The following is a 56,365-nucleotide window of genomic DNA, read 5'->3' as shown; positions in this document are numbered from 1 at the left end:
CAGCATAAAGTTCACTGCACTATGTGCCGTGTTACTCACCTTATGGCTGAATGCGGCTTATGTTGAGCATTACCTCGACATCACGCCATCACATCATACACAGCACCATTGTCAGCATTTTGCAGGTCTACAAAATGGCCTAAGCTGTGCGATGCCGACGCTGCCGGTGATGGTTGGAAGTGAGATTCCTTTTACTGTCGAAAGAATACAGCGTCGTCCTTCTGTCCATTACGCTTATCTTGCGCGCTCTCCGCCGATCTTTTAAACATTTTCATAGCCATGATTATTACCCAAGGCGCATGCGCTAAGGGATATTTTAATGTTTAAAAGGAACCAACCAATGATAATGCAACACAAACTAGCTTTATGTATCGGCCTTGCGATGAGCGCATCTAGCCTAATGATCAGCACGGCAGCACTCGCCAATGAAGAGTTTCGTCAACATGAAGCACACGTACACGGCCATGTTGAATTTAATATTGCTCAAGATGGACAAGATTTATTAATCGAGATTACAGCGCCAGGCGCTGATGTGGTGGGTTTTGAGCATGCCCCAGAAAATGATCAACAACAGCAAACACTGAATAAAGTGCTTGAACAGTTCAATCAACCCAAGGCAATTTTCCAGTTATCTAGCGCAGCGAACTGCCACCTAGAACAAAGTGATATTACGCATACTTTAGGTAGTGATGAGCACCACGACCACGACCACGACCACGACCACGACCACGACCACGACCACGACCACGACCACGACCACGACCACGACCATCATGATAAACATGATGAAAAACATCAAGATAAAGATATCCATCATGATGAGCATCACCACAGTGATCAACACTCAGCCCATGGTTCATTCAGTGTGCAATACCAATATCACTGTGATGACATTGCTCAATTACAACAAATTGATACTCAATGGTTTGAGTTGTTCCCAAATACCAAATCGATCAGTGCTAATCTGCTTACAGACAAAGCACAATCTGCATTGGAATTGAAAGAGAACAATACGCGTATTTCACTTTAAGCCATCACAATGTTGGGTAAGGACTTACTTACCCAACACATTTGTTGTTACAGGAATCAACCATGAGTGATCTGCATATTCTATCGCTGGCCTCTGTCATTGAATTGAATGACGTTGAATTTTGTTGGCCCAACAGCCCTCAATCAGCGTTAAACATCAAACAGTTGTCGGTTAAACGTGGTGAGCATCTATTTATAAAAGGACCCAGTGGCTGTGGAAAATCAACCTTACTCAGCCTGTTAACGGGCATCAACCAAGCCCAACATGGCCGAGTTTCGATTTTAGGTACCGATCTTTCAGCACTAACATCCCGTCAACGAGATAAATTTAGAGCCGACCATATCGGTTATATCTTCCAACAATTTAATTTACTGCCTTACTTGTCGGTTATTGAAAACGTGATATTACCTTGTCAGTTTTCAGCCATACGTAAACAGCAGGTCGAGGGGGATATGGCCGAAAAAGCCAAACAACTGCTCACTAGGCTGCACTTAGCTGAATCGCTGTTTACTAAATCAGTTATTGAATTAAGTATTGGCCAACAACAGCGCGTTGCTGCCGCTCGAGCACTCATCGGCGAGCCACAATTGATCATTGCCGACGAGCCAACCTCAGCGCTCGATCACGATAATCGCTTAGCCTTTATTGAACTGCTACTCGAAGAAGCGGACCACGCAGGGGCCACCTTGGTTTTTGTCAGCCATGACCCAACACTAGAAAATCTATTTGACCGAAGTATTCACTTACCACAATTAAACCAAGCAGGAGAAGTCGCATGAATGTGATTGCTAACCTTGCTTGGAAAAGTGTCCTAAACCGTAAAACAACAGCCATACTATCGATACTGACGGTAGCCATTTCCGTCATTTTGCTGATGGGTGTAGAACGGATCCGCACTCAAGCCAAAAATAGCTTTGCCAACACCATTTCAGGAACTGATTTAATCGTCGGCGGCCGTTCAGGACAAGTTAACTTACTGCTTTATTCTGTATTTCGCATTGGTAATGCCACCAATAATATCGACTGGAAAAGCTACCAAGATTTTAGCCAGCACCGCGCGGTGAAATGGGCAATCCCTATTTCACTAGGAGACTCGCACAAAGGTTTTCGAGTGATGGGCACAAACCACAGCTATTTTGAGAATTTTAAATATGGAAGTAAGCAACCACTTACTTTTTCTCAAGGAACTGAGTTTAATGGATTATTTGAAACAGTATTAGGTTCAGATGTCGCCAAAACGCTTGGATATCACATCGGTAGCGATATCATTATCGCTCATGGCATCAGCGATGTTGGGTTTAGTCGCCATGACAACTTACCATTCAAAGTTGTAGGCATTTTAGCTCCTACTGGCACACCGGTTGATAAAACCGTACACGTATCACTTGAAGCGATTGAAGCGATTCACGTTGGCTGGGAATCTGGTGCACATTTAGGCAATACACCGTCGCAAGAGCAATTAGCCCAGTACGATTTTCAACCAAAGCAGATCACCGCCATGTTGGTCGGGCTGAAATCAAGAATTCAGACGTTTGCCCTACAGCGTGAAATTAATAATTATCGCCAAGAACCCCTCAGCGCGATTATGCCGGGCGTTGCCTTGCAAGAATTGTGGAGCATGATGTCCGTCGCTGAACAAGCATTAATGGCGGTTTCCATTTTTGTAGTGGCCGCAGGTTTACTGGGCATGCTCAGTAGCTTATTAACCAGCTTGCAAGAAAGGCGTCGTGAAATGGCCATACTACGAGCAATGGGAGCTCAACCTAAACATATTTTTGCCCTGCTCATCAGTGAGGCCACGACGATCACTTTTATGGGAATCGTCGTTGGGCTTATTGGGCTATATGCTTTACTCGCTATTGCTCAACCATTTATTGCTCAACAATATGGCATCCAAATTACCTTAAGTGCTATTAGTCGCTATGAGTGGCAACTATTAGCTTATGTACAACTCGCCGGTGTGATCATTGGTTTCATTCCTGCATTGCGCGCATATCGACAATCACTCAGTGATGGTATGACCATCCGAATTTAGGATTTATTAATGAAGAAACTACTACTTATCAGCACCTTATTGCTGTCCGGCTTGTTGCCCTTTTACGTCCAAAGTAACGAAGATGTGTTAAAGCTCGATTGGATTGATCTCATTCCACAAAACGAGCGAAACCAATTCACAGCCGAAGGCATGCCAGCCTTAAGCCATAATGGTGATATGACAGCGGAACAGTCTAAGGTTGGAGGTGTGAGAAGTGAGCTAAACGGTAGTAAAGTCAAAATTCCGGGGTTTGTGATTCCATTAGAAGGCGATGCCAACATGGTGACCGAATTTCTACTGGTTCCGTATTTTGGCGCTTGCATACACGTGCCACCACCACCACCAAACCAAATCATTTATGTTAAATTTCCAAAAGGTGCGCCCATTCAACAGTTATGGGATGTGATTTATGTCGTCGGCACATTGAAAACAGAAAATATCAGCCACGAATTGGCTGAGACCGCTTATGTGATCGAAGGGACGGCCATCGAAGAATACGATGATATGTAATTAACAAAGCAGCAACCTATCGATTCGTCTAAGCTAAACTATATATTTGGAGAGATACGCTAACAAAGCGACATATACCAAAAAGAGTAAGGCGAACGATAGGGGCTTTTTTAGTTTATTCTCTTTCCAACACTTCATAAGCACCTCGTAAATACTGATAACAATTTTAACAACTTATTATCATTGGCGGTAGCTCAAATTTATGATCTAGAATGACTGTTTTTTCTAGATGCGAAATGAGTTACACGTTACATTTTGATTTATAGATAAAACGAGCGATTGAATCGGAAATGTGAATGGTAGATACCAGTAAACCTGTCGTGATTGAGCATCAAACAAACTCAAACCAAAGCCACGAAAAAAAATCGAGTTATATAAAAGACAGCGCCAGCCGCATTTTGAATATTGCGCAGTGCCATGGTCTTGATGCATTGCTGCAAAACGAACCACCACAGAAAACACCACTCGATCGCGCCCTATTTAGAGAGCGTCAGCGCAAAGAGCAGAGACAAAAAAACCTCGAACAGATCCTCAAACTCGCTCATGTTTCATGCAAAGATGAAACGGCTGGCGATCCAGACCAAGACTGGTTACATCGTTTTTTTGATATGGCTCAAGACATCCATAATTCCTCCATGCAGCGACTTTGGGCGCAAGTACTTAAGCGTGAAGTGACCAACCCAGGTTCGACATCATTGAAGGCGTTACAAGTTCTACAAGATATGACTCCCAAAGAAGCGCAAATTCTCCAAAGAGCGTCATCATTAGCATGCAGTTTTGGGAGTGATAATAGCCGCAAACTGTTGGTTGGAGTTCGAGCAGCAAATGGGATTTTTAGTTTAGGTAAGCGCAATATCACCTTTACCATCAATATGGGGAGCTTTCAGCTTCCCTACTCAAGCCTATTAGTGTTAATTGAGTTAGGTCTGTTACATGCAACGGAGTTAGAGTCAGGCGAAATTGAACTAGAACCTGCGCTATTATTGATCTATCAAGGCAAGAACTTGTCTTTACAAGCGATGGGCAAAGGGGTTCGCTTACTCTATTACCGCTTTAGTCCGACGGGTAACGAGCTGTGCAAGCTACTCGGTAATAAACCCAATATTCAGTATTACGATCAAATGGTTGCCGTATTAAGCCAAAAATTCACCGTGCAAACCGAAGCAGCCAGTAATTCATTTCATCACGCAGTGTAAGCACTCGACGTCGTTAATATAGTTAATACAATAGCAAAAGGGCTCATCTGAGCCCTTTTAACGATTTAGTATCGTAATTTTACGCGATGATCGCACGCTGTTTCAGTGCTTGCAGACAAAGATCGACCAGTTCATCAATAGGCTTTTCACCAGCCGGAAGGTCTATTTCCGGGTTTAACGGTTGTTCATATTCAGAATCTATTCCCGTGAAATTGGCAATTTCTCCGGCACGAGCTTTTTTATATAGCCCCTTAGGATCACGCTGCTCGCAGATATCTAAATCAGTATTGACGAACACTTCAATAAACTCGCCCTGTGGCAATAAATCACGCACTAACTGACGCTCTGCTCGGTGCGGTGAAATAAAAGCAGACAGCACAATCAACCCTGCATCAGCCATTAATTTTGCCAACTCACCAATGCGACGGATATTCTCACGGCGATCTTGCTCGGAAAAACCCAGATCACTACACAAACCATGACGAACGTTGTCACCATCCAATAAATAGGTATGAAAACCCAATTGTGCTAAACGCTGCTCTAGTGCTCCTGCAATCGTCGATTTACCAGCACCAGAAAGTCCGGTAAACCACAGCACAGCTGGTTGTTGCTGTTTTAATTTGGCACGAAATTGTTTATCAATACTGTGTTGATGCCAGACGATATTTTCATCTTTATTGGCAGAAGCGGTACTCATAACGAAGTCCTTTTTATACATCAAAATGGAAAAAATTGAGGAATAAGTGTCAACACCAAAGCTGAATACACCAACGAAATTGGCACTCCGATTCGTACGTAATCGCTCAATTTATAATTTCCTACGCTGTAAACCAGTAAATTGGTTTGATAACCATAAGGGGAAATAAAGCTGGCACTGGCACCAAATAGCACTGCCATAATAAATGGCATCGGGTCAACGCCATAGCCAATCGCCATGCTGTAACCAATAGGAAAGGCCAGTGCGGCGGCTGCGTTGTTGGTCACTAGTTCAGTGAGCACTAAGGTGACAAAATAGGTCGCCACTAAAGCACCAAATACCCCCCATCCATTAAACGCTTCGATGAACATTTGCCCCATCCGAGCAGAAAGACCGGATGAGATCATCAGTTGTGCAATGGATAAAGCTGAACCAACGATCACCACAATATCAATCGGGAAACGGCGACGTAGTTCGTTGATTTGTACAATGCCACAAATCAACATCACCAATAGATAGCCCAATAAGCCTTTGATGATAGGAATGATCCCCAATAGCGAAGCGGCAATCACAGCAACAAACCCTATCAACACTAAACTGGATTTATGGCTATCAAGCTTGGCGCTAGAATCCAAATCATTGATCAGTACAAACTCGCGGCGATGTGCTCGACGTTCAGCATCAAAACGCTTACCAGGAACCAATACTAAGGTATCACCAGCGGTTAAAATTATATTGCCGAGCCCACCTTCTAAACGTTCATGACCACGACGAATCGCGACCACAACCGCATCAAATCGCTCACGAAATTGGCTTGATTTAAGTGTTTTATTACAAAAACTGGCTGATGAGCTCACCACCACTTCAACAAAACTTTGGCCGTTTAAATGATGTTGTCCAAACAACGTTAAACCTTGGATCTCTTGCAGAGTTGAAACACTTTCAATATCCCCACAAAACAGCAGGCGATCTTTGGCTTGCAGTATAAAGTCAGGATCAACCGATGCGACGGTTTCACCATTGCGGATCACTTCAGCTAAAAACAGTTTACGCAGTGCTCGTAAATTATTTTCACTGATACTCCGCCCCACCAGCGGTGATCCAGCTTCGACTCTAGCTTCTAAGAAATAAGGTAAATCCTCTTGGCTTTGATCATCGTAATTCGGCAAAAAATAACTGAGCGGAATTAAGATTAAAACACCACCGAATAAGACCGCAAGTCCAATCATCGTCGGCGCGAAAAATCCCAAACTCGGCAAGCCGGCATCTTCCACAAAGCTGTTAATAATGAGGTTGGTTGACGTTCCTATCAGAGTTAATGTGCCACCAAAAATGGCCGCATAAGAAAGTGGGATCAATAACTTAGAAGGCGCATGTTGTTGATTACGCTTAACTGCGCCAATCAATGACACCACGACGGCAGTATTGTTGGTAAATGATGAAAGCAGCGCTGTTGATAAGCCTAATTTAGCTACCACGGACCCAAGCGTGCCTTCGGAAATACTACGGCTCACCCAACTGATCAAACGTGTTTTCTCTAAAGCAGCCGAAGCCAGCACCAGAAGAATTAACGTTAATAGTGATGAGTTAGTGAAGTTTGCCGCAACACTTTTTAGCTCGATCATTCCTGCCATAAACGCCACAAAAGCGGCACCCGCAAAAATGAAACTAGGCTTAATACGAGTTGCAAGCAAGCAAGTAATAATGCCGAGCAAAATTGCTAACACCAATCCTTGTTCCCACATAACTCATCCCTCAATAAGAGAGTGATCACTCACTCTCACAACAATGACTACTTTAATAATTGACTGAGATCTTTTGCGTCCCAATGTGGGAAATGCTTGCGGATCAGAGCATTTAATTCAATTTCGAAAGCAGAATGATGGTTTTCATCGTGCGCTAAGTTTTGTAGGCTATCACGCACTAAACCAGCTCCAACTGTTACGTTAGTAAGACGATCAATAATGATAAAACCGCCGGTATTGGCGCTGTCTAAGTACTTGTCGAGAGCAATCGACTCATTCAATGACCATTCGCACAACCCAATACCATTGAGCGGCAGCTCATCACTTTGATAGGTCGAAAGGTTATTGATGTCATATTGATGACGAATAGCCTTTACTTGACCAACCGTTTTCTTACCTGCAATTTTGATGTTGTACTCGCGACCCGCCTGAAGTGGTTGCTCAGTCATCCACACCACATCCGCCAATAGGTGGTTGGTTGAGTCAACACTTGCCCCTTCAAGGACAATTAAGTCACCACGACTAATGTCGATTTCATCTGTCAGTGTCAAGGTAACCGCCTGGCCTGCCTGCGCTTGTTCTAGATCACCATCGAAAGTGACAATGCGGGCAATGGTCGATTGTTTGCCCGATGGCAATGCTTTGATTGAATCACCGACGTTGATGCGACCTGATGCTATCGTGCCCGCAAAACCTCGAAAGTCGAGATTCGGGCGGTTGACGTACTGCACTGGAAAACGAAATTCGCCCGCGCCTTTTTCTTGATCAACATCGACATCTTCAAGTAACTCAAGTAGAGATGGTCCTTGATACCAGTCCATAAACTGACTCGCCTCGACCACGTTATCACCTTCTAATGCTGAAATCGGGATGATCTGAATATCGATCTCACCTTGCAGGTGTTTAGAAAACTCCAAATAATCTTGGCGAATTTGCTCAAAACGCTCTTGTGCATAATCAACCAAGTCCATTTTATTGACCGCGACCACAAAATGCTTCAAGCCCAATAAGTTGGAGATGAATGAATGACGACGTGTTTGATCTAAAATCCCTTTACGGGCATCAATCAGAATCACCGCAAGATCACACGTTGAAGCTCCAGTGGCCATATTGCGCGTGTATTGCTCATGCCCAGGAGTATCGGCAATGATGAATTTTCGTTTTTGAGTTGAGAAATAACGGTACGCGACATCAATCGTGATGCCTTGTTCACGTTCGGCTTGCAAACCATCCACCAGCAGCGCCAAATCAGGACGTTCGCCAGTCGTACCAACACGCTGACTATCGGAATGCACTGCGGCTAATTGATCTTCATAAATCTGCTTTGAATCATGAAGCAGACGACCAATTAAGGTACTTTTTCCATCATCTACCGAACCACATGTGAGAAATCTAAGTAGCGATTTGTGTTGGTGTTGAGTGAGGTAACCTTCAATACCTAGCTCAGAAAGTTGAGCTTGAACTGCACTATTCATAATCTTTCCTTAGATCCTTAGAAGTAACCTTGGCGTTTTTTCAATTCCATCGATCCCGACTGATCGTGGTCGATCGCACGGCCTTGTCGTTCACTCGATGTGGCAACGAGCATCTCTTCAATAATACCGGTCAAGGTATTCGCTTTGGATTCAACAGCGCCAGTCAGCGGGTAACAACCGAGAGTGCGGAAGCGAACACTTTTGTATTCAACCTTTTCACCCGGCTCAAGTTTCATACGGTTATCATCAACCATGATCAACATGCCATCACGCTCGACCACAGGACGAATTTCAGACAGATATAGCGGTACGATCTCAATATTTTCTAGATAGATGTACTGCCAAATATCAAGCTCAGTCCAGTTCGACAAAGGAAATACGCGAATGCTTTCGCCCTTGTTTACTTGGCCGTTATAGGTCTTCCATAATTCTGGACGTTGGTTTTTAGGATCCCACGTGTGGTTTTTATCTCGAAATGAATAGACCCGCTCTTTGGCGCGAGATTTCTCTTCATCACGACGAGCACCACCAAAAGCAGCATCAAAACCGTACTTATTCAGCGCTTGCTTAAGCCCTTGAGTTTTCATGATATCGGTGTGTTTTGAAGATCCATGAACAAAGGGACTGCACCCCATTGCTAGACCTTCTGGGTTTTTGTGCACCAGTAGCTCAAAACCATATTTTTGTGCTGCACGATCACGAAATTCGATCATCTCGCGAAACTTCCAGTCAGTATCGACATGCAGCAAAGGAAACGGAATTTTTCCTGGGTAAAAGGCTTTACGTGCTAGATGCAACATGACGGATGAATCTTTACCGATCGAGTACATCATTACTGGGTTATCAAACTCAGCCGCCACTTCACGAATAATGTGAATACTTTCCGCTTCGAGCTGCTGTAAATGGGTTAAGCGTTGTTGGTCCATCTTCATGCTTCCTTTTGGCTCGCAGTGCGAGCGTGTTGCAATGAGAGTCATTGATACAATCGTATTTTCAGAGCGTTACTACGCCCTTATGATTAGAATTAGGCGTAATTGATGTGAGTGGTCTCAATCGCTTGGCCGTGCTGAAATGCCGGCTCACCAAACCAATGCAGCTTGTCAGACAACGCAACGACTTCACCGACCACAATTAAGGAAGGCGCTTGTGCTTTTGCTGCCAATTGAGATAAATCGCTAAGCTGACCTTTGAAAACTTGCTGTGTTCGCTGAGTACCGCGTTCAATGATCGCGATCGGTGTGGTGGCTTGGCGGCCATGCTCAATCAACTGATCTTGGATATAACTCGACTTCATCAACCCCATATAAATCACCAAGGTTTGATTACCACGGGCTAGCGTTGACCAATCCATATCATCGTTTTCAGCTTTTAAATGACCAGTAACGAATAAGGCTGATTGAGCATAATCTCGATGAGTTAGTGGGATGCCAGCATAAGCCGTCGCGCCTGCAGCTGCGGTAATCCCAGGGATCACCTGAAACTTAACTCCGGCATCGAACAAGACTTCCAGCTCTTCACCACCGCGCCCAAAGATAAAAGGATCACCACCTTTAATGCGCACTACTTTATGACCTTGCTTGGCAAAATCGACCAATAACTGATTGGTTTTGTGTTGCGGAACACTGTGATGACCAGCTCTTTTACCAACACAAACTAAAATGGTTTCACTGGATACCAAAGACATGATTTCATCTGAAACCAAGTAATCATAAAGCACCACATCGGCCTGCTGCAGAAAGCTCAACGCTTTTAAAGTTAATAATTCAGGATCACCAGGACCTGCGCCAATTAGTGCTACTTCGCCTGAAGCAAGTTGGCTTTTTACGTACGATGGCGTGCTAGGAACTAGGGTTTGAGCATTCACAGCAATGAGGCGTGGCCCTTTTACCGGAAGCTGAGAAATTGTGTCCTTACCTGTCATTATCGTCATCCATAACTGAATTTATAGATGCATTATGGCGAGGTCTTTATATTACCTGAAATTCTAAAATTTCATTTTTTATATCAAAAGCTGATAAGGGATTAATTCGCTATCACAATAAAATCACTTATTTTTGATGAAAAAGTCATGAATGTTGGGATCTTGGCTACAGAATGCCACCAAGTTAACGCTTAACATCACAAATTAATCCTCATTGAAATCATTGTTTCATGAGCTTTTGATACATTACACCAGTTATTTATTTCCCCTATATAATGGAGTACACAATGAAAGTGGCAGTGAAACCTCTATCAATAGCCGTTCTTGGCGGTATGTTGGCCATGGCTGGCCCCGCAATGGCTGACACAATTAAGCTTCGTATTGTCGAAACAACCGACATCCATACCAATGTGATGGATTACGACTATTACAAAGATAAGCCATCCAACCAAATCGGATTATCTCGCGCTGCCACCCTGGTCAAACAAGCTCGTAATGAAGTTCAAAACAGCGTATTAGTGGACAATGGTGACTTAATCCAAGGTAGCCCAATGGGTGATTACATGGCAGCCAAAGGAATCAAAGCTGGCGAAGTCCATCCTGTCTATAAAGCCATGAATCAGCTCGGTTATGATGTAGGTAACATTGGTAACCATGAATTTAACTACGGTTTATCTTTCTTAGCAGAAACCATCAATGACGCTGATTTCCCTTATGTAAACGCGAACGTTTACGATCAAAAAACCGGTAAGCACTACTTCAAACCCTACCTAATTAAGACACACACTTTTAAAGATACCGACGGTAACGCTCATCAAATTAAAGTTGGTTATATCGGTTTTGTACCACCACAAATTATGGTGTGGGATAAGAAAAACCTTGAAGGGCAAGTGGTAGCCAAAGATATCAAAGAAACCGCTGAGCAGTTGATCCCACAAATGAAACAAGAAGGCGCAGATGTGATTGTGGCTATTCCACACTCAGGGGTGTCATCTGACCCGCACAAAACAGGGGCGGAAAACTCGGTTTATTACCTCACACAAGTAAAAGGTATTGATGCCATCGCTTTTGGTCACTCACATGCGGTTTTCCCAAGCAAAGATTTTGCGAAATTACCGGGAGCTGACGTTGAAAAAGGCACTATTAATGGCGTAACTGCGGTAATGCCAGGACGCTGGGGCAGCCATGTTGGCGTCATGGACCTCACTTTAGAAAATAAAGATGGTAAGTGGAGTGTGGTAGACGGCCAATCACAAGCTCGTCCTATTTTCGACAAAGCTAACAAAACATCACTGGCTGAAGCCGATGCTGGCATCGTAAAAGCATTGCAAGATGATCACAAAGGTACTCGCGAATTTGTTAACCAACCGATTGGTAAAGCGAATGACGTGATGTACAGCTTCTTAGCATTAGTACAAGACGACCCAACGGTGCAAATCGTTAACCTCGCTCAGAAAGATTATGTAGAACGCTTTATTCAAGGTGATCCTAGCCTTGATGGCTTACCAGTTCTTTCTGCTGCGGCTCCATTTAAAGCAGGTGGTCGCAAAAATGACCCTTCTAACTTTACCGAAGTCGAAGCAGGTCAACTGACGTTCCGTAATGCTGCTGACTTATATCTCTATCCAAACACGCTAGTTGCACTCAAAATGACAGGTCACGAAGTGAAAGAGTGGTTAGAGTGCAGCGCAGGCCAATTTAGACAAATTGATATCAACAGTACAGCACCTCAGCAGTTAATTGACTGGGATGGCTTCCGCACTTACAACTTCGATGTGATGGATGGTGTGAACTATCAGATCGACGTGACTCAACCAGCAAAATACGATGGTGATTGTAAAGTTCAACATGAAGGCGCAGAACGTATTGTCGGTTTGACTTACCAAGGTAAGCCTATCGATATGAAGCAGACCTTCATTGTGGCCACCAATAACTACCGCGCTTACAGCAATAAGTTTGCAGGAACTGGTACAGAGTTCATCGCTTTTGATTCACCTGATGAAAACCGCACTGTTGTTGCAGACTATATTTCTCGCGTGAGCCAAGAAAAAGGGCTGGTAAACCCAAGCGCTGACAATAACTGGTCATTTGCACCGATAAAAACCGATACAGCGTTGGATATTCGTTTTGAAACATCACCAAGTGACAAAGCGGCACAATTTATCAAGGACAAAGGTCAGTATCCAATGACCAAAGTTGCCACTGACGATGTTGGCTTCGCGGTTTATAAAATTGACCTAACGAAATAACTGATTCAATATCCAGATTATTTATCTTCAAACGCAGCCATTGGCTGCGTTTTTTATTACTCACTAAAATCAAGGTAAGATAGAAGCTCTATCAACAAGAAGGCTCATCATGAAATGGATGTCGATTTTTACCAGCAGTTATTCCGCCACGGTTTTGCGCAAGATGATATCGAACACTTACTCACTATTGCCAAACCATTAGAGCTACCAACAAGACATATACTAGTCAATCAAGGCGAATACGCTGACGAATTCTACTTTGTACTACAAGGTGTTTGTCATGCCTGCTATCTCACCGAGCAAGGCAAACAATTCAGCAAAGAATTTTATTGGGAAAAAGACTGGGTGATAGGATTCGAGAGTTTGATCAATCATCAACCCTCCCCTTATTTATTAGAGACACTCACTCCGGTACAACTGTTATGTATTCCGATGCAGACATTGCAGAAATGGCGTGACAATGCTCATCCCATTTATCTTAAGCTGTTGGAAACACAATTGAGGTATAAAGAAAACAAAGAACGGTTCATGCTGCTGCATTCGCCACAACAGCGTTATCAACTGTTGTGCCAACACTTTCCTGAGCTATGTGAGCGTATTAATGAACAACATATTGCGGCTTATCTTGGTATTACCCCCATCAGCCTTAGCAGAATCAAAGCACGCATAAACGCAAAAGCCAGCGCAAATTAGCGCTGGCTCAATTAAACCTAACCTGACTACTTAAGTAGACGCGCTCGGAATTGACGACCTTTCATTTTGCCAGACTCCATCTTTTTCAGTGCTTTTTTAGCAACTGACTTATGTACGGCCACATAAGCACGCATCGCAAATAGGTTAATCTTGCCAACATATTGGCCATCAATACCACCATCACTGGTTAAAGCACCCAAAATATCGCCTGGACGTACTTTCTGCTTTTTGCCGCCATCAATCTGAATCGTCACCATATTAGCTTGATATGGCTGTCGATTCATCGCACTTGAATCTGGTAGTTTCGCCGGCTCGATAGGCATATCCATGTATTCATCAATCATGGCTACACGATGCATTTCATTATCACTAAAGAAGCTGAACGCTAAACCTTTGCTACCCGCTCGGCCAGTACGACCAATACGGTGTACGTGCACTTCAGGATCACGTGAAAGCTCAAAGTTGAATACTGCATCTAAGTTATCCACGTCTAAACCACGCGCGGCCACATCCGTCGCAACCAGAATAGAGATACTCTTGTTAGCGAATTGAACTAACGCTTGATCGCGGTCGCGCTGCTCTAAATCACCATGCAGTTCAATCACACTAAAACCTTTATGGTGTAGTTCATCGGCAACGTTTTGCACTTCTTTCTTTGTATTACAGAACACAACTGCAGATTCTGGCTGATGATGCAAAAGCAGTAACTCGAGTGCTTGGTCGCGAGCTTCTGTCCCTTCGACTTTATAAAAATATTGTTGAATGCTGGACGTATCGTGCGTCGATTCAACTTTAACCATTTCAGGTTCACGCATAATACGCTGAGCAATCTGCTTAATTTGAGCAGGGAATGTTGCACTAAATAGCAACGTTTGGCGTGAAGCAGGAGTTTCACTAATGATCGCATCTAGCGCGTCTTGGAAACCCATTTCGAGCATTCTATCCGCTTCATCCAGCACCAGGGTATTGAGCTCAGATAGGTCGATACGCCCTTTTTCAAGGTGATCCAAAATACGACCAGGTGTACCAACTAAAATATGTGCACCATGCTCTAGGGAGCCAATTTGTGGTCCCATCGGCATACCACCACATAAAGTGAGTACCTTGATGTTATGAATCGCTCGGCCTAAAGTACGGATTTCAGTCGCCACCTGATCAGCCAGCTCACGAGTTGGGCATAGTACGAGCGACTGCACGCGAAAGCGTTTTACATTCAAATTAGACAAGACGCCCAAACCAAAAGCCGCGGTTTTACCTGAGCCGGTTTTTCCTTGGCCAATCACGTCCTTACCCGCCAAAATGGTTGGCAAGCTTAGCGCCTGAATCGGCGTCATCTTGGTATAACCCAATGTGTCGAGGTTTGAAAGAAGTTCTGGCTTTAAACTCACAGCCGAAAAAGTGGTATTGCTCAAGGGGACGTCCTTTGGTTAGACGAAAATTAAACGCCTATTATCGTTATTTAACCTCTTGTGGCTAGCGAATCTTTGCCGAGCATCACACAAGTTACTCAACTTAACTTAACCTTTGTTAATGAATCATGCACTTAAGCTTGCTACATTACAGATATTAATAAACCGAGGAGTCTACAAATGATCACCTGGCAATGTCTTTCCTTTTCACAACTAACCACCCAACAACTCTACGACTTGCTCAAACTAAGAGTAAATGTTTTTGTGGTTGAGCAAAATTGCCCATATCCAGAGCTGGACGATAAAGATACTCAAGCGGGTGTCTTCCATTTAATCGGTTATCAACAACAACAGATCGTTGCATGTGCAAGATTATTGCCCGCGGGTATTAGCTACCCCAGTGTCAGTATTGGACGCGTGGCGACAAAAGCAGAAGCAAGAGGAATAGGACTCGGCCACCAACTGATCCAACAAGCGTTAGATAATTGCCAAGCATTATGGCCAAACCAAGATATTGAAATTGGTGCCCAGCAGTATTTAGCTAAGTTTTACCAATCCTATGGATTTGATCAAACATCTGATATGTATCTAGAAGATGATATCCCGCATATTGATATGAAGCTGTCTCGATAACGAGTATGAACATCACCACTACGCCATCATTTATTTACTGCGGCCAAACCCACCATCAGAGAGCCTAAAAAACATCACTGACTGGTTATTCTTTTCAAGCTGAAGGATATCAAGTTGGCCATTGGCGGCGAGTTTAAAACGAACAAGCTGTCCTTGCGTTATCTGACTAAGTGGTTTATCACCACCTTCAATCTTGACCAACGCATTGAGATCGGACATCGGTAAATCATTGGCACGGAAAACTTGCGATAAAGTATCACCACTTTTAACAGTGTATTCTTGCCAATTTTCTGATTTCAAAGAAGATTGTTGAGCACTTCTTTGTTGGCTCAAACCTGTGGTATCAATATTAATATTTACCCGTTCATTGCTCTTCTTTGGTGCTTTTAATGATTCACTACTTGGCATAGGAATGATCAACAGCAGCACAACAACAGGCGTTAATACAGCTAAAGCTCGTCGATGCAATTTAGGTAAAGCTTGCCAATAGGTACGTACACGCCCTCCCCATATCCGCCATTCAAACGAGTGCCACTTTTGTTGGATAAGAGCTAAATAATCTGTTTGCGGTTTCTTTTTATAACGACGATTCATCTCTACCCGTCTCCTTTAATTTCAACCTACAGTATAAAAACTCAAGAACGAACAGTATAGAGCTATACGCGTGATATCGTAAACGTTGACACAAACTTAAACATTTTTCTGGGTGATCTGCGATTTGTCACAACCTGAACGATTGAATTCAGATATCACGTGTTACCGTTTCATCCGTTGGCTGAAACTGCTATTCTTTGGCCTTTGTTTATTTAGATAAAAGAGTGACAGTTTATGTCTGAAGTAAAATTTGAAACTGTAGAGCAAAAAGCAAGTTACGGTATTGGTCTACAAATGGGTCAACAGCTTGCTGGTAGCGGCCTAGACGGTCTAAATGTTGACGCTATCGCAGCTGGCATTGCAACGGCACTAGTAGGCGAAATGCCATCAATTGAGATTGATGAAATCAATAACGCACTGCAAGAATTACACACACGTGCTGAATCTGCACGTCAAGAAGCAGCAAAAGCTGCAGCTGCTGATGGTGAAGTATTCTTAGCAGATAATGCATTACGCTCTGAAGTGACTGTTCTTGAGTCTGGCCTACAGTACGAAATCATCACTGAAGGTACTGGTGAGATCCCAACATCTGACAAACAAGTACGCGTTCATTACCACGGTGAATTAACAGATGGTACTGTATTTGACAGCTCAGTATCTCGTGGACAACCTGCTGAGTTCCCTGTTACAGGTGTAATTAAAGGTTGGGTAGAAGCTCTTCAACTAATGCCTGTTGGTTCTAAATGGAAGTTATACATTCCACAAGATCTTGCCTACGGCGAGCGCGGTGCCGGTGCAGCAATTCCTCCATTCGCAGCACTAGTATTCGAAGTAGAGCTACTTGATATCCTATAAGATAGTCTTATAACGGATGACCAAAGGTTGGCAATTGCCAGCCTTTTTTATATCGCCAATATAATACCAACCGCAGTAAATAACTGGTCACCCTAACTTATTTAAATACCCAATAACTGCGTTAGAACTTTTGATTGTAGAATAACTACTTATCGAAAAATTCCACCGTATTATCAAGCATTTTTCCTACGCTATTTCTGAACACTTACTTACTGGGCTTGGTATAAGCTGTAATTTGCTTTATTTCAGATACAAAAAAGCCGAGCATTACTGCTCGGCTTTTTTATTATATACGAACTGATTACTCAGCAGCAGCTTCTACAGCTACTTCTGGGCGATCTACAAGCTCAATGTAAGCCATTGGAGCTTTATCACCAGTACGGAAACCGGCTTTAAGGATACGTGTGTAACCGCCTTGACGGGCAGCGAAACGTGGACCTAGTTCGTTAAATAGTTTTGCTACAACTTCGTTATCACGAGTGCGAGCAAATGCTAGACGACGGTTTGCAACGCTGTCAGTCTTAGCTAGTGTAATCAAAGGCTCAACGACGCGACGTAGCTCTTTTGCTTTTGGCAAAGTAGTCTTGATAACTTCATGACGTACTAGAGAGCTAGCCATGTTGCTGAACATCGCTTTGCGATGACTGCTGTTGCGGTTGAGTTGACGACCACTCTTACGATGGCGCATGACCTAATCCTTCTAACTAGTATCGATTAATCTTCAGCGATAGACGCTGGCGGCCAGTTCTCTAGGCGCATACCTAAAGATAGACCACGTGATGCAAGCACGTCTTTAATCTCTGTAAGAGATTTCTTACCAAGGTTTGGCGTTTTAAGTAGCTCAACCTCAGTGCGCTGTACTAGATCACCGATGTAGTGAATCGCTTCTGCTTTCAGACAGTTAGCAGAGCGAACTGTTAGTTCAAGATCGTCTACAGGACGCAGTAGGATTGGATCGAATTCTGGCTTCTCTTCCTTCTCCTCAGGTACACGTACATCACGAAGATCTACGAACGCATCCAATTGCTCAGCAAGAATAGTTGCTGCGCGACGGATAGCTTCCTCAGGTTCTAGAGTACCGTTCGTTTCCATATCGATAACAAGCTTGTCTAAATCAGTGCGCTGTTCTACACGAGCTGCATCTACAGAGTAGGCAATTTTGTCTACTGGGCTGTAAGTTGCATCTACAAGTAGACGACCGATTGGACGCTCATCTTCTTCAGTATGGATACGAGCTGAAGCTGGAACATAACCACGACCACGCTCTACTTTGATACGCATAGCGATCTCAGCATTGTCATCCGTTAGGTGACAAATCACGTGCTCAGGGTTAGTGATCTCTACATCACCATCATGGGTGATGTCACCTGCAACAACAGGGCCCGAGCCTGATTTGTTCAGCGTAATGAACACTTCATCTTTGCCTTCGGCAACGCGTACAGCTAAACCCTTAAGGTTTAAAAGGATCTCAAGGATATCTTCTTGAACGCCTTCTTTAGTGCTGTACTCGTGTAGTACGCCTTCAATCTCTACTTCAGTGACAGCACAACCTGGCATTGAAGATAATAGAATACGGCGAAGTGCATTACCCAGAGTATGGCCGAAACCACGCTCTAACGGCTCAAGAGTTACTTTTGCGTGTGTCGTGCTGATCTGTTCGATATCAACAAGACGTGGCTTAAGAAATTCTGTTACAGAACCCTGCATTGTGTCCTCTCTTTAGTTTAACCTTACTTAGAGTAAAGCTCGACGATCAATTGTTCGTTGATATCAGCTGATAGATCAGAACGCTCAGGCATACGCTTGAATGTACCTTCCATCTGGCCAGCATCTACTTCAATCCAAGTTGGTTTTTCGCGTTGTTCAGCAACTTCTAGAGCCGCTTTGATGCGAGATTGCTTTTTAGCTTTCTCACGGATTGCAACAACGTCGTTAGCCGTAACATTGAAAGAAGGAACGTTTACAACTTTACCGTTTACTACGATAGCTTTATGGCTAACTAGCTGACGTGCTTCTGCGCGAGTTGCGCCAAAGCCCATGCGGTAAACTACGTTATCAAGACGACCTTCAAGAAGCTGAAGCAGGTTTTCACCTGTGTTGCCTTTAAGGCGTGCAGCTTCTTTGTAGTAGTTACGGAATTGTTTTTCTAGAACGCCGTAGATACGACGAACTTTTTGCTTCTCACGAAGCTGAACACCGTACTCAGATAGACGACCGCGACGAGCGCCGTGTACACCTGGTGCGTTGTCAATTTTACACTTGGTATCAATCGCACGAATGCCAGACTTAAGGAACAAGTCAGTACCTTCGCGGCGGCTAAGCTTTAGCTTAGGACCCAAATATCTTGCCATGATCTTTCTCCAATCTTCCTAGAAACGTTATACGCGACGTTTCTTAGGTGGACGACAACCGTTATGAGGGATTGGTGTCGCATCAACAATGTTAGTGATACGGAAACCAGCAGCGTTCAGTGCGCGAACAGTAGATTCACGACCTGGACCTGGACCCTTAACCATAACCTCTAGGTTCTTTAGGCCGTATTCTTTAGCCATTTCAGCACAACGTTCTGCAGCAACCTGTGCAGCGAACGGAGTAGACTTACGAGAACCGCGGAAACCAGAACCACCAGCAGTAGCCCATGCTAGAGCATTACCTTGACGGTCTGTGATAGTTACGATTGTGTTATTGAAAGATGCATGGATGTGCGCTACGCCATCAGCAACTTGCTTGCGTACACGCTTACGTGCGCGAGTTGGTTGTTTTGCCATTGTACTCTACCCTTCCGACTATTTCTTGATCGGCTTACGCGGACCCTTACGGGTGCGAGCGTTGGTTTTAGTACGCTGTCCACGTAGTGGTAGACTGCGACGATGACGAAGACCACGGTAACAACCAAGGTCCATAAGACGCTTGATGTTCATGGAAACTTCACGACGAAGATCACCCTCTACAGTGTATTTAGCTACACCATCACGCAGTTGATCGATCTGCTCTTCAGTTAGTTCACTGATCTTAACACTTTCAGCAATACCCAAATCAGCTAGGATAGCTTGAGAACGGGTTTTACCGATACCGTAGATTGCAGTTAATGCAATCACAGCATGCTTTTGATCAGGAATGTTAATGCCTGCTATACGGGCCACTATTCACTCCTAGTACTTATATAAGAAATTATCCGCAGCAGAGCCCGTCGAGGATACGCTGCGGCATACTACTTCTTTTGCACGCAAAAGGTAGGCCGAGGAATATACTCGACCAACCTTTAGATTTCAAGTAAAAATTTCTGCTAATTAGCCTTGGCGCTGTTTATGCTTTGGCTCACTGCAAATCACACGAACGACACCGTTACGCTTGATTACTTTACAGTTACGACAGATTTTTTTAACGGAAGCACGAACTTTCATTGCTAAACTCCGTAATTGAACCTGATATTAACGACCGTAGCCTTTCAGGTTCGCTTTTTTCAACACAGAATCATACTGTTGGGACATCATATGAGTCTGTACCTGTGCCATAAAGTCCATAATAACCACTACTACAATCAGTAGTGATGTGCCGCCAAAGTAGAAACGTACGTTCCAAGCGACCATCATGAACTCGGGAATCAGACAGATAAAGGTAATGTATAGTGCACCCGCTAGGGTTAATCTAGTCATTACTTTATCAATGTATCTCGCTGTCTGCTCACCTGGGCGGATGCCGGGTACGAATGCACCGGACTTCTTCAGATTATCTGCTGTTTCACGAGGATTAAACACCAACGCTGTATAAAAGAAACAGAAGAAAATTATTGCTGCTGCATAAAGCATAACATACAAAGGTTGGCCTGGGCTAAGAGCCAAAGACACATCAGTTAGCCAACCGAATGTGCTGCTCTCACCATTTTGACCAAACCATTGTGCTAATGTTCCTGGGAACAAAATAATGCTTGATGCAAAAATCGCTGGTATTACACCCGCCATATTAATTTTCAATGGTAGGTGTGTACTTTGCGCTGCAAAAACCTTACGACCTTGTTGACGCTTCGCATAGTTAACGACGATTCGACGCTGACCACGCTCCATGAAAACTACGAAGTAGATAACAGCAAAAGCAATTACCGCGATTAACAACAGAAGAAGTACATGCAATTCACCTTGACGCGCTTGCTCGATTGTTTGTCCGACTGCCTGTGGCAATCCAGCAACAATACCTGCAAAAATTAGCAATGAAATACCATTACCAATTCCTCGCTCTGTAATTTGTTCACCTAACCACATTAGGAACATGGTACCAGTTACTAAACTTACGGTAGCAATAAGCGTAAACATGGTTTGGTTGATAACAACCAGATTGTCGACCATGTTTGGTAAGCCTGTTGCAATACCAATAGCTTGGAATGTTGCAAGTACAAGCGTGCCGTAGCGTGTATATTGGCTTATCTTACGACGGCCTGCTTCACCCTCTTTCTTGAGTTCCGCTAACGCTGGATGAACTACAGTTAGCAATTGGACAACAATTGACGCCGAAATATACGGCATGATGCCCAATGCTAAGATAGATGCACGCGAAAGAGCACCACCGGAGAACATGTTAAACATTTCAACGATGGTACCTTTTTGCTGTTCGAACAAATCGGCAAGTACAGCTGCGTCAATACCAGGAATCGGCACAAAAGAGCCGGCTCGGAATACTAAAAGTGCACCAATTACGAATAATAAGCGCGACTTTAGTTCACTTAAGCCGCTCTGAGCACTACGAAAATCTTGTCCTGGTTTCTTAGCCATCTGTACCTCGTTCCTCGAGATTATTCCTCGATTTTACCGCCTGCAGCTTCGATTGCAGCTTTAGCGCCTTTTGTCACGCGCAGACCTTTAACAGTCACAGCTTTGCTAATTTCACCAGAAAGAACAACTTTAACGTTCTCGATGTTCTTAGTGATTAGGTTAGCAGCTTTAAGGCTGTTTAGATCTACTACGTCACCAGTTACTTTCGCTAGCTCAGCTAGACGAATTTCAGCAGACACTAGGCTCTTACGAGAAGTGAAACCGAATTTTGGTAGACGTTGTTTTAGAGGCATCTGACCGCCTTCAAAACCTGGACGAACTTTACCGCCAGAACGTGACTTTTGACCTTTATGGCCACGGCCACCAGTTTTACCTAGGCCTGAACCGATACCACGGCCTAAACGCTTCTTAGAAGGCTTAGAACCCGCAGCCGGTGATAGAGTATTCAAACGCATTCTGATTACTCCTCAACTTTAACCATGTAGTAAACCTTGTTGATCATACCGCGTACACACGGAGTATCTTCAAGTTCTACTGTATGGTTGATACGACGAAGACCTAAACCACGCAAAGTTGCTTTATGCTTTGGTAGACGGCCAATTGAGCTTTTAGTTTGAGTTACTTTAATAGTTGCCATCGTGTGCTTACTCCGAAATAGATTCAACAGTTAGACCACGTTTAGCAGCAACCATTTCTGGCGACTTCACATCTACTAGACCAGCAACTGTTGCGCGAACAACGTTGATTGGGTTTGTAGAACCGTACGCTTTCGCAAGTACGTTATGTACACCGGCAACTTCAAGTACAGCACGCATCGCACCACCGGCGATAACACCTGTACCTTCTGCAGCTGGCTGCATGTAAACTTTAGAGCCCGAGTGACGACCTTTCACCGCGTGGTGAAGAGTGCCTTCGTTAAGAGCGATAGTAACCATGTTACGACGCGCTTTTTCCATTGCTTTTTGAATCGCAGCAGGTACTTCACGGGCTTTACCGTAACCGAAACCTACGCGACCATTACCGTCACCAACTACAGTTAGCGCAGTAAAGCTCATGATTCGACCACCTTTAACCGTCTTAGATACACGGTTAACAGCGATTAGCTTTTCTTGCAAATCACTAGCTTGTTGTTGTTCTTTAGCCATCTTCCAACCCTACCTTAGAATTTCAGACCAGCTTCGCGAGCAGATTCTGCTAGCGCCGCTACTCGACCGTGGTATTGGAAACCAGAACGATCAAACGCAACTGCTGACACGCCTTTTTCAAGAGCACGTTCTGCAATAGCTTTACCTACTGCTTTAGCTGCGTCTACGTTACCGGTGTTCTTAACTTGCTCACGGATCGCTTTTTCTACAGTAGAAGCTGCTGCGATAACCTCAGAGCCGTTTGATGCGATAACCTGAGCGTACACGTGACGAGGAGTACGGTGTACTACTAGGCGAGTTGCACCCAGTTCAGCAATCTTACGACGTGCGCGTGTAGCACGACGGATGCGAGATGCTTTCTTATCCATAGTGTTACCTTACTTCTTCTTAGCTTCTTTAGTACGCACATTTTCATCTGCGTAACGAACACCTTTACCTTTATAAGGCTCAGGCTCACGGTAAGAACGAATGTCAGCCGCAACTTGACCAACTAATTGCTTATCACAACCAGTTAGAACAATTTCAGTTTGGCTAGGACATTCAGCTTTAATACCCGCTGGGAGTTCATGCTCAACAGGGTGTGAGAAACCTAAAGTTAGGCCAACTGCGTTGCCTTTGATAGCAGCACGGTAACCAACACCTTTAAGAACAAGCTTTTTAGTAAAGCCTGCAGTAACACCCACAACCATGTTGTTTACTAGTGCACGAGCAGTACCTGCTTGTGCCCAAGCGTTAGCAACACCTTCACGAGGACCGAAAGTAAGGTTGTTTTCTTCTTGTGCAATAACTACGCCGTTGTGTAGAACGCGAGTCAGCTCACCTTGAACACCTTTTACAGTGATTTCTTGGCCGTTTAGTTTCACCTCTACGCCAGCTGGAATAGCGACAGGTGCTTTAGCAACACGAGACATATCCTACTCCTTAAGCTACGTAGCAGATGATTTCACCACCAAGACCTGCTTTGCGAGCAGCACGGTCAGACATCAGACCCTTGGAAGTGGACACTACAGCAACACCCATACCGCCCATCACTGATGGTAACGCGTTATTTTTCTTATAAACGCGTAGACCAGGACGTGAAACACGTTGGATTTGCTCGATTACTGGTTTAGCTTGGAAGTACTTAAGAGTAACTTCTAGCTCAGGTTTTGCTTCGCCTTCAACAGCGAAATCAGCGATATAACCTTCAGCTTTAAGCAGTGCAGCAATTGCAACTTTAAGCTTTGAAGAAGGCATTTTTACAGCAACTTTGTTTGCTGCCTGACCGTTACGAATGCGGGTCAGCATATCCGAAATCGGATCTTGCATGCTCATAAGATTTACTCCAAATGATTAAGTGGCAATTACCAGCTAGCCTTACGAAGTCCAGGAATCTCGCCTTTCATGCAAGCTTCGCGAACTTTGATGCGGCTTAGACCGAACTTACGTAGGTAACCGTGTGGACGACCAGTTTGGTTGCAACGGTTGCGCTGACGTGAAGCACTTGAATCACGTGGAAGAGCTTGCAGCTTAAGAACTGCATTCCAACGATCTTCTTCAGATGCGTTTACATCGCTGATGATAGCTTTTAACGCAGAACGCTTTTCAGCGAACTTAGCTACTAGCTTTGCACGTTTAACTTCACGTGCTTTCATTGATTGTTTAGCCATAACAGTAACCCTTCACCTTACTTACGGAATGGGAAGTTAAAGGCAGCCAGCAGAGCACGGCCTTCCTCATCAGTACCAGCAGAAGTCGTGATAGTAATATCAAGACCACGTACACGATCTACTTTATCGTAGTCGATTTCTGGGAAGATGATTTGCTCACGAACGCCCATGCTGTAGTTACCACGACCGTCAAAAGACTTCGCGCTAACGCCACGGAAATCACGTACACGTGGAAGTGCAATAGAGATTAAACGCTCTAAGAAATCCCACATACGTTCGCCACGCAAGGTTACTTTACAACCAATTGGGTAGCCTTCACGAATTTTGAAACCTGCAACAGATTTACGAGCTTTAGTGATCAGTGGTTTTTGACCAGAGATCGTAGCCATATCAGATGCTGCATTTTCTAATAGTTTCTTATCGTTGATTGCTTCACCAACGCCCATGTTTAGGGTGATTTTCTCAATCCTAGGGACTTGCATGACGCTTGTGTAGCTGAACTCTTTGGTAAGCTCAGCGACTACAGACGACTTGTAGTAATCATGCAGTTTCGCCATAGTAGAACTCCAAATTACTTAATTGTTTCACCGTTAGACTTGAAGAAACGCACTTTTTTGCCTTCTTCAAAACGGAAACCGATACGGTCCGCTTTACCAGTTGCTTCATTGAAGATTGCAACGTTAGAAGCATCAATAGCTGCTTCTTGTTCAACGATGCCACCTTGTTGACCTAGAGCCGGAACCGGCTTTTGGTGTTTCTTAACAAGGTTGATACCTTCTACGATAACTTTACCAGTTACGAGAACCTTAGTTACTTTACCTTTCTTGCCTTTATCTTTACCAGCAAGAACGATTACTTCGTCGTTACGACGGATTTTAGCTGCCATGTGTGCCGCTCCTTACAGAACTTCAGGTGCTAGTGACACGATTTTCATGAATTTCGCATTACGAAGTTCACGAGTCACTGGACCAAAGATACGTGTACCGATAGGTTGCTCTGACGTGTTGTTCAACAATACGCAAGCATTACGGTCGAAGCGAATGACAGAACCGTCTGGACGACGTACGCCTTTACGGGTGCGAACTACCACCGCCTTCAGTACATCACCTTTTTTAACTTTACCGCGAGGAATTGCTTCCTTCACTGTAACTTTGATGATGTCACCGATATGTGCGTAACGGCGGTGAGAGCCACCCAGAACCTTAATACACATTACCTTGCGCGCGCCTGAGTTATCAGCTGCATCAAGTGTACTTTGCATTTGGATCATTGTTAGTGCTCCGCTAAATATTAAAACTAGACCCTCTCGGGTCGGGCTGCCTCTTTAAAAGGGACGCGAATTGTACCACCCTTTTTTTCAATTGGGTAGACAAAAAATAAACGGCTCCAAAAAAACTTTGGAGCCGTTTAAAATCATAGTATTACGATGATTACATCTTCGCTTTTTCTACGACTTTAACCAAAGTCCAAGATTTAGTCTTAGACAATGGACGACACTCACGAATTTCAACAGTATCGCCTAGGCCACACTCGTTGTTTTCGTCATGTGCGTGTACTTTAGTCGTGCGCTTTACGAATTTACCGTAAATTGGGTGTTTCACCATGCGCTCGATAGCAACAACGATAGACTTATCCATCTTGTCGCTAACAACACGACCTAGTTGAGTACGAGATTTGTCGCTCATTATTCGCCTGCCTTCTCAGTCAAAACAGTTTTCACACGTGCGATATCACGGCGTACAGCTTTCAAAGTATGAGTTTGCTGTAGTTGACCAGTTGCAGCTTGCATGCGCAAGTTGAACTGTTCACGTAGCAAATTCAATAGCTCAGCGTTAAGCTCTTCAGCGCTTTTTGCGCGTAGATCTAGTGCTTTCATCACATCACCTGTTTAATTACGAATGTAGTTTTGAATGGCAGTTTGCGAGCCGCTAGGCGGAACGCTTCACGTGCCAATTCTTCAGGTACACCGTCCATTTCGTACATAACCTTACCAGGTTGGATTTGGGCTACCCAGTACTCAACGTTACCTTTACCCTTACCTTGACGAACTTCTAGTGGTTTTTCTGTGATTGGCTTATCTGGGAACACACGGATCCAGATTTTACCTTGACGCTTAACGTGACGTGTCATTGCACGACGTGCCGCTTCGATCTGACGAGCAGTTAGACGACCACGTCCAACGGCTTTAAGACCAAATGTACCGAAGCTTACGTCAGTACCTTTAGCTAGACCGCGGTTGCGACCAGTATGAACCTTACGGAACTTAGTGCGTTTAGGTTGTAGCATCAGTCGACTCCTTACTTACGGCCTTTACGCTGCTTCTTAGGCTTATCAGCCTTTGGCTCAACAGCGTTTGCAGCTGGCATACCACCAAGGATTTCGCCCTTGAAGATCCAAACTTTAACGCCGATCACACCGTATTGAGTGTGAGCCGAAGAAGTTGCGTAATCAATGTCAGCACGTAGAGTGTGTAGAGGCACACGGCCTTCACGGTACCACTCTGAACGTGCAATTTCAGCGCCGCCTAGACGACCGCTTACTTCCACTTTGATACCTTTAGCGCCTAGACGCATAGCGTTTTGTACTGCGCGCTTCATAGCACGACGGAACATAACGCGACGCTCTAGTTGAGACGCGATGCTATCAGCCACTAATTGACCGTCTAGCTCAGGCTTACGTACTTCAGCGATATTAATTTGCGCTGGTACACCTGCGATTTTAGCTACAGCAGTGCGTAGCTTCTCAACGTCTTCACCTTTCTTACCGATAACAACGCCTGGACGAGCTGTGTGAATAGTCACACGAATGCTCTTAGCAGGACGCTCGATAACGATGCGTGATAGAGACGCTTTTGAAAGTTCCTTCGTTAGGAACTGACGTACCTTGAAGTCGCCGTCTAGGTTGTCAGCGAAATCTTTGGTGTTAGCAAACCATGTAGCATTCCAAGGCTTAACGATGCCAAGACGAATACCATTAGGATGTACTTTCTGACCCATTGCTTACTCTCCTAGTCTCAAGCGTCTGCTACAACAACAGTGATGTGGCTTGAACGCTTCAAGATACGATCCGCACGACCTTTAGCACGAGGCATAATACGCTTCATGGTAGGGCCCTCATCTACGAAGATTTTAGCGACATTAAGATCGTCGATATCTGCACCTTCGTTGTGTTCTGCGTTAGCGATAGCTGACTCTAGAACTTTCTTCACTAGTACAGCAGCTTTTTTGTTGCTGAACGTTAGAATTTCTAGAGCTTGATCCACAGACTTACCACGGATTAGATCTGCAACTAAGCGAGCTTTCTGAGGCGAAATGCGAGCAAAGTTATGTTTAGCAATAGCTTCCATTATTTACTCCTTAGCGCTTCTTAGCTTTCTTATCCGCAGCGTGACCACGGTAAGTACGAGTTGGTGCGAATTCGCCCAGTTTGTGACCGATCATTTCATCAGTTACAAATACTGGTACGTGCTGACGACCATTATGGACAGCGATGGTCAAACCAATCATTGATGGAATGATCATTGAACGACGGGACCAAGTCTTAATAGGCTTTTTGTCTCCGCTTTCCACCGCTTTCTCTACCTTCTTCAGCAAGTGTAGGTCAATAAATGGACCTTTCTTGAGAGAACGTGGCATGGCTTATCCTCTTATATAGATTACTTATTACGACGACGTACGATGTACTTGTCGGTGCGTTTGTTCTTACGAGTCTTGAAGCCCTTAGTAGGCATGCCCCAAGGAGAAACTGGGTGACGACCACCAGATGTGCGGCCTTCACCACCACCGTGTGGGTGATCCACCGGGTTCATTACTACACCACGTACGGTTGGACGTACGCCGCGCCAGCGTGAAGCACCAGCTTTACCAAGTTCACGTAGCATATGCTCAGAGTTACCAACTTCACCGATTGTTGCACGGCCTTCAGAAAGTACTTTGCGCATTTCGCCAGAACGTAGACGGATAGTTACGTATGCACCGTCGCGAGCGACAAGTTGAGCATAAGCACCAGCCGAACGAGCTAGCTGTGCACCTTTACCAGGTTTAAGTTCAACACAGTGAATAGTAGAACCTACTGGGATGTTGCGCATTGGCAGAGTGTTACCTGCTTTAATTGGCGCATCAACACCAGATTGGATCTGGTCACCGGCTTGAACACCTTTAGGTGCAATGATGTAACGACGCTCACCGTCTGCGTACAGAACTAGAGCGATATTTGCGCTACGGTTTGGATCGTATTCTAGGCGCTCAACTTTCGCTGGGATGCCATCTTTAGTACGTTTGAAATCGATCAAACGGTAGTGTTGCTTGTGACCACCACCGATGTGACGTACTGTGATACGACCGTTGTTGTTACGACCACCATTTTTAGAGTTTTTCTCTAAAAGAGGTGCGTACGGCTTGCCCTTGTGTAGGTCAGCGTTAACAACTTTAACAACGTGACGACGACCAGGGGAAGTCGGCTTACATTTAACAATAGCCATTATTCAACTACTCCTGTTATTCCGCGCCGCCAACAAAGTCAAGATCTTGACCTTCTTTCAAAGTCACATACGCTTTCTTAACGTCGCTGCGGCGACCTTGGCGTAGACCTTGACGTTTGGTCTTACCCTTAGTGATAAGAGTATTTACAGACTTAACTTCAACTTCAAATAGCTTTTCTACAGCTGCTTTGATCTCTTTTTTAGTAGCATCTTTTGATACTTTGAAAACGATAGTGTTCGCTTTCTCAGCAGTCATCGTTGCTTTTTCAGAGATGTGCGGTGCACGTAGAACTTTTAGTAGACGCTCTTCACTGATCATGCCAGCATCTCCTCAACTTGCTTAACTGCTTCTGCAGTCATTAGAACCTTGTCAAACGCGATTAGGCTTACTGGGTCAAGACCCGCTACGTCACGTGCGTCAACTTTGTATAGGTTACGAGCAGCTAAGAATAGATTCTCGTCTACTTCGCCAGTAACGATAAGTACATCGTTAAGCTCAAGCTCTTGAAGCTTAGCTACTAGCTCTTTAGTTTTTGGTGCTTCTACTGAGAAGTTATCAACAACGATTAGACGCTCTTGACGAACTAGCTCAGAAAGAATGCTCTTCATAGCACCACGGTACATTTTTTTGTTTACTTTTTGGCTGTGATCTTGTGGTTTCGCAGCAAAAGTAACACCACCTGTACGCCAGATTGGGCTACGAATAGTACCAGCACGTGCACGGCCAGTACCTTTTTGACGCCATGGCTTAGCGCCACCGCCAGAAACTTCTGAACGTGTCTTTTGAGCACGAGTACCTTGACGAGCACCTGCTGCATACGCAACAACTACTTGGTGTACAAGGGCTTCGTTGAACTCACGTCCGAAAGTAGTTTCGGAAACAGTTAGTGCGTTAGCACCTTTAACCATCAATTCCATTACTTACTCCTAGACGTTATGCTTTAACAGCTGGTTTGACGATCACGTTAGCGCCTGTTGAGCCTGGTACTGCACCTTTAATAAGAAGCAGATTACGCTCAGCGTCAACACGTACGATCTCTAGGTTTTGAGTCGTTACACGCTCAGCACCCATGTGACCCGCCATTTTCTTGCCTTTAAACACGCGACCTGGAGTTTGACATTGGCCAATTGAACCCGGTGCACGGTGAGACAAAGAGTTACCGTGAGTCATATCTTGAGTACGGAAGTTCCAGCGCTTAACAGCACCTTGGAAGCCTTTACCCTTAGATGTACCAGTAACGTCTACTTTTTTAACTTCATTGAAAAGTTCTACAGTTAGCTCAGCGCCAACTTCAAACTCTTCACCGTTTTCTAAACGGAATTCCCAAAGACCGCGACCTGCTTCAACACCAGCTTTCGCAAAGTGACCAGCTTCAGGTTTAGTTACACGGTTAGCTTTCTTAGCACCAGTAGTGATCTGGATTGCTGCGTAGCCGTCTGTCTCAAGAGTTTTAACTTGAGAAATACGGTTCGCTTCAACCTCAACAACAGTTACTGGGATAGAAACGCCTTCTTCAGTAAATACGCGGGTCATACCCACTTTACGTCCGACTAGACCAATCATTATTCTAATCTCCCTTAACCTAGGCTGATTTGTACATCAACGCCAGCAGCTAGATCTAGACGCATCAATGCGTCAACAGTTTTATCTGTTGGCTCAACGATGTCGATTAGACGTTTGTGAGTACGGATTTCGTACTGGTCACGAGCATCTTTGTTGACGTGTGGAGAGATAAGAACAGTGAAACGCTCTTTACGAGTAGGTAGTGGAATAGGACCACGAACCTGTGCGCCGGTACGTTTTGCTGTTTCAACGATTTCCGCTGTAGAAGCATCGATTAGTTTGTAATCGAAAGCTTTTAGGCGGATACGGATACGTTGGTTCTGCATGAGACAGAGCTCCAATAATTAAAAATTACACAAACAATATCGCCACTCAAACTCGTTAAAACGAGAGAATGCCGATTGATTTATGTGAAACCGTAGTGCCAAAATTAGGCACATTGTCAGCTAATTTTCTATTAACTTTATTCCATTACGATAACGCAACAGGAGCTAATTGTATTAACTGCGAACATAAGCTGAGTATACGTTACTAAACTAACAGCTAGGTCAGTTTACTCCTCACTGCTCATTGGTTCACAACCGGATTTAACCAGTGCGGTGCATTATACAGATCACAGTTTCACATGCAAGTACTGTGTGAAAATTATCCGTGATTATTTTTTGACCAATAAAAAGGCACCACAGTCGATGCCTTCTTACCGATACTATGGGTAAGGTTATGCGGTTTGTCTCTGTCTGACAGCTTCAAATAGACAAATACCTGAAGCCACCGAAACATTTAAGCTTGAAACACTGCCCGACATTGGGATTTTAATCAAATCATCACAGGTTTCACGGGTTAAACGACGCATGCCATCTCCTTCCGCCCCCATAACGATAGCTAGCGGACCAGTAAGCTTTGCCTGATAAATATCATGCGTGGCTTCACCGGCAGTCCCCACAAACCAAACCCCTTGTTCTTGCAAGGCTCGCATGGTTCTCGCTAAGTTTGTCACGCGCACTAGTGGTACGGTTTCTGCTGCTCCACACGCGACTTTACTGACTGTCGCAGTCATTGGGGCTGACCTATCTTTTGGCACAATAACCGCAGCCACACCTGCAGCGTCAGCATTTCGCAAACAGGCACCAAGATTATGTGGGTCAGTCACGCCATCTAGCACTAAGATCAATGGTTGCTCATGTTTGGAAAGAATTTCATCCAGATCATGTTCATTCAACTGTTTCGCTGGTTTTACTCGAGCGATCAATCCTTGATGGTTTGCTCCATGTGCTTTGTCATCTAACGCTTTGCGTCCCATTTGCTGAATAGAAACACCGCAATGTTGCAATTCATTGAGCAAAGGAAGGAGGCGCTCATCTTGACGCCCTTTCAGCACAAACGCTTCAATTAGACGTGCTGGATCATTTTCTAGCACTGCACTTACGGCGTGAATCCCGTAAATAAATTCGTTACTCATGGTCTACCTATCAATCATTATTTTTTGGCGCGAGTCTTGGTCGTTTTGGCTCGTGGTTTATCTTTACGCGCTTTATCTGTTTTTGCCTTCTTGCGCTTTGGCTTGTTGCTTGGGCTTACTTTGTCATCAGGGCGCTTGGTTGGCTCGACTAATGGAACCGCTTTTGCGCCTTTGGTTGAGGCTGCTTTTTTGCCTCTAGCCTTTTCACGTGCTTCTGTTGCCCGTTTCTTCGCCGTTTTACCTTCACCGCGTAGCTTACGGCTAGTTCCAACTAATTCAAAGTCGATTTGACGATCATCAAGGTTCACCGACAACACTTTCACTTTAACAGCATCGCCTAAACGGTAGATATTACCGAAGCTTTCACCGATTAATCGTTGTCCCATCGGGTCAAATTGATAGTAGTCATTCGCTAAACTTGAAATATGAACCAAACCATCAATATGCAGTTCAGTCAAACGCACAAAGAAACCAAAGCCAGTTACATTAGCAATTACCCCATCAAGTTCTTCACCCACATGGTCTTGCATGTATTCGCATTTTAGCCAATCAGAGACTTCGCGGGTCGCATCGTCGGCACGACGTTCGGTCGTAGAACATTGCTCACCATAATAATCCATATCATCAAATGAATAATGGAAACCACCAGTTGGTGTCCAGCGATCGGTATGAGTGCCCGATTCTTTCGCAATTAGATATTTAATCGCTCGGTGCAGCAATAGATCAGGGTAACGGCGAATTGGTGACGTAAAGTGTGCATAACGTTTTAACGCTAAACCAAAGTGACCACAGTTATCAGCATTATAGACCGCTTGCTTCATTGAGCGAAGAAGCATGGTTTGGATAAGTTCTTTATCTTGGCGCTCACCAATCTGTTTCATTAAATTGGCATAATCGGTTGGAGATGGAGTCAACCCACCCTCAAGGCTAAGGCCCAACTCACCTAAGAAATCACGGAACCCCATCAAACGCTCTTCTCCTGGGGATTCATGAATACGGTACAACGCAGGCTCTTTGGCTTTTTCAACCAAAGTCGCAGAAGCAATATTGGCTAAGATCATACATTCTTCAATGATCTTGTGAGCATCGTTACGGATAACCGGTTCGATGCTTTCAATTTTACGCTCCGCGTTGAAGATGAATTTCGTTTCAACCGTTTCAAATTCAATACCACCTCGTTCATCGCGAGCCTGCTTCAACACTTTATACATAGTGTGTAGCTCTTCAAGATGCGGAATGAGAGGTTGGTAGCGTTCACGAAGTTCTTCATCCCCCTCTAAAATCGCACTCACTTTGTTGTAAGTCAGGCGAGCATGAGAGTTCATCACCGCTTCATAATGTTTATAGCCGGAAATTTTACCACTTGCAGAGATGGTCATTTCACACACCATACATAAGCGGTCTACTTGTGGATTCAATGAACACAAACCATTAGATAGCACTTCAGGCAACATTGGGACGACTTGTGATGGGAAATAAACTGAGTTACCACGGTTGATTGCTTCTTTATCTAACGCTGTATCTGGGCGTACATAATAACTGACATCTGCAATGGCCACCCATAAACGCCATCCACCGCCTTTTTTCGCTTCACAATATACGGCGTCATCAAAGTCACGCGCATCTTCGCCATCAATTGTCACTAGCGGTAATTGACGGACATCAACCCGACCTTGTTTTGCTTTTTCTGGTACTTCTTCACCAAGGTGCTCTACTTGCTTCAATACTTCGGTAGGCCATTCGTGTGGAATTTGGTGGGTGCGGATCGCAATTTGCGTTTCCATACCAGGTGCCATATTTTCGCCTAACACTTCAACCACTTTCCCTGTCATTCCACGTGTACGTGCGCCGCGGTCTGTAATCTCCATCACAACAACATTCCCCATACGAGCTCCGCCTCTGTGCTCATTGGGAATAAGAATATCTTGTGTGATGCGAGAATCATCAGGAACTACATACGCATAACCGTGCTCTAGGAAAAAACGTCCTACAAGCTGAGATTTACGTTCTTCCAACACGCGAACCAAACGCCCTTCTTTTCTACCACGCTTGTCAGTACCCGTTGGCTGAACCAATACATAATCGCCGTGGATGATGGTGCGCATCTGGTGGTGGGGCAACAGAATGTCGTTATCTTTACCAGTGCTGCCATCCGGACGAATCCAGCCATGTCCATCTTTATGCCCGATCACATAACCTTTTATCATTTCTAGTTTGTCAGGTAAGGCGTAGCATTGGCGACGAGTAAATACCAACTGACCATCACGCTCCATAGCACGCAAACGGCGGCGTAATCCTTCGTACTGCTCTTCTCCAGACAAACCTAACGCTTCAAAAAGATCGTTACGGTTCATCGGTACATTAGCTTTCGTCAGGAACTCGAGAATAAATTCTCGGCTGGGGATTGGATTTTCGTAATTGCTAGATTCTCGATCAGCAAAGGGATCGTTATTGATAATTTCAGACATAGGCAGACCTGCTAAAGCAAGGAAGAGATAACAAGAGTATAACTGACTCAGGAAAGAAGGCACAGCAGCGTATTGATTATTAAACAATATCGCCCAAGCATTACGTTGGGCGATATTAGAGAAGAATGAGTGCTACCAGAATGTATCGCGCCGCTTAGCGCGTGCAATAATATTATCAGGCATACGCAGCTCAAGCCCTTGGCGAAGCATTGAAATGCGGGTATGAGTTCTTTGATCGGCCGTGACAGAGTTATATAGCCAGCGATACGCATCTTCGTAATCTAATGGGCTGCCATAATCACGCAGCAGTAATTCTGCCAAATGAATTCGCGCATTGATATTGCCCATGGCTGCTGCTTCGCGCAGGTACGGGATCGCCCGTTCTTTATCTTGTTGAACAAGTGTTCCACGAGAATAGTAGCGCCCTAGCTGCTCTAGCGCTACGGGTAAGCCTTGGTGGGCAGCATTTTCCATATAGTACAAGCCAAGCTCAACATCTTGGTCAACACACACTCCCCACGCCAACATATCACCATACAAAAATTCGTAAGATGGCAGGTTAATGCGAGTGGCACGTGCCACGATATCTTCCACTAACTGGCAGTTATCAGCTTTAACTTGTTCTAAATGTTTATTTTGCTCAATTAACTTGATTAACTCAGCTTCGGTGTAAATAGGGACTGGCTCACCCACTTCCGCCACATTTGCATGACTCAAGGATGAGTTCAGCGCCAAAAACAATGAAGCTGCTACCATTCGTAGCTTCATACCTGCACTCTTTAATTTATGTCGATAGCCTTAAAATTATAGCCACTAATCGTTATAGGGCGGGGCTTGATAACTTTATCGGCGATAACGGCAAACTCTTTAGACAAAATTTGCCGTTAGTCGGCAATTTTCTGCCATATCGAGTTCAAAATATCATCATTACCGACATAAAAAAACCGACTTTAAAAGTCGGTTTTAAAAACGTTTATCTATCAACCATTAAACTGAAAATGGGTGAACTTTGATAATGGTTTCGTTACGATCAGGACCCGTTGAAATGATATCAATTGGCACACCAGTCAGTTCTTCAATACGTTTGATGTAATCAAGAGCCGCTTGAGGAAGGGCATCAATTGATTTAGCACCGAAAGTATTTTCAGACCAACCAGGCATTGTTTCGTAAATTGGCGTTACTTTTTCGTATGCATCAGCAGCCATTGGCGAAACTTCTAGTACAGAGCCATCTTCCATCTGGTAACCAGTACAGATTTTTAGCTCTTCTAGTCCATCTAGCACATCTAGCTTAGTTAGACAGAAACCAGTTACAGAGTTGATTTGAATTGCACGACGCATAGCGACAGCATCAAACCAACCAGTACGACGTAGACGACCAGTAGTTGCACCAAACTCGTGACCAACCGTACCTAGATGCTTACCAACTGGGTCTTGCTTATCTAGACCATCGTATAGTTCTGTTGGGAATGGACCAGCACCAACACGTGTGCAGTATGCTTTTGCAATACCTAGGATATAACCTAGGTGACGAGGACCAAAACCAGAACCTGCAGCAACACCACCAGCCGTCGTGTTCGAAGACGTTACGTATGGGTAAGTACCATGGTCGATATCAAGAAGTGTACCTTGCGCACCTTCAAACATGATCTTGTCGCCGCGCTTACGAGCTGCGTCTAGTTCGTCAGTAACGTCGATAACCATCGAAGTCAGTAGATCAGCATAACCTTTAGCTTGCTCAAGTACTTCTTCGTAGCTTACTGCTTCTGCCTTGTAGTAATTAACTAGTGCGAAGTTGTGGTATTCCATAACTTCTTTTAGTTTTTCAGCGAATGCAGCCATGTCGAATAGGTCACCAACGCGTAGACCGCGACGAGCAACTTTATCTTCATAAGCAGGGCCGATACCACGACCAGTCGTACCAATTGCTTTTTTACCACGAGCGGTTTCACGCGCTTGGTCAAGTGCGATGTGGTAAGGAAGAATTAGAGGACAAGCTTCAGAAATGAAAAGACGTTCGCGGACTGGAATACCACGCTCTTCTAAAGGCTTCATTTCTTTGATTAGTGCATCTGGAGAAAGAACAACACCGTTACCGATGATGCATTTCACTTTATTGCGAAGGATGCCGGATGGAATTAAATGAAGAACGGTTTTTTCACCGTCGATTACAAGAGTGTGACCCGCATTATGGCCGCCTTGATAGCGAACAACATATTTTGCATCTTCAGTTAAAAGGTCTACGATTTTACCTTTACCTTCGTCACCCCATTGGGTGCCTAGAACGACTACGTTATTTCCCATCTTTCCAAGTCTGATTGCTAGTTAAAAAAGGATTCTAGCACCGAATCACTTTCCTTGCAGTCATTTTTTAAGCATAAAAATGTCATAAAAAATGACTTTATAAATCATTCAGTTATTTAGGCATCTAACTTATTCATCTGAATAGATTTTTACGGTTAATTCACCATTGACATCAATACAAGCTCGGTACATTCCTGAGCTGTTCATTGCAAAATGGATATCACCTTGCCCATCGATAGCGATCAAACCACCCTCGCCTCCCATCGTTTTTAACTCGCCTTGGATGATGGTTTCACACGCGGTATGAACATCTTCTTTTAAATAACGCATCCTCGCTGCCACATCACCGGCAACCATTTTACGGATAAAGTATTCTCCCATGCCGGTGGTTGAAACCGCCACATTGCCATTTTCAGCTATCGTTCCAGCACCGATGATGGGGGAATCACCAACGCGACCAAATTTCTTATTAGTAATCCCCCCCGTACTTGTCGCTGCAGCGAGGTTACCTTGCTTATCTAAAGCGACGGCTCCTACTGTGCCAAATTTTTTGTCGTCAGGGTATTTAGATTCCGACAGTGCAAATTGATCATTGTCTTTCATCGCGACCAATTGTTCATAGCGCCGCTCGGTAAAAAAGTAGTCTTGTTCGATATATTGATAACCATTGGCAAAGGCAAACTCTTCCGCCCCATCACCAATTAAAAATACGTGTTCACTTGCTTTCATCACATCACGAGCCAACTCTGTAGGGTTTTTGATATGACGAATACCAGCAACCGCCCCCGCATCCATATGTTGACCGTGCATCACTGAAGCATCCATTTCAACCATCTCTTTATTGGTTAAAACGGCACCTTTACCCGCATTAAACAGCGGTGAGTCTTCAAGCACTTTCACTGCTTCAACCGTCGCATCCAGTGCATCACCACCTTCAGCTAACACTCGATACCCAGCACGAACAGAAGCTTCAAGCGTTGCTAAAATCTCGCATTTTAATGATTCACTCATTTGTTCACGAAGTATTGTTCCAGCGCCACCGTGGATAGCGATAGCAAAAGGTTGTGACATGATAATTCCTTTTCTGATGGTAAGCGTTCTAACACGAAACTGAGTATCAATATAGACAAGCTATAGATGAAAAAAAAGCGCTAATCGCTGACACGATTAACGCCTTACATTCAAAAAATATTAACTAGAGCATATTTACGCTTTCTCAACGAAAGTAGTGCGATGTAAACCGATCAAATATTAGTGTGAACCGCAACCACCGCCACCACAGCAGCCTTCTTTTTTCTCACCGTGGTTGTGACCATGGCCTTCGCCGCCACAACAACCACCTTCATGGTCATGATCGTGGTCATGGTCGTGTCCACCACAGCAACCGCCTTCTTCTTGATGAAGGTGACCATGTTCAACTTCCTCTTCTGTTGCTGCGCGCATCGCAACCACTTCAACATCAAAGGTTAGAGTTTGGCCAGCCAGCATGTGGTTACCGTCAACCACTACTTCATCGCCATCAACTTCTGTTACTTCAACAGGGATCGGACCTTGGTCGGTATCGGCAAGGAAACGCATGCCAACTTCAATTTGCTCAACACCTTGGAATACTTCAGCAGGCACACGTTGAACTAAGTCATCGTTGTGCTCACCGTATGCATCTTCAGGAGCGATAGTTGCCGTAAATTTATCGCCGACTACTTTGCCTTCCAATTGGTTTTCAAGACCTGTGATCAGGTTGTTGTGACCATGAAGGTAGTCAAGCGGTGCCTCAACAGTAGATTGGTCAACAACAATACCGTCTTCAAGTTTGACTTGGTAGGCAAGGCTTACAACTACGTTCTTTTCAATTTTCATAACAGCTCCAAGGAGTTTGGTTCCTAGGTTGTATGACTTAACCTAAGAATACGTTCAGTATGACGGTATTATGGGGATCTATTACAGAAACTCAATTATTCTGGTTTAAAAATACCAATCATCTCTTGCTTGGCATGTTCACTTTTTTCTACAGACTTGGGTTTGCGCTGCTCGTGATAGTCACATTCAACACATTCCACCAACTCTATATTGTTATCTACCCACCAGCGAAGTGTGTCTTGCGACTGGCATTTTGGGCAACTAGCCCCAGCGATGAAGCGTTTTTTCTGTTTCACGTTAAATCCTACGACTTATAATACTTTGAGTTATTGTTCCCAATAATGGCGAGACTGCCGGTCATTATCCATTTCTCGACCGAAAATTTCTTCCAATTCTTTACGCGCTTCTTTGGCCCGTAATGCAAGTTGTTTATCTTCATTATGTTGCGGTAATAGCTCTTTGAGCATAGCACTATCAAGTTTTCGAAAATGCGCTTCCGCACGCTTGGCTTGATAAGGGTGCATACCTAAATCAATCAAAGCTTGTCGCCCTAAATCCAGTGCGCCCAAGAAGGTTTCGCGAGAATATTTGTCCACACCATGGCTGAGCAGTTGATAGGCTTCCACTCGGCTGCGAGCCCTCGCCAATATTTTTAACTTGGGAAAATGTTGTTGGCACAGCTCGACGATTTTCACCACTTCATCAGGCGCATCAGTACAAATAACTATCGCTTCGGCTTCATCTGCACCAGCTGCACGTAACAGCTCGAGCTGAGTTGCATCACCGTAAAACACCTTATAACCGTATTTTCGCAGCAACTTTATTTGGCTCGCATCGCTTTCTAACACGGTAATTTTGATTTTGTTGGCATACATTAAACGCCCAACTATTTGCCCAAAACGCCCAAAACCAGCGATGATGACACGAGGCTCTTTATTCACCACATCAGATGTCATCTCCACCTCACTGGTCGTATTGAGTTTTCTTGCAAACCAACGTTTTTGTGCGCTCAGTAATAAAGGCGTCGTCACCATAGACAAACTCACTACGACCAATAAAAATGCAGACTGATCTGACTGCAACAAGCCTTCAGCACTTGCCGCCGTAAAAATAACAAAAGCAAACTCACCACCTTGGCTAAGAATCGCCGCCATTTTACTGCGCGCTTTAGCTCGAGTTCCCGACAAACGCGCCAACAGATACAAAATCAATCCTTTAGCTGTAACCAACCCCACTACCGCAAGTAGAATTTTAACGGGTTCAAGCGCCAACAACCCTAGATTGACCGCCATACCAACGGCAATAAAGAACAACCCAAGCAGCAAGCCTTTAAATGGCTCAATCGCAATTTCCAGTTCATGACGAAACTCGCTTTCAGCGAGCAGCACGCCCGCAAGGAAAGTACCTAACGCCATTGAAAGCCCTAATTGCTGCATCAACAGCGCAATGCCAATTACCAGCAATAGCGCAGCAACAGTGAATAGCTCTCGTACACCGCTGGCAACAATGTATCGAAACAAAGGGCTGAGCAGAAAATGGCCGCCAACCAGCAAACCAGCAATACCGCCAAACATCCACGCCACATCAAGCCAACTGCCAGCACCATTACCAGCAAGTACAGGTAACAACGCTAGCATCGGGATTACGGCAATATCTTGGAATAACAGTACTGCAAAACCAGATTGCCCGGTTTCACTGCGCGCGAGGCCTTGTTCATCAATCACCCGCAATGCAATAGCGGTAGAAGAGAGTGCCAACCCCATACCGATCACTAAACTGCTTTGCCATCCCACATCAAATGCATACGCGATACAAGCAATGAACAAAGTGCTAACCACAACCTGCGCCCCACCAAGCCCTAGAATTGGCCCGCGCATTTGCCATAATTTTTTAGGATTCAGCTCTAAGCCAATAAGAAACAGCAGTAACACTACGCCAAATTCAGCGAAGTGCAAAATTGCCTCCACATCATTGATTAGCCCAAGGCCCCACGGCCCAATGGCGACACCGGCTAACAAATAGCCCAATACGGAACCTAGCCCTGCTCTTTGAGCGATAGGAACGGCAACAACGGCTGCTGTGAGAAATACCACACTGCTTTGTAAAAAATCACTGGTGAGTGCTGCCATCCAACGCTCCTTGTGTGCTTAAAGGGTTTAGCAACCAGTTACGGTACTCTTGTGCATGTTGATAGCGCTCTGTATCACTCACATTACGAGCCCAGTAAAGCACTAGCGGCTCCATCCAATTCATGCAGCATAACGCTGCGGTTAACTCGAAGGGTTGCAGAATCTGGTCAAGTGGATATTTGTTGTACCCTTTCTCATCAAACGCATCTTGTTTACCGCCAGTGGTAATGACACTGCGCCAATATTTACCATGCAGTGCTGTCTTGTTGCCGAAAGCAAATCCTTTGGTTAAGACACGGTCAAACCATTCCTTTAATAAAGCAGGACACGAATACATATAAAGAGGATGCTGAAAAACAATTACGTCATGGCCAAGCAACCGTTGCTGCTCAGCTGTGACATCAATAAAAAAATCTGGATACGTTGCATACAAATCATGCACGGTAACGTGTTGCAATGAAGAGATACCATGCAGCATGGTTTGGTTGGCGATCGAATTGAGCGGCTCAGGGTGTGCGTAAATCACCAAGACTTTGGGTGTTGAGTGGCAAGAGGGTATTGTCTCAGTCATTCCTTTGCTGTGCCCCGATAGTTATCAACATGTTACTAAGCATCATAACGCAATTTGCATAATGATCGACATTTATCCTTATCACCCTTACTATTCCACGCGATAACATTTCGATATGAAAAATAGATTTTTATGATTACCTTCTCTGATATTCAATTACTACGCGGCGGAAAACCGTTGCTTGAGCAAGCTTCGGCTACTATTCATCCCGGTGATAAAGTTGGCTTGGTCGGAAAAAATGGCTGTGGTAAGTCCACATTATTTGCCCTGCTTAAAGATGAGCTATCGATTGATGCAGGCTCATTCAGTAAACCTGCTTATTGGGAACTGGCATGGGTCGCGCAGGAAACGCCGGCTCTTGAGCGTAATGCCATTGAATATGTGATCGATGGTGATCGTGAATATCGCGCGCTAGAAAAACAACTCATCGAAGCAGAGCTGGCGGATAAAGGCACTTTAGTCGCCGAATTACACGGCAAAATTGAAACCATTGGCGGCTATAGCATTCGTGCCCGCGCCTCTGAATTACTTGATGGTCTCGGTTTTAGCCAAGAGCAAATGGGCTGGGATTTAACCCAATTTTCCGGTGGCTGGCGTATGCGTCTAAACTTAGCGCAAGCGCTATTGTGCCGCTCTGATTTACTGCTACTCGACGAACCAACCAACCACTTAGATTTAGACGCTGTAATGTGGCTAGAACGCTGGTTACAAAGCTACCCAGGCACATTAGTTTTGATTTCCCACGACCGAGACTTTTTGGATCCTATCGTAGGGCGCATTATCCATATCGAAAATCAAACCATGAACGAATACACCGGTAACTATTCATCGTTTGAAAATCAGCGTGCGCAGAAATTGATCTTGCAACAAGCCATGTTCCAAAAGCAGCAAAAGCAAATGGCGCATATGCAAAGCTATATTGATCGCTTCCGTTATAAAGCCTCGAAAGCTCGTCAAGCGCAAAGTCGTATTAAAGCATTAGAGCGAATGGAAAAAGTGCTACCTGCACAGTTTGATAACCCATTCAGTTTCGAATTTCGAGAACCGTCAGCCCTACCAAACCCAATTATGATGATGGATGAGGTTTATGCTGGTTATGGGGATAACTTAATTCTTGAGAAAATTCGCCTCAACCTAGTCCCTGGCAGTCGTATCGGGCTGCTTGGGCGTAATGGCGCTGGTAAATCGACCCTGATCAAATTGTTGTCAGGGGAGCTAAAACCACAAGGTGGCGATCTCACCTATTCTCAAGGGGTTAACATTGGCTACTTTGCTCAGCATCAACTGGAAACCCTGCACCCACAAGAAACACCGTTGCAGCATATGATGCAAATTGCGCCAGACAAAAATGAACTGGAGTTGCGTAACTACCTCGGTAGTTTTGGCTTTCAGGGCGATAAAGCACTGGAGAAAGTCGCGCCTTTCTCTGGTGGTGAAAAAGCACGCTTGGTTTTGGCACTGATCGTTTGGCAAAAACCAAACTTATTACTACTTGATGAACCAACCAACCACCTAGATTTAGACATGCGCCAAGCGTTGACGTTTGCCCTGCAAACTTTTGAAGGTGCCATGGTTATCGTCAGCCATGACCGCTACTTACTGCGCGCCACAACCGATGATTTGTACCTAGTGCACGATCGCCAAGTTGCCCCTTTTGATGGTGACTTATCAGACTACTACAAATGGTTAACCGAGCAGCAAAAAGCAGAGCGAAGAGAAGCACAATCTCAGCAGCCCGCCAAAGATAGCAGCAATAGCGCCGCAGCGAAGAAAGATCAAAAACGCCGTGAAGCGGAGTTTCGTAAACAAACCGCACCAATTCGCAAAAAACTGACACAACTTGAAGATAAAATGGATAAGTTGAATGCCTCACTGGCACAAGCTGAAGAGCAATTATCCGACACTTCGCTGTATGAAGCTGAAAATAAGGCTAAACTTACAGAAGTTCTCGCCCTTCAAGCTAGTAGTAAATCGGCACTTGAAGAGGTCGAAATGGAATGGATGGCAGAGCAAGAAATCCTTGAACAGCTAGAACAGGAATTCAGTAGTTAACATGAGTAAAGAGCACGTACGAATATCTCTCACATTAGAGCGCCTGTGGCAATTCAGTTTGCAATATTACAGTGTGCGCGAAGTGAAAGAAGCGTGCTTAAGCTTACAGAATAACTACCACGGTAATGTAAACTTGTTGCTTCTTTTAAAATGGCTCGACGAGCAACAAGTTTCTTTTGCTGAGCACCATTGGCAAACCGTACAAGATTGCCTTAGCCGCTCTGAAACCTTGCTTCATAGCTACCGAGACTTACGTCGCCGACTAAAAACGAACCTACCAGACACCCTATATCGTGAAGCCCTGCAATTCGAATTACAGCTCGAAAAGCAGCAACAGTCTGATTTAGTCGACTGCATCAACGCATTACCATTAGCAAATAATACTGGTCAGCCTCTCACACAACGCTACTGCCGCTTATTGGCTGCTGAACATCTGTGTCGTGCATTCGCTGAACCAGCACCACAATCTGGAAAAGCATAACCCAGCGAATTATCTGTTTCGTGTATACTCTTTCGTATCCTACATAAACCTTATTCCCTATGACTCAATTTATCGCGGCCACTGGGCTTAAAAATCCTCATTTACAAACGCTCATACCACGCTTATTACGTAAAAAAGCACGTTTTGAACCGCTATGGCAAACCTTACCTACCGATGATGGTGATTTTCTTGACTTGGCTTGGAGCGAAGATAGGCATTCAGAGCAAAGTAAAAACAAACCTTTATTCGTTCTGTTTCATGGGCTAGAAGGAAGCTTTTATAGCCCTTACGCTAACGGGTTAATGCATGCATTCGCCGAAAGTGGTTGGTTGTCAGTAATGATGCATTTTCGCGGCTGCAGCGGTAAACCCAATCACCTTGCGCGGGCTTATCATTCCGGCGAAATAGAAGATGCGCGTTTTGTTTTGCAATATTTGCGCGAACAACATGTAGGGCGACCTATCGTCGCTGTAGGTATTTCGCTTGGTGGTAACATGCTGGCCAATTATCTAGCTGAATATCACGAAGACCCTATTGTCGATGCCGCAACAATCGTTTCAGCACCGCTTGATCTCGCCGCCTGCTCACAACGCATTGAGCAGGGATTTTCAAAAGTCTACCGCGACTATTTACTCTCCTCGCTAAAAAGTAACGCGCTGAAAAAACATCATCTTTTACAAGATGCACTTAACCTCTCTTCTTGTCAGATCAGTAGCATTAAGAAGCTGTATCAATTCGATGATTTAATCACAGCCCCCTTGCATGGTTTTAAAGATGCTCATGACTATTATCAACAATGTTCTGGACTACATAAACTCAAGCAGATCCATGTACCCTTACAAATTATTCACGCTAAAGACGACCCATTCATGACCGATGCTGTGATTCCAAAATTCGTTTTACCGGAAAATATCGACTATCGCTTATTTAACCAAGGTGGACATGTCGGCTTTATTTCAGGCAGTGCATTGAAACCAACTTTTTGGCTGGAACAAGCCTTACCTGCCTATTATGAAAGCCTGTGTAAACCGTCATGAAATAGCTGCCATCACAATGCTATTTAGGGTATAACTGCCAGCCTTCAACATGACAGTTAAGAGGTCGTCATGATTATTCCTTGGCAACAAATTGCTCCTGATACACTCGATAATCTCATTCAAGAATTTGTCTTACGTGAAGGAACAGATTACGGTGAACAAGAGATATCTTTGCAACAAAAAATCGAACAAGTGAAGCAGCAGTTAGCAAGTGGTGAAGTTGCCATAGTCTATTCTGAATTGCACGAAAGTGTCGATATTCAAGTGCGTAAATCGTTTTAGCGCACCGCAATCTAGTCTTTCCGTGCTATATTGCGACAATAAATAACAAGTACGTTACATAAAGACAGGGTTTGTCATGTCAGCAAAACATCCGATTATAGCCGTCACGGGCTCATCCGGTGCCGGTACTACCACAACCTCTGAAGCGTTTCGCAAAATGTTCAATATGATGAGCATTAAACCTGCTTGGGTTGAAGGCGACAGCTTCCACCGTTTCACACGTCCAGAAATGGACGTAGAGATCCGTAAAGCACGAGAGCAAGGCAAACACATCAGTTATTTTGGTCCCCAAGCTAATGACTTTGGCGCACTGGAAGAGTTTTTTCGCCAATACGGCAAACTAGGAACAGGGCAAGTTCGTCGCTACCTGCATTCATTTGATGAAGCCGTTCCCTATAACCAAATGCCAGGAACGTTTACTCCATGGCAAGATTTGCCAGAAAATTCTGATGTTATGTTCTACGAAGGGTTACATGGTGGTGTGGTCGATGGTGATGTCAACGTGGCTCAACATGTCGATTTTTTGATTGGCATGGTGCCGATTGTTAACCTAGAGTGGATCCAAAAATACGTACGTGATACGCGCGATCGTGGTCATTCACGCGAAGCTGTAATGGACTCGATTGTTCGCTCGATGGACGACTACCTCAATTACATCACCCCACAGTTTTCTCGCACCCATATTAACTTCCAGCGCGTGCCCACAGTCGATACCTCAAACCCGCTCAACGCAAAGGGTATCCCCAGTTTGGATGAAAGCTTCGTGGTGATAAGGCTACGTGGCATTAAGAATGTCGATTTCCCCTATTTACTGGCCATGATTGATGGTTCATTTATGTCGCGCCATAACACCATCGTTGTTCCTGGTGGCAAGATGAGTTTTGCCATGGAGCTGATTGTTCGCCCTATCCTGCAACAATTAATTGAAACAGGGAAAATTGGATAATATTTTTGCACTTTTTACGGTTACTTTTCATACCGTGATCATGTGCACATTTTTGCTTAAATTATCGTGTAGTCGACACGATTAAAGTCAAGAAATCGTTTCCGAAAAAGGATACTATTCTTAACCGAAACACAAGTTAGCTTGCAGCACTTGTAAAGTGCTCTTATCCTAGTAAGTCAATTTAAAGGCTTAGCTAAAATATGGAAAGCAGCAAGCGTACCCTGCAGAGGAAGTGAGATATTATGGTTCTAGGTAAACCTCAAACCGACCCAACACTAGAGTGGTTTCTTTCACACTGTCATATTCATAAGTACCCATCAAAGAGCACGCTGATCCACGCGGGCGAGAAAGCTGAAACGTTGTACTACATCGTTAAAGGTTCTGTTGCGGTTCTTATTAAAGACGAAGAAGGTAAGGAGATGATCCTTTCTTACCTAAACCAAGGTGACTTTATCGGTGAACTTGGTCTATTCGAAGAAGACCAAGAACGTACCGCTTGGGTTCGTGCTAAATCTCCTTGTGAAGTGGCAGAGATTTCATTTAAGAAATTCCGTCAACTTATCCAGGTGAATCCAGATATTCTAATGCGCCTATCTGCTCAGATTTCACGTCGTTTACAAGTGACTAGTCAAAAAGTAGGTGACCTTGCGTTCCTTGACGTAACGGGCCGTATTGCTCAAACGCTACTAAACCTAGCGAAACAACCTGACGCAATGACTCACCCAGATGGCATGCAAATCAAGATCACCCGTCAAGAAATCGGTCAAATCGTTGGCTGTTCTCGTGAAACAGTTGGTCGTATCTTGAAAATGCTAGAAGAGCAGAACCTAATTTCTGCACACGGTAAAACTATCGTGGTATACGGAACTCGTTAATTTCAACAGAAATTGAGAGACTGAATCGATAAAGCCACCTTGGGAAACTTAGGTGGCTTTTTGTTGGCAAAGGCTCAGCACAATTTTATTGCATATCAGTGCTTTCAAAAATCTTGTCAGCTGAAGCGGCAACAAACCCACTATATAACTCACCGTTTGCCATTGGATAGCGTTTGGCAAACTCGTAAAAACCGCCCGGAATCATCTCAACACCATCACTAAATTGCACCGGTACTTTATCTGCCATGGTGGAAGATTGTTCTAGCAGCACCTCTGGCGTGCCTTTCACTTCTCCGCCATTTTCATTAATAACAAAGCCAGCTTGGCGAAGGTGAGCATTCACCGCTTTGACTTCATTAAACGCATTCAACTGGTTAACACTAACGGTAAAATGATTGGCCCCATAGCCATGAGCTGCCAACCATGCGGCGTATTCACTTTCCTGAGCCAAAGTGAGGTAATCGCTATGGGCTATCTGCCATAATCGACCACTATACAAAAAGTCGCTACTGGTGAGTTTGTCGCTATCTACTTGCTCTACCAGTTTGGCTACAATCGCTTGCAACTCAGGTGAGCACTCTGCCACTTTTAGCTCACTAATGAAAACCTTAGGCTGCGTTGGATCAGGATGTTCATAGTGCTTCGCGACTAACTTCTTACTTTCAAATTGATAATCACCACACGCTGTATAACCTAATGCTAAAAAAGGCTTAGCCAGTGTTTCAATCCCCAGGGGAGCAACATTAAAGGTTCGCAAAGCGATATGATCATTGATCAAAGCTTCATCTTCTTGAAGCAATTGATGAACTTTGTCAGCCGAAGGACAAAGACGTTGAATATAGTCATTCCATAGCGATTGAAATAAAACGGTTGGCGTCATAACGCCTCCTTGTCAGCAATGTGTCTAGCAAGCGATATACCTTGAGTATGTATAAAGCCTTAGTTTCAGTATGAGGTTATTGGATAAATATTGCCGCTTAATATTTATTGAAACGATTCAGAAAATACATCCAGCGGCAATTCAACCTGTGACGTTAAGTTGTGTATTGATCCAGGTTTCAGGATCTATACCCAAACCACTTGAAGTGGCAGGTAGGTGGCAAGTGAGTAAATCCCCATGAGCATAGATAAACTATGTAATTGGGGTGAACAAACGTAGCCAACACCGCTGCAACTTCAAGTAGAAAGGGGATAAGCCTCTTCTATGAGAGGCTTTTTATTATTCCGTAGGTTATAGCTCAACCCCAGGGCTGAGAGTGGCAGGTAATTCTGTTGCCTGCCCTTCCATTGAAGCCATAGGGTATGCACAGTAATCAGCCGCGTAATAAGCACTCGGGCGCAAGTTACCCGATGCCCCCGGCCCACCAAATGGTGCATCACCACTCGCACCAGTTAATTGGCGATTACGGTTTACGATACCAGCGCGGATATGATCAACAAAATAATCCCACTCGGCATCATCAGTTGATACTAAACCTGCAGACAAACCAAAACGGGTAGCATTGGCCAACTCAACCGCTTGCTCTAAAGTCTGATAGCGCACCACTTGTAATAACGGGCCAAAGTATTCTTCGTCAGGCAACTCACTAATAGCGGTTACGTCAATGATTCCTGGCGTAACAAATGCCGCTTGCAGCGGTTTGGCTTCCACCAAACTATAACCACCTAAAAATTGTAAATTAGCCTGTGCATTGAGAATAAATTGCGCGGCAGCTTGCGAGATTTGTGGCCCCATAAATGGCGCAGGATCGGCAAATGGTTGATCAATTCGTAGCTTTTGGGTTGCGGTGATCAATTTACTTAATAGCACATCACCTTTTTCACCGACAGGAACGTACAGGCGACGCGCGCAAGTGCAGCGCTGCCCTGCGCTAATGAAAGCCGATTGAATGATGGTGTATACCGCTGCATCTAAGTCACCATACTGATCGGAGATCACCATCGGGTTGTTCCCGCCCATTTCAAGCGCCAGCATTTTGCCAGGTTGCCCGGCAAACTGACGATGCAGTAAATGCCCAGTGTTAGCACTGCCAGTAAATAGCAAACCATCAATACCTTTTGACTCGGCCAGAGCGATGCCTGTTTCTTTCGCCCCTTGTACAAGGTTGAGCACACCTGCTGGTAACCCTGCATCTTGCCACAGTTTCATGGCAAATTCGCCCGTCCACGGGGTTTGCTCAGAAGGCTTAAACACCACGGTATTACCCGCTAAAAGAGCCGGAACAATATGACCATTCGGTAAATGTGCTGGGAAATTATAGGGACCAAATACCGCCATTACACCAAGTGGACGGTGACGCAGTACAATTTGGTTTCCCGCTGCCTCACGCGCACTTTCACCCGTACGATCATGATAAGCACGAATCGAAATAGCGATTTTACCAGCCATCGCCGCCGCTTCAGTACGAGTTTCCCAAATGGGTTTACCAGTTTCTTTGGCGATGATCTGTGCGATTTCTTCACTGTGTTCTTTTACTTTCTCAGCAAAGGCCAACACGTATTGCTCACGTTCAGCAAAGGGGCGTTTTTTCCATTCAACAAAGGCACTTCTTGCTGCACTCACTGCGTCTTCTACTTGCGCAGGCGTTGCGCTATCGCCTTGCCAAATCATTTGGTCATTATAGGGGCTGAGCGATACCATTGGCTCACCTTGGCCAGCTAACCACTCACCTGCAATCCACTGAGTCATATTTCTATCCTTACATCAAAAAGCTGGCTTACTGCGCCAAAATTCGAACTAAATCGCCACTCTCTACTAAAAGCGCTTTTGCTACTTCAGGAGAGATAATCACCGTTTCGGTTTCACGGTTGTAAGCCCCTTTCGCTGCGGTAGCGCGAAAATCTTCAAATGAGGTATTACACACCAAATAATCTTGCGAACTAGAATGTTCTGCCACTTCGACCTTGGCGCGCATGGAATGACGTACCGACTCAACATTACGTAAGTCACACTCAACGGTTGGGCCGGCATCAAAAATGTCGACATAATTGCGGCAAGTAAACCCTTCACGTTCCAATAGCTTAAGCGCAGGGCGCGTGTTGTCATGTACTTGGCCGATGACAGCTTGCGCTTCTTTACTCAGCAAGTTGACGTAAATAGGCAGCTTGGGCATCAGATCCGCGATAAACCCTTTCTTGCCAATCCCTGTGAGGTAATCGGCCATCGTGAAATCTATTGAAAAGAAATGCTCTTGCAGCCATTGCCAAAACGGAGAGTTACCTTCGGCATCGGAAACACCACGCATCTCCGCAAAAATGGTTTTCGAGAATCGATGAGGATGTTCGGCCATCATCAGAAAGCGGCATTTCGACATTAAGCGGCCATTAAGCCCTTGACGAAAATCAGGACGCAGAAAGAGCGTACAAATCTCACTACAACCGGTGTAGTTATTGCCAAATGTCAGCAGTTTTACCGTATTGTTCACCTTCAATTTAGGCGATGAATGAACAATCGTGCTGATATGGTAAGAATAAAAAGGCACATCCCAACCAATAGAAGCTTCAATACCCGTGGTACCAGCAACCTCTCCAGTTTCAGAATCAAACCCCACCATTAAATAACCTTCGTCTCCAGGCTCGGATACGTTGGGTTTAGTAAAGCTGTATTCAGAATGGGTAATACGATTGGTTAAAAGTTCTTCATTAACCGGTAGAGATGTGAATCCGTGACCTGATTCGACAGCGCAAGTGTGCAGCGCGTCATAGTCCGACATTGCGATAGGGCGAACAACTAGCATCAATACTTCCCTCCCGATGCTTGAAGTAGCCCAAGGCTTCCTACCTTGGGCTGCTAGGCTTTTTCACTACATGAGTGATGCAATAGCTTTATCGAGTTTTGCTAAGCCTTCTTCTATTTCTTGTTTTGTAATCACTAATGATGGCGTCATACGCACCACATTGGTTCCAGCAACCAACACCATCAAACCTTGTTTACCTGCCGCAACCAAAATGTCACGGGCACGGCCTTGCCACTCTTCATTCAACGCGGCACCGAGTAATAAACCTTTACCACGAACTTCACTGAAGATTTGGTATTTAGAATTAATTTCTGCTAACCCTTGACGAAATAGTGCTTCGCGCTCTTTTACACCCGCTAACGTTTCTGGCTGGCTAACAAAATTAACGACCGCTTCAGCGACGGCGCAAGCTAATGGGTTACCGCCATAAGTTGAACCATGAGTCCCGACTTTTAGGTGAGCAGCCAATTCATTGGTGGTGAGCATAGCGCCAATAGGGAAACCACCACCGAGTGATTTTGCAGTACTTAAAATATCAGGAGTAATGCCTAAACCTTGGTATGCGTAGAAATCTCCCGTACGACCATTACCTGTTTGTACCTCATCAAAGATAAGTAGAGCATTGTGTTTGTCACACAACTCACGCACCGCTTGAACAAACTCTGGCGTTGGCGACACAATGCCACCCTCACCTTGCAATGGCTCCATCATGACAGCACAAGTACGGTCTGACATATGGGCTTGTAGTGCCTCAATATCGTTATAGGCTAGGTGGGTCACATCGCCAGGCTTTGGACCAAATCCATCAGAATAAGCCGCTTGACCACCGACAGTAACGGTAAAGAAAGTACGTCCGTGGAAACCTTGTTTAAAGGCAATGATTTCTGATTTCTGTTCACCATGAACATCTGCAGCCCAACGACGAGCAAGCTTCAAAGCCGCCTCATTCGCTTCTGCACCAGAATTGGCAAAAAACACTTTTTCCGCAAAGCAGACTTCGGTTAATTTTTTCGCGAGACGCAACGCGGGTTCGTTAGTCATTACGTTGCTGAGATGCCATAACTTGTTCGCTTGCTCAGTTAAAGCACCAACCATCACTGGGTGACAATGGCCTAAACAACTCACGGCAATACCACCAGCAAAATCGATGTATTCATTACCTTGCTGATCCCATACCCGAGAGCCTTGTCCCTTTACTGGGATCATTTCCATTGGGTTATAGCAAGGTACCATTACCTCATCAAATAAGCCGCGCTCTACATTCATTTCCACTGTCATTGCACATTCCCTCTCGATACCGCATGCCTAGCAGATTGCGATCTTTCCACAAAAACCTTGCGTGGAAGATATTGTTTTGCTTTTTAGCTAATGCAGCATTGTATTTACAAATTATTAACCATTTCAATAGTGGATTATTCTTTTATCACAACAATTTTGCCGATAATCCTCACTACGTATGATTATTTATGCATTAAGTAGACTCTTTTATGAAGTACTTTTTTACAAATAGTGAGAATAAATACAGCCAAGGCTTGAAGCATGGCGCTTAAAGTAAATTCGATAGGATATATGGCGAATAATTTTGCAAGCTTCACAGCCAACAAAAAAGATGAAGAAAATGTTAAGAAAGGTGATCGCAGTCAGGTTGAGAGAGGCCTAACGACGCAAAAAATTAGCCAGTAATTGATGCCCCTGTTCGGTTTTGATTGATTCGGGATGAAATTGTACCGCATCGATGGCTAAGGTTTTATGTTGGTAGCCCATAATTTCGTCCATGCTCCCGTCGTCTAATTCTGTCCATGCAGTCAGTTCAAAACAGTCAGGAAGCGAGTCGGACTTTACCACTAAAGAATGGTAACGAGTCACCGTCAAAGGATTATTGAGGCCATGAAATACGCTATTCCCTGTGTGACGAATAGCTGAGGTTTTACCATGCATCACTTTTCTGGCGCGAACGATCTGCCCCCCAAACACCTGCGCAATGGCTTGATGACCAAGACACACTCCTAAAATGGGTAACTTGCCAGCAAAGTGTTGTATCGCTTGCAAAGAGATACCGGCTTCATTTGGTGTACAAGGCCCTGGAGAGATAACTAGATGAGTAGGATTAAGTGCTTCAATACCTGCAATATCAATTTCATCATTGCGTACTACCTCTACTTCAACGCCCAATTCACAGAAATATTGATACAAGTTGTAGGTAAACGAATCGTAGTTATCGATGATAAGTAGCATGGTAGGAGCAGCACACTCAAAGTTGGAAATCACTAGGGGCAGTATTGTGCAATACCACCAATGAAAGGCAAGTATTAAGTCGGTAAAGGTGAAAAATTAAGGCCAGCAAATGCCAGCCTTACTATTTACAAGTTTTAGCTCATCACTTACGACGTCGCCATGCACCGAAGCCAAGCAAGGACATCAGTACACCTAAGCCTAATGAACCACCGTAGATATTCAGTTCGAGAACGGCTGGATCATGATCTGATGCACGGAAGTGATCACTGTATTTAGGTAAGTCACCTTTGAACTCATCGTTGTAATCAAACAGTGTTGATTCACCGCCATTGATGTGCCAATCGGTCGCATCTACCACTTTACCTTTCAGGCTTTTACTGACCAATAAGTGATCCAGTGCGCCAACTTCATCATTAAATGAATAACTCCAACTGTCTGGATGCTTCATCGCAACAGCATTGATGTAATCGTAGCTCTTGGTGATCACGGCACCGTCATCACCAAACTGCGAAACACCAGCAATGTAAGTATTACGAGCGGCTTTGATCTCTTTGCCATATTTCTCTGGACTGTAATCGGTCAAAACCAACATAGGGTCCTCCATACCGTAAGAGTTCATATCACCCAAAATGACTTTATGCCCGTTGATTTTCTCAAGTGCTTCACCAAGTGCAACCGCTGCCGCGACACGGAAGTTTTCACACGCACCTTGGAAGTCTGCATCGTTGCCACCTTGTCCGCCTTGTTCAAGCGGTGCTGCATCTTCCCAACATTTAGAGCCTTTTGATTTCAAGTGGTTAACAGCAACAGTGATTTTCTCATGACCCCCTTTCACTTTGAAAGTTGGTGCAAGCGTATCGCGTTGGTAGTTTTTACCATCTTCAAGCACTTTCCCTTTATCATCCAACACTTGTGGCGCTTGTTGGCTAGGCATTGGGATAACTCGGCTCTGCTGCAGTTTCACGACTTTCTCACGGTATATCACGCCAGTAGTGATCACATCCGTACCAATAGAATCAAGCTCATCAGTCACCCCATCATTATTTGAGTCAACCGCGACAAAAGTGTAGCGCTTCTTCTTATCCGCAATGCGTTGGTTTAATTGCTCAACCAACTGGCGAATCGCAGCACCTTCACCAAAACCGTTATTTTCAATTTCCATCAAACCGACGATATCAGCATCGAGACGCAAAATAGCATTGACGATTTTCTCTTGTTGAATCTCAAACTCAGCTAGATTATTCGCACCACGATTATCGCCGTGTAAATTCGCGTCACCACCAAATGGCGAATTGAAATAGTTAAGCACGTTGAATGTTGCGATACGGAGATCACCTTCATCCATATCAGGCTTATCTGTGCGTGGGTCATTACGTACGAAGTTATCTTGATTGATTTGGTTGGTGACCAACAGGCGATATTCGTTGTAACTGTATGACAACACACCTTCTAAGCCGACAATGGTGTCATCAATGCGAATGTAATCTTCTGTTGAGCCATTTTGATCAATATCACTACGACCAAACTCTGAATAGTATGGGATTTTTCCATCTGCTGCTTTTTGGTCTGATTCAACGAACAGACGACGTTGAGCATTTTCGATACTTTGTTGTTTAGCTTGCTCTGAACCGGCAGCAAACAGTTGGTTTGGCTGCATGTTAATGCGCCCTTGAGCTAACACCATATTGTTACGACGACCAGCATAGCCATAGCCAAATGTGCGCGTCACGCGCATATCTAACGCTCGATCCGTTTTGACTAACATCCCCTCATAGCGCTCTAAAGTTTGCTCAAAATCAGCGTCACTTGGCAGAATTTCTATTGCGGTCGCTTGAGGAGCGGCTTGTTGATCTTGCTTTACCCATTGATTATTTTCAGCTTTAAGCTGAGTAAGGTTGTAGTACTCTTGCACTTTACCTTTGACACACACCACATCGCCCGGCTTTAAATCTGAGCTTGATTGGTTGGTGTGCACAAATAGGCCTTCCGAAGTATTCGCGTTGTAGTCATCGTCTAGCGCTTGTAGGTAGAAGCCCTTGGTTAAACCTGTCGTTATCGCACTGACCACGCCTTTCACAAAGTAGTCTTGCTCTGTAATGTATGGATAACCATTGATGAAAGGCGACGTTGCCCCTTCACCTTGGATTTCTTGGATAGTAGTAAATACGGGGTCTGCACCGTCTTGCGTACAGGCAAATGCTGCCGGTGGTTCAACCGCATTTAATGCGCCTAAACCGTCGATATTATCTTTAGCCAGTGATGTCCATTGAGAAGTTTGATAAGTAGAAGAAGGCATCAGGCTATCAGCATTACGAACGAGGGTTTTATCTTTACCCCAATCAACATCGCCCATTTCACCCAACATGTCGTGCACACTACCATCGGTATTAAGCAGTGCTACCGGGTCATCTCCGTTGAAATTAACCACCGTACCGTTATTTTCATCGCTCACTGTTTGAATAGCGCTGCTGGCACTTTCATGTGAAATCACTAATACATCATTAGCGGCAATGACTCGGCCAGTCAGTGGCAATTGTGTATCCCAACTACCACCGCCATTACTCGACTTAGCCAGAATGTAATTATCTAAGCTCATCGCTACATCACCAGTATTGGCTATCTCAATCGCTTTATTGAAGCTTCCACCCTCAACATATTGAGAAATAATGATTTCTGCATGAGCAGAAGCGACGAAAGTTGACCCTATTGCCAACGCTAGCAAAGTGCGGCTCAAGGGGGCTGTACGTTTCAATTCCATTGTTCACCTCTTTTTTCCCTGCCATGTAACCAAAGTATTAAGCAAGGTGTTTTAAATCACGTTTATAAGTTTTGATTAATAAATTTGCGCGTACAGTGTTGTTGTTTTGTATGAAATGACAAAACATTCACAATTCATATCGAGATCAAACTCTCATAGTTAGAGTAAATACTTGAACCAAACGCAAACTTTCAACAGAGAAGGTAAATAGATTTGCCTACAGAATCATTACAGATTAATTAATATAATATTTGGCTGATTTTTTAGAGGAAAAATAAGGAAAGAGAAGTTGCAACTAACAAAAAAGCCCCTAGAAAACTAGAGGCTTAAAAAGAGGTAAACTGAGTTTAAGGGCGCGTCACGAAACCTACCGCTTGGTAAGCTTTCTTCAACGTCACTGCAGCACGAGCTGATGCTTTTTCTGATCCCGCTTTCATTACTGAATCTAGGTAAGCGCGATCTTCACGAATACGTGCGTACTCAGCTTGTACTGGTTCAAGCATCGCAACCAGAGCTTCACCCACATCT

General features: G+C 44.5%; 68 protein-coding genes (2 of these 68 running past the window's edge). 17 read left to right on the top strand and 51 right to left on the bottom strand.

Going from position 1 to position 56,365, the window contains the following annotated elements; translation table 11 throughout:
• From MCT08_RS03365 to MCT08_RS03340, 6 genes are all read left to right on the top strand, one after another.
• Positions 1-265: the 3' portion of a DUF2607 family protein gene (locus MCT08_RS03365; RefSeq protein ID WP_080996304.1), read on the top strand. The gene continues 29 nt to the left of window position 1, outside the view; the window shows 265 of its 294 coding nt (coding positions 30-294); the start codon falls outside the window, past its left edge; it ends in the stop codon at positions 263-265.
• 75 nt (positions 266-340) lie between these two features.
• Positions 341-1,030 carry a zinc uptake protein ZrgA gene (gene zrgA, locus MCT08_RS03360; RefSeq protein ID WP_274677889.1) on the top strand — a complete coding sequence of 230 codons (690 nt, stop codon included), beginning with the start codon at positions 341-343 and terminating at the stop codon, positions 1,028-1,030.
• A 62-nt stretch (positions 1,031-1,092) separates the two neighbouring features.
• Positions 1,093-1,809, top strand: coding sequence for an ABC transporter ATP-binding protein (locus MCT08_RS03355; RefSeq protein ID WP_053309491.1), 717 nt, complete (start codon positions 1,093-1,095; stop codon positions 1,807-1,809).
• On the top strand, positions 1,806-3,065 hold the full coding sequence (locus tag MCT08_RS03350) for an ABC transporter permease (protein WP_274677888.1): 1,260 nt from the start codon (positions 1,806-1,808) through the stop codon (positions 3,063-3,065). Before MCT08_RS03355 ends, MCT08_RS03350 begins: the two co-directional genes overlap by 4 nt.
• A gap of 9 nt (positions 3,066-3,074) precedes the next feature.
• Complete coding sequence (locus MCT08_RS03345; RefSeq protein WP_274677887.1) at positions 3,075-3,575, top strand: DUF3299 domain-containing protein; 501 nt, start codon at positions 3,075-3,077, stop codon at positions 3,573-3,575.
• A 296-nt stretch (positions 3,576-3,871) separates the two neighbouring features.
• Positions 3,872-4,771 carry a TIGR03899 family protein gene (locus MCT08_RS03340; protein WP_261915081.1) on the top strand — a complete coding sequence of 300 codons (900 nt, stop codon included), beginning with the start codon at positions 3,872-3,874 and terminating at the stop codon, positions 4,769-4,771.
• Positions 4,772-4,850: 79 nt separating this feature from the next.
• On the opposite strand, the gene cysC is transcribed toward MCT08_RS03340, so the two are convergent.
• The 5 genes from cysC to cobA form a co-directional block, all read right to left on the bottom strand.
• Complete coding sequence (gene cysC, locus MCT08_RS03335; protein ID WP_168520887.1) at positions 4,851-5,468, bottom strand: adenylyl-sulfate kinase; 618 nt, start codon at positions 5,466-5,468, stop codon at positions 4,851-4,853.
• Between the two features lie 20 nt (positions 5,469-5,488).
• A complete protein-coding gene (locus MCT08_RS03330; RefSeq protein ID WP_053309496.1) occupies positions 5,489-7,213 on the bottom strand; it encodes an SLC13 family permease in 1,725 nt (574 codons plus the stop codon).
• Positions 7,214-7,260: 47 nt separating this feature from the next.
• On the bottom strand, positions 7,261-8,688 hold the full coding sequence (gene cysN / locus MCT08_RS03325; RefSeq protein WP_274677886.1) for a sulfate adenylyltransferase subunit CysN: 1,428 nt from the start codon (positions 8,686-8,688) through the stop codon (positions 7,261-7,263).
• A gap of 17 nt (positions 8,689-8,705) precedes the next feature.
• Entirely contained in the window at positions 8,706-9,614 is a 909-nt protein-coding gene (cysD, locus tag MCT08_RS03320; RefSeq protein WP_053309498.1) for a sulfate adenylyltransferase subunit CysD, read from the bottom strand.
• Positions 9,615-9,712: 98 nt separating this feature from the next.
• A complete protein-coding gene (cobA, locus tag MCT08_RS03315) occupies positions 9,713-10,609 on the bottom strand; it encodes a uroporphyrinogen-III C-methyltransferase (RefSeq protein WP_274677885.1) in 897 nt (298 codons plus the stop codon).
• 287 nt (positions 10,610-10,896) lie between these two features.
• Here cobA and cpdB point away from each other — a divergent pair, with 287 nt between their 5' ends.
• Both cpdB and MCT08_RS03305 read left to right on the top strand, forming a co-directional pair.
• Positions 10,897-12,858, top strand: a complete 1,962-nt coding sequence (cpdB, locus tag MCT08_RS03310) for a 2',3'-cyclic-nucleotide 2'-phosphodiesterase (protein WP_168520879.1) — start codon at positions 10,897-10,899, stop codon at positions 12,856-12,858.
• Positions 12,859-12,972: 114 nt separating this feature from the next.
• Entirely contained in the window at positions 12,973-13,551 is a 579-nt protein-coding gene (locus MCT08_RS03305; protein WP_053309501.1) for a Crp/Fnr family transcriptional regulator, read from the top strand.
• A 26-nt stretch (positions 13,552-13,577) separates the two neighbouring features.
• Here MCT08_RS03305 and dbpA read toward each other — a convergent pair whose 3' ends face one another.
• Positions 13,578-14,963: an ATP-dependent RNA helicase DbpA gene (dbpA, locus tag MCT08_RS03300; RefSeq protein WP_168520877.1), complete on the bottom strand. Its 1,386-nt coding sequence runs from the start codon at positions 14,961-14,963 to the stop codon at positions 13,578-13,580.
• A 177-nt stretch (positions 14,964-15,140) separates the two neighbouring features.
• Here dbpA and MCT08_RS03295 point away from each other — a divergent pair, with 177 nt between their 5' ends.
• Positions 15,141-15,593: a GNAT family N-acetyltransferase gene (locus MCT08_RS03295; RefSeq protein WP_274677883.1), complete on the top strand. Its 453-nt coding sequence runs from the start codon at positions 15,141-15,143 to the stop codon at positions 15,591-15,593.
• A 30-nt stretch (positions 15,594-15,623) separates the two neighbouring features.
• Here MCT08_RS03295 and MCT08_RS03290 read toward each other — a convergent pair whose 3' ends face one another.
• The gene (locus tag MCT08_RS03290; RefSeq protein WP_274677882.1) at positions 15,624-16,187 is read right to left on the bottom strand and encodes a LysM-like peptidoglycan-binding domain-containing protein; all 564 of its coding nucleotides are present in this window, start codon (positions 16,185-16,187) and stop codon (positions 15,624-15,626) included.
• A 234-nt stretch (positions 16,188-16,421) separates the two neighbouring features.
• Here MCT08_RS03290 and bamJ point away from each other — a divergent pair, with 234 nt between their 5' ends.
• On the top strand, positions 16,422-17,042 hold the full coding sequence (bamJ, locus tag MCT08_RS03285; protein WP_053309505.1) for a BamJ family beta-barrel-assembly machinery protein: 621 nt from the start codon (positions 16,422-16,424) through the stop codon (positions 17,040-17,042).
• A 301-nt stretch (positions 17,043-17,343) separates the two neighbouring features.
• Here bamJ and rplQ read toward each other — a convergent pair whose 3' ends face one another.
• The 37 genes from rplQ to kefG all read right to left on the bottom strand — a co-directional run bounded on the left by rplQ (position 17,344) and on the right by kefG (position 41,434).
• Positions 17,344-17,730 carry a 50S ribosomal protein L17 gene (gene rplQ / locus MCT08_RS03280; protein ID WP_053309506.1) on the bottom strand — a complete coding sequence of 129 codons (387 nt, stop codon included), beginning with the start codon at positions 17,728-17,730 and terminating at the stop codon, positions 17,344-17,346.
• Between the two features lie 26 nt (positions 17,731-17,756).
• Positions 17,757-18,749 (bottom strand): DNA-directed RNA polymerase subunit alpha, encoded by a 993-nt coding sequence (locus MCT08_RS03275; RefSeq protein WP_053309507.1) that lies wholly within the window; start codon positions 18,747-18,749, stop codon positions 17,757-17,759.
• A gap of 23 nt (positions 18,750-18,772) precedes the next feature.
• Positions 18,773-19,393: a 30S ribosomal protein S4 gene (gene rpsD, locus MCT08_RS03270; RefSeq protein WP_053309508.1), complete on the bottom strand. Its 621-nt coding sequence runs from the start codon at positions 19,391-19,393 to the stop codon at positions 18,773-18,775.
• 27 nt (positions 19,394-19,420) lie between these two features.
• Complete coding sequence (rpsK, locus tag MCT08_RS03265; RefSeq protein WP_001118870.1) at positions 19,421-19,810, bottom strand: 30S ribosomal protein S11; 390 nt, start codon at positions 19,808-19,810, stop codon at positions 19,421-19,423.
• 18 nt (positions 19,811-19,828) lie between these two features.
• Positions 19,829-20,185: a 30S ribosomal protein S13 gene (rpsM, locus tag MCT08_RS03260; RefSeq protein WP_053309509.1), complete on the bottom strand. Its 357-nt coding sequence runs from the start codon at positions 20,183-20,185 to the stop codon at positions 19,829-19,831.
• Positions 20,186-20,332: 147 nt separating this feature from the next.
• Positions 20,333-20,446, bottom strand: a complete 114-nt coding sequence (gene rpmJ, locus MCT08_RS03255) for a 50S ribosomal protein L36 (protein ID WP_000868186.1) — start codon at positions 20,444-20,446, stop codon at positions 20,333-20,335.
• A 27-nt stretch (positions 20,447-20,473) separates the two neighbouring features.
• On the bottom strand, positions 20,474-21,808 hold the full coding sequence (secY, locus tag MCT08_RS03250; RefSeq protein WP_053309510.1) for a preprotein translocase subunit SecY: 1,335 nt from the start codon (positions 21,806-21,808) through the stop codon (positions 20,474-20,476).
• A gap of 20 nt (positions 21,809-21,828) precedes the next feature.
• On the bottom strand, positions 21,829-22,263 hold the full coding sequence (rplO, locus tag MCT08_RS03245) for a 50S ribosomal protein L15 (RefSeq protein ID WP_053309511.1): 435 nt from the start codon (positions 22,261-22,263) through the stop codon (positions 21,829-21,831).
• 5 nt (positions 22,264-22,268) lie between these two features.
• Entirely contained in the window at positions 22,269-22,445 is a 177-nt protein-coding gene (rpmD, locus tag MCT08_RS03240; protein WP_004398455.1) for a 50S ribosomal protein L30, read from the bottom strand.
• 7 nt (positions 22,446-22,452) lie between these two features.
• Positions 22,453-22,953 carry a 30S ribosomal protein S5 gene (rpsE, locus tag MCT08_RS03235; protein ID WP_053309512.1) on the bottom strand — a complete coding sequence of 167 codons (501 nt, stop codon included), beginning with the start codon at positions 22,951-22,953 and terminating at the stop codon, positions 22,453-22,455.
• A 14-nt stretch (positions 22,954-22,967) separates the two neighbouring features.
• Positions 22,968-23,321: a 50S ribosomal protein L18 gene (gene rplR, locus MCT08_RS03230; protein ID WP_053309513.1), complete on the bottom strand. Its 354-nt coding sequence runs from the start codon at positions 23,319-23,321 to the stop codon at positions 22,968-22,970.
• A 9-nt stretch (positions 23,322-23,330) separates the two neighbouring features.
• Complete coding sequence (gene rplF / locus MCT08_RS03225) at positions 23,331-23,864, bottom strand: 50S ribosomal protein L6 (protein WP_053309514.1); 534 nt, start codon at positions 23,862-23,864, stop codon at positions 23,331-23,333.
• 10 nt (positions 23,865-23,874) lie between these two features.
• A complete protein-coding gene (rpsH, locus tag MCT08_RS03220; RefSeq protein WP_053309515.1) occupies positions 23,875-24,267 on the bottom strand; it encodes a 30S ribosomal protein S8 in 393 nt (130 codons plus the stop codon).
• Positions 24,268-24,296: 29 nt separating this feature from the next.
• A complete protein-coding gene (gene rpsN, locus MCT08_RS03215) occupies positions 24,297-24,602 on the bottom strand; it encodes a 30S ribosomal protein S14 (protein WP_053309516.1) in 306 nt (101 codons plus the stop codon).
• 17 nt (positions 24,603-24,619) lie between these two features.
• Positions 24,620-25,159 carry a 50S ribosomal protein L5 gene (rplE, locus tag MCT08_RS03210; protein ID WP_053309517.1) on the bottom strand — a complete coding sequence of 180 codons (540 nt, stop codon included), beginning with the start codon at positions 25,157-25,159 and terminating at the stop codon, positions 24,620-24,622.
• A 14-nt stretch (positions 25,160-25,173) separates the two neighbouring features.
• Positions 25,174-25,488, bottom strand: coding sequence for a 50S ribosomal protein L24 (gene rplX / locus MCT08_RS03205; RefSeq protein WP_053309518.1), 315 nt, complete (start codon positions 25,486-25,488; stop codon positions 25,174-25,176).
• 12 nt (positions 25,489-25,500) lie between these two features.
• Complete coding sequence (gene rplN / locus MCT08_RS03200) at positions 25,501-25,872, bottom strand: 50S ribosomal protein L14 (RefSeq protein WP_053309519.1); 372 nt, start codon at positions 25,870-25,872, stop codon at positions 25,501-25,503.
• Between the two features lie 160 nt (positions 25,873-26,032).
• Positions 26,033-26,287, bottom strand: coding sequence for a 30S ribosomal protein S17 (gene rpsQ / locus MCT08_RS03195; protein WP_053309520.1), 255 nt, complete (start codon positions 26,285-26,287; stop codon positions 26,033-26,035).
• Positions 26,287-26,478, bottom strand: coding sequence for a 50S ribosomal protein L29 (gene rpmC / locus MCT08_RS03190; protein WP_010318766.1), 192 nt, complete (start codon positions 26,476-26,478; stop codon positions 26,287-26,289). Before rpmC ends, rpsQ begins: the two co-directional genes overlap by 1 nt.
• The gene (rplP, locus tag MCT08_RS03185) at positions 26,478-26,888 is read right to left on the bottom strand and encodes a 50S ribosomal protein L16 (RefSeq protein WP_010318765.1); all 411 of its coding nucleotides are present in this window, start codon (positions 26,886-26,888) and stop codon (positions 26,478-26,480) included. The genes rpmC and rplP overlap by 1 nt, the downstream gene beginning before the upstream one ends.
• Positions 26,889-26,899: 11 nt before the next feature.
• Entirely contained in the window at positions 26,900-27,598 is a 699-nt protein-coding gene (rpsC, locus tag MCT08_RS03180) for a 30S ribosomal protein S3 (RefSeq protein ID WP_053309521.1), read from the bottom strand.
• A 17-nt stretch (positions 27,599-27,615) separates the two neighbouring features.
• Complete coding sequence (rplV, locus tag MCT08_RS03175; protein WP_053309522.1) at positions 27,616-27,948, bottom strand: 50S ribosomal protein L22; 333 nt, start codon at positions 27,946-27,948, stop codon at positions 27,616-27,618.
• A gap of 10 nt (positions 27,949-27,958) precedes the next feature.
• Positions 27,959-28,237: a 30S ribosomal protein S19 gene (gene rpsS, locus MCT08_RS03170; RefSeq protein WP_010318762.1), complete on the bottom strand. Its 279-nt coding sequence runs from the start codon at positions 28,235-28,237 to the stop codon at positions 27,959-27,961.
• A gap of 20 nt (positions 28,238-28,257) precedes the next feature.
• Complete coding sequence (gene rplB, locus MCT08_RS03165) at positions 28,258-29,082, bottom strand: 50S ribosomal protein L2 (protein ID WP_053309524.1); 825 nt, start codon at positions 29,080-29,082, stop codon at positions 28,258-28,260.
• Positions 29,083-29,098: 16 nt separating this feature from the next.
• A complete protein-coding gene (rplW, locus tag MCT08_RS03160; protein ID WP_053309525.1) occupies positions 29,099-29,401 on the bottom strand; it encodes a 50S ribosomal protein L23 in 303 nt (100 codons plus the stop codon).
• A complete protein-coding gene (gene rplD / locus MCT08_RS03155) occupies positions 29,398-30,000 on the bottom strand; it encodes a 50S ribosomal protein L4 (RefSeq protein ID WP_053309526.1) in 603 nt (200 codons plus the stop codon). Before rplD ends, rplW begins: the two co-directional genes overlap by 4 nt.
• Before the next feature lie 16 nt (positions 30,001-30,016).
• A complete protein-coding gene (gene rplC, locus MCT08_RS03150) occupies positions 30,017-30,646 on the bottom strand; it encodes a 50S ribosomal protein L3 (protein ID WP_053309527.1) in 630 nt (209 codons plus the stop codon).
• Positions 30,647-30,660: 14 nt separating this feature from the next.
• Entirely contained in the window at positions 30,661-30,972 is a 312-nt protein-coding gene (gene rpsJ / locus MCT08_RS03145; RefSeq protein ID WP_001181007.1) for a 30S ribosomal protein S10, read from the bottom strand.
• A 392-nt stretch (positions 30,973-31,364) separates the two neighbouring features.
• A complete protein-coding gene (rlmB, locus tag MCT08_RS03140) occupies positions 31,365-32,105 on the bottom strand; it encodes a 23S rRNA (guanosine(2251)-2'-O)-methyltransferase RlmB (protein ID WP_172531857.1) in 741 nt (246 codons plus the stop codon).
• Between the two features lie 17 nt (positions 32,106-32,122).
• Positions 32,123-34,573: a ribonuclease R gene (gene rnr, locus MCT08_RS03135; RefSeq protein WP_053309529.1), complete on the bottom strand. Its 2,451-nt coding sequence runs from the start codon at positions 34,571-34,573 to the stop codon at positions 32,123-32,125.
• A 132-nt stretch (positions 34,574-34,705) separates the two neighbouring features.
• Entirely contained in the window at positions 34,706-35,341 is a 636-nt protein-coding gene (motX, locus tag MCT08_RS03130) for a flagellar protein MotX (protein WP_053309530.1), read from the bottom strand.
• Between the two features lie 219 nt (positions 35,342-35,560).
• Positions 35,561-36,877 carry an adenylosuccinate synthase gene (locus tag MCT08_RS03125; RefSeq protein WP_053309531.1) on the bottom strand — a complete coding sequence of 439 codons (1,317 nt, stop codon included), beginning with the start codon at positions 36,875-36,877 and terminating at the stop codon, positions 35,561-35,563.
• Between the two features lie 129 nt (positions 36,878-37,006).
• Complete coding sequence (locus MCT08_RS03120) at positions 37,007-37,948, bottom strand: isoaspartyl peptidase/L-asparaginase family protein (protein ID WP_274677881.1); 942 nt, start codon at positions 37,946-37,948, stop codon at positions 37,007-37,009.
• A 180-nt stretch (positions 37,949-38,128) separates the two neighbouring features.
• Positions 38,129-38,734: a peptidylprolyl isomerase gene (gene slyD / locus MCT08_RS03115; protein WP_053309533.1), complete on the bottom strand. Its 606-nt coding sequence runs from the start codon at positions 38,732-38,734 to the stop codon at positions 38,129-38,131.
• Positions 38,735-38,829: 95 nt separating this feature from the next.
• Entirely contained in the window at positions 38,830-39,030 is a 201-nt protein-coding gene (locus MCT08_RS03110) for a YheV family putative zinc ribbon protein (protein WP_053309534.1), read from the bottom strand.
• A 30-nt stretch (positions 39,031-39,060) separates the two neighbouring features.
• Complete coding sequence (kefB, locus tag MCT08_RS03105) at positions 39,061-40,863, bottom strand: glutathione-regulated potassium-efflux system protein KefB (RefSeq protein WP_274677879.1); 1,803 nt, start codon at positions 40,861-40,863, stop codon at positions 39,061-39,063.
• Complete coding sequence (gene kefG / locus MCT08_RS03100) at positions 40,844-41,434, bottom strand: glutathione-regulated potassium-efflux system ancillary protein KefG (protein WP_053309536.1); 591 nt, start codon at positions 41,432-41,434, stop codon at positions 40,844-40,846. Before kefG ends, kefB begins: the two co-directional genes overlap by 20 nt.
• 132 nt (positions 41,435-41,566) lie before the next feature.
• Between kefG and MCT08_RS03095 the strand changes: the two genes are divergently transcribed.
• The 6 genes from MCT08_RS03095 (at position 41,567) to crp (ending at position 47,107) form a co-directional block, all read left to right on the top strand.
• Positions 41,567-43,486 (top strand): ABC transporter ATP-binding protein, encoded by a 1,920-nt coding sequence (locus MCT08_RS03095; protein WP_274677878.1) that lies wholly within the window; start codon positions 41,567-41,569, stop codon positions 43,484-43,486.
• Between the two features lies 1 nt (position 43,487).
• Positions 43,488-43,967, top strand: coding sequence for a TIGR02444 family protein (locus tag MCT08_RS03090; protein WP_053309538.1), 480 nt, complete (start codon positions 43,488-43,490; stop codon positions 43,965-43,967).
• 59 nt (positions 43,968-44,026) lie between these two features.
• Positions 44,027-45,004, top strand: a complete 978-nt coding sequence (locus MCT08_RS03085) for a hydrolase (RefSeq protein WP_171979786.1) — start codon at positions 44,027-44,029, stop codon at positions 45,002-45,004.
• A 69-nt stretch (positions 45,005-45,073) separates the two neighbouring features.
• Positions 45,074-45,286 (top strand): YheU family protein, encoded by a 213-nt coding sequence (locus MCT08_RS03080; protein ID WP_053309540.1) that lies wholly within the window; start codon positions 45,074-45,076, stop codon positions 45,284-45,286.
• Between the two features lie 76 nt (positions 45,287-45,362).
• The gene (locus tag MCT08_RS03075; protein WP_053309541.1) at positions 45,363-46,232 is read left to right on the top strand and encodes a phosphoribulokinase; all 870 of its coding nucleotides are present in this window, start codon (positions 45,363-45,365) and stop codon (positions 46,230-46,232) included.
• 242 nt (positions 46,233-46,474) lie between these two features.
• A complete protein-coding gene (crp, locus tag MCT08_RS03070) occupies positions 46,475-47,107 on the top strand; it encodes a cAMP-activated global transcriptional regulator CRP (protein ID WP_010318741.1) in 633 nt (210 codons plus the stop codon).
• Between the two features lie 85 nt (positions 47,108-47,192).
• On the opposite strand, the gene MCT08_RS03065 is transcribed toward crp, so the two are convergent.
• From MCT08_RS03065 to MCT08_RS03050, 4 genes are all read right to left on the bottom strand, one after another.
• Positions 47,193-47,987 carry a DUF1338 domain-containing protein gene (locus MCT08_RS03065; RefSeq protein WP_274677877.1) on the bottom strand — a complete coding sequence of 265 codons (795 nt, stop codon included), beginning with the start codon at positions 47,985-47,987 and terminating at the stop codon, positions 47,193-47,195.
• Between the two features lie 351 nt (positions 47,988-48,338).
• The gene (gene astD / locus MCT08_RS03060) at positions 48,339-49,796 is read right to left on the bottom strand and encodes a succinylglutamate-semialdehyde dehydrogenase (protein ID WP_261915070.1); all 1,458 of its coding nucleotides are present in this window, start codon (positions 49,794-49,796) and stop codon (positions 48,339-48,341) included.
• A 28-nt stretch (positions 49,797-49,824) separates the two neighbouring features.
• Complete coding sequence (astA, locus tag MCT08_RS03055; protein WP_053309544.1) at positions 49,825-50,844, bottom strand: arginine N-succinyltransferase; 1,020 nt, start codon at positions 50,842-50,844, stop codon at positions 49,825-49,827.
• 66 nt (positions 50,845-50,910) lie between these two features.
• Positions 50,911-52,122 carry an aspartate aminotransferase family protein gene (locus MCT08_RS03050; RefSeq protein ID WP_274677876.1) on the bottom strand — a complete coding sequence of 404 codons (1,212 nt, stop codon included), beginning with the start codon at positions 52,120-52,122 and terminating at the stop codon, positions 50,911-50,913.
• A gap of 261 nt (positions 52,123-52,383) precedes the next feature.
• Between MCT08_RS03050 and MCT08_RS03045 the strand changes: the two genes are divergently transcribed.
• Positions 52,384-52,527, top strand: coding sequence for a hypothetical protein (locus MCT08_RS03045; protein ID WP_261927591.1), 144 nt, complete (start codon positions 52,384-52,386; stop codon positions 52,525-52,527).
• Here MCT08_RS03045 and MCT08_RS03040 read toward each other — a convergent pair.
• The 3 genes from MCT08_RS03040 to trpS all read right to left on the bottom strand — a co-directional run.
• Positions 52,501-53,079: an aminodeoxychorismate/anthranilate synthase component II gene (locus MCT08_RS03040; protein ID WP_168523921.1), complete on the bottom strand. Its 579-nt coding sequence runs from the start codon at positions 53,077-53,079 to the stop codon at positions 52,501-52,503. The genes MCT08_RS03045 and MCT08_RS03040 overlap by 27 nt on opposite strands.
• 142 nt (positions 53,080-53,221) lie before the next feature.
• Positions 53,222-55,837 (bottom strand): ExeM/NucH family extracellular endonuclease, encoded by a 2,616-nt coding sequence (locus MCT08_RS03035; protein WP_274677875.1) that lies wholly within the window; start codon positions 55,835-55,837, stop codon positions 53,222-53,224.
• 347 nt (positions 55,838-56,184) lie between these two features.
• On the bottom strand, positions 56,185-56,365 hold the final stretch of the coding sequence (trpS, locus tag MCT08_RS03030; protein WP_274677874.1) for a tryptophan--tRNA ligase. It continues 836 nt past the right edge of the window; the window shows 181 of its 1,017 coding nt (coding positions 837-1,017); its start codon lies off the right edge, out of view; the stop codon is at positions 56,185-56,187.

Source organism: Vibrio aestuarianus (assembly GCF_028858425.1).
GTDB classification, from domain to species: domain Bacteria; phylum Pseudomonadota; class Gammaproteobacteria; order Enterobacterales; family Vibrionaceae; genus Vibrio; species Vibrio aestuarianus.
Note: the sequence above shows the minus strand (reverse complement) of the source record. Positions and strands in the feature narration are given on the sequence as shown.

Coding starts and splice junctions, on each gene's coding strand:
- zrgA (WP_274677889.1), top strand. CDS start 341: ATGATAATGCAACACAAACTAGCTTTATGTATCGGCCTTGCGATGAGC.
- MCT08_RS03355 (WP_053309491.1), top strand. CDS start 1,093: ATGAGTGATCTGCATATTCTATCGCTGGCCTCTGTCATTGAATTGAAT.
- MCT08_RS03350 (WP_274677888.1), top strand. CDS start 1,806: ATGAATGTGATTGCTAACCTTGCTTGGAAAAGTGTCCTAAACCGTAAA.
- MCT08_RS03345 (WP_274677887.1), top strand. CDS start 3,075: ATGAAGAAACTACTACTTATCAGCACCTTATTGCTGTCCGGCTTGTTG.
- MCT08_RS03340 (WP_261915081.1), top strand. CDS start 3,872: ATGGTAGATACCAGTAAACCTGTCGTGATTGAGCATCAAACAAACTCA.
- cysC (WP_168520887.1), bottom strand. CDS start 5,468: ATGAGTACCGCTTCTGCCAATAAAGATGAAAATATCGTCTGGCATCAA.
- MCT08_RS03330 (WP_053309496.1), bottom strand. CDS start 7,213: ATGTGGGAACAAGGATTGGTGTTAGCAATTTTGCTCGGCATTATTACT.
- cysN (WP_274677886.1), bottom strand. CDS start 8,688: ATGAATAGTGCAGTTCAAGCTCAACTTTCTGAGCTAGGTATTGAAGGT.
- cysD (WP_053309498.1), bottom strand. CDS start 9,614: ATGGACCAACAACGCTTAACCCATTTACAGCAGCTCGAAGCGGAAAGT.
- cobA (WP_274677885.1), bottom strand. CDS start 10,609: ATGACAGGTAAGGACACAATTTCTCAGCTTCCGGTAAAAGGGCCACGC.
- cpdB (WP_168520879.1), top strand. CDS start 10,897: ATGAAAGTGGCAGTGAAACCTCTATCAATAGCCGTTCTTGGCGGTATG.
- MCT08_RS03305 (WP_053309501.1), top strand. CDS start 12,973: ATGGATGTCGATTTTTACCAGCAGTTATTCCGCCACGGTTTTGCGCAA.
- MCT08_RS03295 (WP_274677883.1), top strand. CDS start 15,141: ATGATCACCTGGCAATGTCTTTCCTTTTCACAACTAACCACCCAACAA.
- MCT08_RS03290 (WP_274677882.1), bottom strand. CDS start 16,187: ATGAATCGTCGTTATAAAAAGAAACCGCAAACAGATTATTTAGCTCTT.
- bamJ (WP_053309505.1), top strand. CDS start 16,422: ATGTCTGAAGTAAAATTTGAAACTGTAGAGCAAAAAGCAAGTTACGGT.
- rplQ (WP_053309506.1), bottom strand. CDS start 17,730: ATGCGCCATCGTAAGAGTGGTCGTCAACTCAACCGCAACAGCAGTCAT.
- MCT08_RS03275 (WP_053309507.1), bottom strand. CDS start 18,749: ATGCAGGGTTCTGTAACAGAATTTCTTAAGCCACGTCTTGTTGATATC.
- rpsD (WP_053309508.1), bottom strand. CDS start 19,393: ATGGCAAGATATTTGGGTCCTAAGCTAAAGCTTAGCCGCCGCGAAGGT.
- rpsK (WP_001118870.1), bottom strand. CDS start 19,810: ATGGCAAAACAACCAACTCGCGCACGTAAGCGTGTACGCAAGCAAGTT.
- rpmJ (WP_000868186.1), bottom strand. CDS start 20,446: ATGAAAGTTCGTGCTTCCGTTAAAAAAATCTGTCGTAACTGTAAAGTA.
- secY (WP_053309510.1), bottom strand. CDS start 21,808: ATGGCTAAGAAACCAGGACAAGATTTTCGTAGTGCTCAGAGCGGCTTA.
- rplO (WP_053309511.1), bottom strand. CDS start 22,263: ATGCGTTTGAATACTCTATCACCGGCTGCGGGTTCTAAGCCTTCTAAG.
- rpmD (WP_004398455.1), bottom strand. CDS start 22,445: ATGGCAACTATTAAAGTAACTCAAACTAAAAGCTCAATTGGCCGTCTA.
- rpsE (WP_053309512.1), bottom strand. CDS start 22,953: ATGGCTAAAGAACAACAACAAGCTAGTGATTTGCAAGAAAAGCTAATC.
- rplR (WP_053309513.1), bottom strand. CDS start 23,321: ATGGATAAGAAAGCATCTCGCATCCGTCGTGCTACACGCGCACGTCGT.
- rplF (WP_053309514.1), bottom strand. CDS start 23,864: ATGTCTCGTGTTGCTAAAGCACCTGTCGCTATTCCAGCTGGCGTAGAG.
- rpsH (WP_053309515.1), bottom strand. CDS start 24,267: ATGAGCATGCAAGATCCGATTTCGGATATGCTGACCCGCATTCGTAAC.
- rpsN (WP_053309516.1), bottom strand. CDS start 24,602: ATGGCTAAACAATCAATGAAAGCACGTGAAGTTAAACGTGCAAAGCTA.
- rplE (WP_053309517.1), bottom strand. CDS start 25,159: ATGGCGAAACTGCATGATTACTACAAGTCGTCTGTAGTCGCTGAGCTT.
- rplX (WP_053309518.1), bottom strand. CDS start 25,488: ATGGCAGCTAAAATCCGTCGTAACGACGAAGTAATCGTTCTTGCTGGT.
- rplN (WP_053309519.1), bottom strand. CDS start 25,872: ATGATCCAAATGCAAAGTACACTTGATGCAGCTGATAACTCAGGCGCG.
- rpsQ (WP_053309520.1), bottom strand. CDS start 26,287: ATGAGCGACAAATCTCGTACTCAACTAGGTCGTGTTGTTAGCGACAAG.
- rpmC (WP_010318766.1), bottom strand. CDS start 26,478: ATGAAAGCACTAGATCTACGCGCAAAAAGCGCTGAAGAGCTTAACGCT.
- rplP (WP_010318765.1), bottom strand. CDS start 26,888: ATGCTACAACCTAAACGCACTAAGTTCCGTAAGGTTCATACTGGTCGC.
- rpsC (WP_053309521.1), bottom strand. CDS start 27,598: ATGGGTCAGAAAGTACATCCTAATGGTATTCGTCTTGGCATCGTTAAG.
- rplV (WP_053309522.1), bottom strand. CDS start 27,948: ATGGAAGCTATTGCTAAACATAACTTTGCTCGCATTTCGCCTCAGAAA.
- rpsS (WP_010318762.1), bottom strand. CDS start 28,237: ATGCCACGTTCTCTCAAGAAAGGTCCATTTATTGACCTACACTTGCTG.
- rplB (WP_053309524.1), bottom strand. CDS start 29,082: ATGGCTATTGTTAAATGTAAGCCGACTTCCCCTGGTCGTCGTCACGTT.
- rplW (WP_053309525.1), bottom strand. CDS start 29,401: ATGATCAGTGAAGAGCGTCTACTAAAAGTTCTACGTGCACCGCACATC.
- rplD (WP_053309526.1), bottom strand. CDS start 30,000: ATGGAATTGATGGTTAAAGGTGCTAACGCACTAACTGTTTCCGAAACT.
- rplC (WP_053309527.1), bottom strand. CDS start 30,646: ATGATTGGTCTAGTCGGACGTAAAGTGGGTATGACCCGCGTATTTACT.
- rpsJ (WP_001181007.1), bottom strand. CDS start 30,972: ATGCAGAACCAACGTATCCGTATCCGCCTAAAAGCTTTCGATTACAAA.
- rlmB (WP_172531857.1), bottom strand. CDS start 32,105: ATGAGTAACGAATTTATTTACGGGATTCACGCCGTAAGTGCAGTGCTA.
- rnr (WP_053309529.1), bottom strand. CDS start 34,573: ATGTCTGAAATTATCAATAACGATCCCTTTGCTGATCGAGAATCTAGC.
- motX (WP_053309530.1), bottom strand. CDS start 35,341: ATGAAGCTACGAATGGTAGCAGCTTCATTGTTTTTGGCGCTGAACTCA.
- MCT08_RS03125 (WP_053309531.1), bottom strand. CDS start 36,877: ATGGGAAATAACGTAGTCGTTCTAGGCACCCAATGGGGTGACGAAGGT.
- MCT08_RS03120 (WP_274677881.1), bottom strand. CDS start 37,948: ATGTCACAACCTTTTGCTATCGCTATCCACGGTGGCGCTGGAACAATA.
- slyD (WP_053309533.1), bottom strand. CDS start 38,734: ATGAAAATTGAAAAGAACGTAGTTGTAAGCCTTGCCTACCAAGTCAAA.
- kefB (WP_274677879.1), bottom strand. CDS start 40,863: ATGGCAGCACTCACCAGTGATTTTTTACAAAGCAGTGTGGTATTTCTC.
- kefG (WP_053309536.1), bottom strand. CDS start 41,434: ATGACTGAGACAATACCCTCTTGCCACTCAACACCCAAAGTCTTGGTG.
- MCT08_RS03095 (WP_274677878.1), top strand. CDS start 41,567: ATGATTACCTTCTCTGATATTCAATTACTACGCGGCGGAAAACCGTTG.
- MCT08_RS03090 (WP_053309538.1), top strand. CDS start 43,488: ATGAGTAAAGAGCACGTACGAATATCTCTCACATTAGAGCGCCTGTGG.
- MCT08_RS03085 (WP_171979786.1), top strand. CDS start 44,027: ATGACTCAATTTATCGCGGCCACTGGGCTTAAAAATCCTCATTTACAA.
- MCT08_RS03080 (WP_053309540.1), top strand. CDS start 45,074: ATGATTATTCCTTGGCAACAAATTGCTCCTGATACACTCGATAATCTC.
- MCT08_RS03075 (WP_053309541.1), top strand. CDS start 45,363: ATGTCAGCAAAACATCCGATTATAGCCGTCACGGGCTCATCCGGTGCC.
- crp (WP_010318741.1), top strand. CDS start 46,475: ATGGTTCTAGGTAAACCTCAAACCGACCCAACACTAGAGTGGTTTCTT.
- MCT08_RS03065 (WP_274677877.1), bottom strand. CDS start 47,987: ATGACGCCAACCGTTTTATTTCAATCGCTATGGAATGACTATATTCAA.
- astD (WP_261915070.1), bottom strand. CDS start 49,796: ATGACTCAGTGGATTGCAGGTGAGTGGTTAGCTGGCCAAGGTGAGCCA.
- astA (WP_053309544.1), bottom strand. CDS start 50,844: ATGCTAGTTGTTCGCCCTATCGCAATGTCGGACTATGACGCGCTGCAC.
- MCT08_RS03050 (WP_274677876.1), bottom strand. CDS start 52,122: ATGACAGTGGAAATGAATGTAGAGCGCGGCTTATTTGATGAGGTAATG.
- MCT08_RS03045 (WP_261927591.1), top strand. CDS start 52,384: ATGGCGCTTAAAGTAAATTCGATAGGATATATGGCGAATAATTTTGCA.
- MCT08_RS03040 (WP_168523921.1), bottom strand. CDS start 53,079: ATGCTACTTATCATCGATAACTACGATTCGTTTACCTACAACTTGTAT.
- MCT08_RS03035 (WP_274677875.1), bottom strand. CDS start 55,837: ATGGAATTGAAACGTACAGCCCCCTTGAGCCGCACTTTGCTAGCGTTG.